Source organism: Geopseudomonas aromaticivorans, from assembly GCF_019097855.1.
GTDB classification, from domain to species: Bacteria; Pseudomonadota; Gammaproteobacteria; order Pseudomonadales; family Pseudomonadaceae; genus Geopseudomonas; species Geopseudomonas aromaticivorans.
In genome coordinates this window covers 56,074-103,156 of record NZ_JAHRGL010000015.1, presented here as the reverse complement: position 1 = coordinate 103,156, position 47,083 = coordinate 56,074, and the positions used below count along the sequence as shown (strand labels likewise).

Annotated in this window: 43 protein-coding genes and 2 pseudogenes (1 of these 45 cut by a window edge); 25 read left to right on the top strand and 20 right to left on the bottom strand. The window is 69.7% G+C overall.

What is annotated here, in order from left to right:
- The first annotated feature begins 510 nt into the window (after window positions 1-510).
- Window positions 511-1,152 carry a hypothetical protein gene (locus tag KRX52_RS06660; RefSeq protein WP_217680760.1) on the top strand — a complete coding sequence of 214 codons (642 nt, stop codon included), beginning with the start codon at window positions 511-513 and terminating at the stop codon, window positions 1,150-1,152.
- A 98-nt stretch (window positions 1,153-1,250) separates the two neighbouring features.
- Here KRX52_RS06660 and trpA read toward each other — a convergent pair whose 3' ends face one another.
- Window positions 1,251-2,060: a tryptophan synthase subunit alpha gene (gene trpA / locus KRX52_RS06655; protein WP_217680752.1), complete on the bottom strand. Its 810-nt coding sequence runs from the start codon at window positions 2,058-2,060 to the stop codon at window positions 1,251-1,253.
- Window positions 2,057-3,286, bottom strand: a complete 1,230-nt coding sequence (gene trpB / locus KRX52_RS06650) for a tryptophan synthase subunit beta (protein ID WP_217680744.1) — start codon at window positions 3,284-3,286, stop codon at window positions 2,057-2,059. The genes trpA and trpB overlap by 4 nt, the downstream gene beginning before the upstream one ends.
- 135 nt (window positions 3,287-3,421) lie before the next feature.
- Between trpB and KRX52_RS06645 the strand changes: the two genes are divergently transcribed.
- The gene (locus KRX52_RS06645; RefSeq protein ID WP_217680742.1) at window positions 3,422-4,312 is read left to right on the top strand and encodes a LysR family transcriptional regulator; all 891 of its coding nucleotides are present in this window, start codon (window positions 3,422-3,424) and stop codon (window positions 4,310-4,312) included.
- A gap of 119 nt (window positions 4,313-4,431) precedes the next feature.
- On the opposite strand, the gene KRX52_RS06640 is transcribed toward KRX52_RS06645, so the two are convergent.
- Window positions 4,432-4,845, bottom strand: coding sequence for a PA0061/PA0062 family lipoprotein (locus tag KRX52_RS06640; RefSeq protein WP_217680740.1), 414 nt, complete (start codon window positions 4,843-4,845; stop codon window positions 4,432-4,434).
- A gap of 86 nt (window positions 4,846-4,931) precedes the next feature.
- Here KRX52_RS06640 and KRX52_RS06635 point away from each other — a divergent pair.
- The 3 genes and pseudogenes from KRX52_RS06635 to KRX52_RS21130 all read left to right on the top strand — a co-directional run.
- Window positions 4,932-5,969, top strand: a pseudogene (locus KRX52_RS06635) (aminopeptidase).
- Between the two features lie 64 nt (window positions 5,970-6,033).
- On the top strand, window positions 6,034-6,249 hold the full coding sequence (locus tag KRX52_RS06630; RefSeq protein ID WP_217680739.1) for a dodecin: 216 nt from the start codon (window positions 6,034-6,036) through the stop codon (window positions 6,247-6,249).
- A gap of 161 nt (window positions 6,250-6,410) precedes the next feature.
- Window positions 6,411-6,551: pseudogene (locus KRX52_RS21130) on the top strand (ABC transporter substrate-binding protein); the annotation flags it as partial.
- Window positions 6,552-6,600: 49 nt separating this feature from the next.
- On the opposite strand, the gene KRX52_RS06625 reads toward KRX52_RS21130, so the two are convergent.
- Together KRX52_RS06625 and KRX52_RS06620 are read right to left on the bottom strand one after the other, a co-directional pair.
- Window positions 6,601-7,284, bottom strand: coding sequence for a GNAT family N-acetyltransferase (locus KRX52_RS06625; RefSeq protein ID WP_217680737.1), 684 nt, complete (start codon window positions 7,282-7,284; stop codon window positions 6,601-6,603).
- A gap of 13 nt (window positions 7,285-7,297) precedes the next feature.
- Window positions 7,298-7,750, bottom strand: a complete 453-nt coding sequence (locus tag KRX52_RS06620; protein WP_217680735.1) for a GNAT family N-acetyltransferase — start codon at window positions 7,748-7,750, stop codon at window positions 7,298-7,300.
- A 243-nt stretch (window positions 7,751-7,993) separates the two neighbouring features.
- On the opposite strand from KRX52_RS06620, the gene pdxR reads away from it, so the two are divergent.
- Entirely contained in the window at window positions 7,994-9,463 is a 1,470-nt protein-coding gene (pdxR, locus tag KRX52_RS06615; protein ID WP_217680733.1) for a MocR-like pyridoxine biosynthesis transcription factor PdxR, read from the top strand.
- Window positions 9,464-9,672: 209 nt separating this feature from the next.
- Here pdxR and aspA read toward each other — a convergent pair whose 3' ends face one another.
- Complete coding sequence (gene aspA, locus KRX52_RS06610) at window positions 9,673-11,097, bottom strand: aspartate ammonia-lyase (RefSeq protein WP_217680731.1); 1,425 nt, start codon at window positions 11,095-11,097, stop codon at window positions 9,673-9,675.
- Window positions 11,098-11,303: 206 nt separating this feature from the next.
- Here aspA and KRX52_RS06605 point away from each other — a divergent pair, with 206 nt between their 5' ends.
- Both KRX52_RS06605 and KRX52_RS06600 read left to right on the top strand, forming a co-directional pair.
- Window positions 11,304-12,254: a LysR substrate-binding domain-containing protein gene (locus tag KRX52_RS06605; RefSeq protein WP_217680729.1), complete on the top strand. Its 951-nt coding sequence runs from the start codon at window positions 11,304-11,306 to the stop codon at window positions 12,252-12,254.
- A 173-nt stretch (window positions 12,255-12,427) separates the two neighbouring features.
- Window positions 12,428-13,453, top strand: coding sequence for a phospholipase D-like domain-containing protein (locus KRX52_RS06600; RefSeq protein ID WP_217680727.1), 1,026 nt, complete (start codon window positions 12,428-12,430; stop codon window positions 13,451-13,453).
- A gap of 203 nt (window positions 13,454-13,656) precedes the next feature.
- Here KRX52_RS06600 and hutH read toward each other — a convergent pair whose 3' ends face one another.
- From hutH to KRX52_RS06575, 5 genes are all read right to left on the bottom strand, one after another.
- Entirely contained in the window at window positions 13,657-15,192 is a 1,536-nt protein-coding gene (gene hutH / locus KRX52_RS06595; protein ID WP_217680725.1) for a histidine ammonia-lyase, read from the bottom strand.
- Window position 15,193: 1 nt separating this feature from the next.
- The gene (gene hutU, locus KRX52_RS06590) at window positions 15,194-16,876 is read right to left on the bottom strand and encodes a urocanate hydratase (RefSeq protein ID WP_217680723.1); all 1,683 of its coding nucleotides are present in this window, start codon (window positions 16,874-16,876) and stop codon (window positions 15,194-15,196) included.
- Between the two features lie 18 nt (window positions 16,877-16,894).
- A complete protein-coding gene (hutG, locus tag KRX52_RS06585) occupies window positions 16,895-17,839 on the bottom strand; it encodes a formimidoylglutamase (protein ID WP_217680721.1) in 945 nt (314 codons plus the stop codon).
- Window positions 17,829-18,968, bottom strand: coding sequence for an imidazolonepropionase (gene hutI, locus KRX52_RS06580; protein WP_437439690.1), 1,140 nt, complete (start codon window positions 18,966-18,968; stop codon window positions 17,829-17,831). Before hutI ends, hutG begins: the two co-directional genes overlap by 11 nt.
- A 192-nt stretch (window positions 18,969-19,160) precedes the next feature.
- The gene (locus KRX52_RS06575; protein WP_217680712.1) at window positions 19,161-20,909 is read right to left on the bottom strand and encodes a cation:proton antiporter; all 1,749 of its coding nucleotides are present in this window, start codon (window positions 20,907-20,909) and stop codon (window positions 19,161-19,163) included.
- A gap of 218 nt (window positions 20,910-21,127) precedes the next feature.
- On the opposite strand from KRX52_RS06575, the gene purE reads away from it, so the two are divergent.
- The 4 genes from purE (at window position 21,128) to KRX52_RS06555 (ending at window position 23,715) form a co-directional block, all read left to right on the top strand.
- The gene (gene purE, locus KRX52_RS06570) at window positions 21,128-21,619 is read left to right on the top strand and encodes a 5-(carboxyamino)imidazole ribonucleotide mutase (RefSeq protein ID WP_217680710.1); all 492 of its coding nucleotides are present in this window, start codon (window positions 21,128-21,130) and stop codon (window positions 21,617-21,619) included.
- An 11-nt stretch (window positions 21,620-21,630) separates the two neighbouring features.
- Window positions 21,631-22,713, top strand: coding sequence for a 5-(carboxyamino)imidazole ribonucleotide synthase (locus tag KRX52_RS06565; protein WP_217680708.1), 1,083 nt, complete (start codon window positions 21,631-21,633; stop codon window positions 22,711-22,713).
- A gap of 196 nt (window positions 22,714-22,909) precedes the next feature.
- Window positions 22,910-23,155: a GlsB/YeaQ/YmgE family stress response membrane protein gene (locus KRX52_RS06560; RefSeq protein ID WP_217680706.1), complete on the top strand. Its 246-nt coding sequence runs from the start codon at window positions 22,910-22,912 to the stop codon at window positions 23,153-23,155.
- 38 nt (window positions 23,156-23,193) lie between these two features.
- Window positions 23,194-23,715 (top strand): DUF3299 domain-containing protein, encoded by a 522-nt coding sequence (locus KRX52_RS06555; protein WP_217680704.1) that lies wholly within the window; start codon window positions 23,194-23,196, stop codon window positions 23,713-23,715.
- Between the two features lie 30 nt (window positions 23,716-23,745).
- On the opposite strand, the gene pbpG is transcribed toward KRX52_RS06555, so the two are convergent.
- Window positions 23,746-24,666 carry a D-alanyl-D-alanine endopeptidase gene (gene pbpG, locus KRX52_RS06550; protein ID WP_217680702.1) on the bottom strand — a complete coding sequence of 307 codons (921 nt, stop codon included), beginning with the start codon at window positions 24,664-24,666 and terminating at the stop codon, window positions 23,746-23,748.
- 165 nt (window positions 24,667-24,831) lie between these two features.
- Here pbpG and KRX52_RS06545 point away from each other — a divergent pair, with 165 nt between their 5' ends.
- The 4 genes from KRX52_RS06545 (at window position 24,832) to KRX52_RS06530 (ending at window position 28,991) form a co-directional block, all read left to right on the top strand.
- Complete coding sequence (locus tag KRX52_RS06545; protein ID WP_217680700.1) at window positions 24,832-26,226, top strand: aspartate aminotransferase family protein; 1,395 nt, start codon at window positions 24,832-24,834, stop codon at window positions 26,224-26,226.
- Between the two features lie 135 nt (window positions 26,227-26,361).
- Window positions 26,362-27,741: a glutamine synthetase family protein gene (locus KRX52_RS06540; RefSeq protein ID WP_217680698.1), complete on the top strand. Its 1,380-nt coding sequence runs from the start codon at window positions 26,362-26,364 to the stop codon at window positions 27,739-27,741.
- Window positions 27,742-28,039: 298 nt separating this feature from the next.
- Window positions 28,040-28,522 (top strand): acyl-CoA thioesterase, encoded by a 483-nt coding sequence (locus tag KRX52_RS06535; RefSeq protein ID WP_217680697.1) that lies wholly within the window; start codon window positions 28,040-28,042, stop codon window positions 28,520-28,522.
- A 67-nt stretch (window positions 28,523-28,589) separates the two neighbouring features.
- Window positions 28,590-28,991: a DUF3301 domain-containing protein gene (locus KRX52_RS06530; RefSeq protein WP_217680695.1), complete on the top strand. Its 402-nt coding sequence runs from the start codon at window positions 28,590-28,592 to the stop codon at window positions 28,989-28,991.
- Between the two features lie 13 nt (window positions 28,992-29,004).
- Here KRX52_RS06530 and KRX52_RS06525 read toward each other — a convergent pair whose 3' ends face one another.
- Window positions 29,005-29,892 carry an alpha/beta fold hydrolase gene (locus KRX52_RS06525; protein WP_217680772.1) on the bottom strand — a complete coding sequence of 296 codons (888 nt, stop codon included), beginning with the start codon at window positions 29,890-29,892 and terminating at the stop codon, window positions 29,005-29,007.
- Window positions 29,893-30,001: 109 nt separating this feature from the next.
- Between KRX52_RS06525 and KRX52_RS06520 the strand changes: the two genes are divergently transcribed.
- From KRX52_RS06520 to KRX52_RS06510, 3 genes are all read left to right on the top strand, one after another.
- Window positions 30,002-31,771 carry a sensor histidine kinase gene (locus KRX52_RS06520; protein ID WP_217680693.1) on the top strand — a complete coding sequence of 590 codons (1,770 nt, stop codon included), beginning with the start codon at window positions 30,002-30,004 and terminating at the stop codon, window positions 31,769-31,771.
- The gene (locus KRX52_RS06515) at window positions 31,759-33,093 is read left to right on the top strand and encodes a sigma-54-dependent transcriptional regulator (RefSeq protein ID WP_217680691.1); all 1,335 of its coding nucleotides are present in this window, start codon (window positions 31,759-31,761) and stop codon (window positions 33,091-33,093) included. The genes KRX52_RS06520 and KRX52_RS06515 overlap by 13 nt, the downstream gene beginning before the upstream one ends.
- A 175-nt stretch (window positions 33,094-33,268) precedes the next feature.
- Window positions 33,269-34,582, top strand: coding sequence for an MFS transporter (locus KRX52_RS06510; RefSeq protein ID WP_217680689.1), 1,314 nt, complete (start codon window positions 33,269-33,271; stop codon window positions 34,580-34,582).
- A gap of 36 nt (window positions 34,583-34,618) precedes the next feature.
- Here KRX52_RS06510 and KRX52_RS06505 read toward each other — a convergent pair whose 3' ends face one another.
- Complete coding sequence (locus tag KRX52_RS06505; protein ID WP_217680681.1) at window positions 34,619-35,584, bottom strand: CobW family GTP-binding protein; 966 nt, start codon at window positions 35,582-35,584, stop codon at window positions 34,619-34,621.
- Window positions 35,585-35,796: 212 nt separating this feature from the next.
- Here KRX52_RS06505 and KRX52_RS06500 point away from each other — a divergent pair, with 212 nt between their 5' ends.
- Window positions 35,797-36,177 (top strand): NADH:ubiquinone oxidoreductase, encoded by a 381-nt coding sequence (locus KRX52_RS06500; RefSeq protein ID WP_217680680.1) that lies wholly within the window; start codon window positions 35,797-35,799, stop codon window positions 36,175-36,177.
- A 24-nt stretch (window positions 36,178-36,201) separates the two neighbouring features.
- On the opposite strand, the gene KRX52_RS06495 is transcribed toward KRX52_RS06500, so the two are convergent.
- The gene (locus tag KRX52_RS06495; protein ID WP_217680678.1) at window positions 36,202-37,113 is read right to left on the bottom strand and encodes a LysR family transcriptional regulator; all 912 of its coding nucleotides are present in this window, start codon (window positions 37,111-37,113) and stop codon (window positions 36,202-36,204) included.
- Window positions 37,114-37,279: 166 nt separating this feature from the next.
- Here KRX52_RS06495 and KRX52_RS06490 point away from each other — a divergent pair, with 166 nt between their 5' ends.
- Together KRX52_RS06490 and KRX52_RS06485 are read left to right on the top strand one after the other, a co-directional pair.
- Window positions 37,280-38,461, top strand: a complete 1,182-nt coding sequence (locus tag KRX52_RS06490) for an acyl-CoA dehydrogenase (protein WP_217680671.1) — start codon at window positions 37,280-37,282, stop codon at window positions 38,459-38,461.
- A 117-nt stretch (window positions 38,462-38,578) separates the two neighbouring features.
- Window positions 38,579-39,802 (top strand): CaiB/BaiF CoA transferase family protein, encoded by a 1,224-nt coding sequence (locus KRX52_RS06485; RefSeq protein ID WP_217680669.1) that lies wholly within the window; start codon window positions 38,579-38,581, stop codon window positions 39,800-39,802.
- Between the two features lie 69 nt (window positions 39,803-39,871).
- On the opposite strand, the gene aroE is transcribed toward KRX52_RS06485, so the two are convergent.
- A complete protein-coding gene (gene aroE, locus KRX52_RS06480) occupies window positions 39,872-40,696 on the bottom strand; it encodes a shikimate dehydrogenase (protein WP_217680667.1) in 825 nt (274 codons plus the stop codon).
- Window positions 40,697-40,821: 125 nt separating this feature from the next.
- Complete coding sequence (gene hemF, locus KRX52_RS06475; RefSeq protein ID WP_217680665.1) at window positions 40,822-41,739, bottom strand: oxygen-dependent coproporphyrinogen oxidase; 918 nt, start codon at window positions 41,737-41,739, stop codon at window positions 40,822-40,824.
- Window positions 41,740-41,893: 154 nt separating this feature from the next.
- Between hemF and KRX52_RS06470 the strand changes: the two genes are divergently transcribed.
- On the top strand, window positions 41,894-42,868 hold the full coding sequence (locus KRX52_RS06470) for an NADPH:quinone reductase (RefSeq protein WP_217680657.1): 975 nt from the start codon (window positions 41,894-41,896) through the stop codon (window positions 42,866-42,868).
- Between the two features lie 19 nt (window positions 42,869-42,887).
- Here the strand turns inward: KRX52_RS06470 and tsaC are convergent, their stop codons facing one another.
- From tsaC to KRX52_RS06455, 3 genes are all read right to left on the bottom strand, one after another.
- On the bottom strand, window positions 42,888-43,445 hold the full coding sequence (tsaC, locus tag KRX52_RS06465) for an L-threonylcarbamoyladenylate synthase type 1 TsaC (RefSeq protein WP_217680655.1): 558 nt from the start codon (window positions 43,443-43,445) through the stop codon (window positions 42,888-42,890).
- A gap of 91 nt (window positions 43,446-43,536) precedes the next feature.
- Window positions 43,537-44,646, bottom strand: a complete 1,110-nt coding sequence (gene dprA, locus KRX52_RS06460) for a DNA-processing protein DprA (protein WP_217680653.1) — start codon at window positions 44,644-44,646, stop codon at window positions 43,537-43,539.
- A gap of 115 nt (window positions 44,647-44,761) precedes the next feature.
- Window positions 44,762-45,787 carry a LysM peptidoglycan-binding domain-containing protein gene (locus tag KRX52_RS06455; protein ID WP_217680651.1) on the bottom strand — a complete coding sequence of 342 codons (1,026 nt, stop codon included), beginning with the start codon at window positions 45,785-45,787 and terminating at the stop codon, window positions 44,762-44,764.
- A gap of 140 nt (window positions 45,788-45,927) precedes the next feature.
- Between KRX52_RS06455 and def the strand changes: the two genes are divergently transcribed.
- Entirely contained in the window at window positions 45,928-46,437 is a 510-nt protein-coding gene (gene def, locus KRX52_RS06450) for a peptide deformylase (protein WP_217680649.1), read from the top strand.
- Window positions 46,438-46,486: 49 nt separating this feature from the next.
- Window positions 46,487-47,083 carry the 5' portion of a methionyl-tRNA formyltransferase gene (gene fmt / locus KRX52_RS06445; RefSeq protein ID WP_217680647.1) on the top strand. The gene runs 345 nt beyond the window's last position, so the window shows 597 of its 942 coding nt (coding positions 1-597); the start codon lies at window positions 46,487-46,489; its stop codon lies beyond the right edge, outside the window.

Genomic DNA, 47,083 nt, shown 5'->3' with positions numbered 1-47,083 from the left:
CAGGGGAAGCCCCCGGCAAATGCTCTTCGGGGGCAGGAAACTGAGTCCAGGGGGATGAAGTAGCCCGATTTTGGCCTGCCGAGCAGGTCTGTCGCGAATGGGGAGGGCTATTTCAGACCTTCCTTAGCTCCACCACGATTGCACAGTGACATGCAGTGATGACAAGCCGGTCGAGCCGGCATGTGTGAAGCCTGCAGTTGCCTCGGGCCCTCTGCACTGCAAGGCCGATAGGGCGGTCAGGCGCACATGAGCGGATCTTCATCATGGCTCGGGACATCCGATGGCCCCATCAGAAGCCGGATATACGGGAGCAGTCGTACCACGCTTGTCGAAACAGCATTTCGCTGGCAAACCGGGGGGAGTCCATTATAGGACAACTCGCGCAGCGATTGTCCGCCTCTGCCGAGGCGGATTGGTCGACAAGGCTGCGCCGTTGCCCACGTTATTTGCTGGTGATACCTTCCTCCGCTGACATGGAAATATTGACAAGGACCAGCTGGAGAAGCACGGATGCCAAGATTAGCCTTAATTTTTTGTTTTTTGATTTCCTCTTGTATTGCATACCTTTACAAAGGTGCCTCGGACGCTCGCTGGGCCCTTGATCTGGTTGGCGGGGAATCCGTTGTTGAATCGCAAAAAGACATCCTGCGAGACGACGAAAACTTCATGCGTGCAATAAAGATAAATCCGTCAAAAGCTGACTTTCACGCCATAGAAAAAACGCCCCTGTGCACCGACATATCGATGGACTGCGCAGACAAGGCGATGTCCAAGACGAATTTCATTACTATATTTACCGGAAACGGAAAGCCGTCGGCTGATCTACTTAACGCATATCTCAAGGAAGCTGGTTATGCTGACCTTGGCTGCCACGCAAAGCACGAGATATCTAGAGTTATCACTGAAACCTCATACCTGCTTGCGCGGGAAGGCAACAAGGAAAAGGCCGCCCAGCTGATTGATAAAATCAAAGCAAATGGAGGGCTTGATTTTTCCATCAATAATTATTTGTGCGGGATCTATTTTTCAGAAAGACCGTATCTTGCTCGTGCATACATGTACCACTTGTCAATCTTGCTGGGTATTGCGCAAGGAAAATACTCATCGGAGTGGCTTTACTTGTACTACAAGACAGGATTTTTCGAGAGTTGACATCCCATACGTATCTTGGGAATCACCCATAAAAAAGCCGCTGTCTCCTCCCGGAAGCAGCGGCTTTCTCTCACCTCAAAGGTCAGCGGCGTAAGCGCTTACTTCCGCGCCCCCCGTACCCCCTCCGCCAACTCCCGACACAACCCCAGCACCCCACTCACCGCCTCGGCCGGCGAAGCCGCCTTGGCGATCTTGTCGATCAACGCCGACCCCACCACCGCACCATCGGCGCGCTTGGCCACTTCGGCGGCGTGTTCGGGGGTGCGGATGCCGAAGCCGATGCACAGCGGCAGGTCGGTGTGGCGGCGCAGGCGGGCTACCGCTGCTTCCACCTGGTCCATGCTCGCCGCGCCGGCGCCGGTGACGCCGGCCACCGAGACGTAGTAGACGAAGCCGGAGCTGCCGTTGAGCACGGTCGGCAGGCGGGCGTCGTCGGTGGTCGGGGTGGTCAGGCGGATGAAGTCGATGCCGGCGGCCTGGGCCGGGTCGCACAGTTCGTCGTTGTGCTCCGGCGGCAGGTCGACCACGATCAGGCCGTCGACGCCGGCCTCCTTGGCGTCGGCGACGAAGCGCGCCACGCCGTAGCAGAAAATCGGGTTGTAGTAGCCCATCAGCACCAGCGGGGTGTCCTGGTTGCCGGCGCGGAACTCGCGGACCATCTGCAGGGTTTTCTGCATGTTCTGGCCGTTGCCGAGGGCGCGGATGTTGGCCAGCTGGATCGCCGGGCCGTCGGCCATCGGGTCGGTGAACGGCATGCCCAGCTCGATCACGTCGGCGCCGGCTTCCGGCAGGCCCTTGAGGATTTCCAGCGAGGTGGCGTAGTCCGGGTCGCCGGCGGTGACGAAGGTGACCAGGGCGGCGCGGTTCTCTTGCTTCAGTGCGGCGAAGCGGCTCTGCAGGCGGCTCATGCGCGGGTCTCCTCGGCGGCTTGTTCATCCAGGTTCAGGTAGTGCATTACGGTCTGCATGTCCTTGTCGCCGCGGCCGGACAGGTTGACCACCATCAGGTGGTCCTTGGGCAGGCTCGGCGCACGCTTGAAGGCTTCGGCCAGCGCGTGGGACGACTCCAGGGCGGGGATGATGCCCTCCAGGCGGCAGCACTTCTGGAAGGCCTGCATGGCTTCGTCGTCGGTGATCGGTACGTATTCGACACGGCCGACCTGGTGCAACCAGGCGTGCTCGGGACCGACGCCGGGGTAGTCGAGGCCGGCGGAGATCGAGTGGGCGTCGGTGATCTGGCCGTCGGCGTCCTGCAGCAGGTAGGTGCGGTTGCCGTGCAGCACGCCGGGGGCGCCGCCGGCCATGCTGGCGGCGTGCTTGCCGGTGTCGACGCCATGACCGGCGGCTTCGACGCCGACGATCTTCACGCTCGGCTCGTCGAGGAACTCATGGAACAGGCCGATGGCGTTGGAGCCGCCGCCGATGCAGGCGACCAGCGAGTCGGGCAGGCGTCCTTCGTGTTCCTGCATCTGCGCGCGGGTTTCGCGGCCGATCACCGCCTGGAAGTCGCGGACCATGGCCGGGTAGGGGTGCGGGCCGGCGGCGGTGCCGATCAGGTAGAAGGTGTTGTCGACGTTGGTCACCCAGTCGCGCAGCGCCTCGTTCATGGCGTCCTTGAGGGTGCCGGTGCCGGCGGTGACCGGGATGACCTTGGCGCCGAGCAGCTTCATGCGGAAGACGTTGGCCTGCTGGCGGTCGATGTCGGTGGTGCCCATGTACACCACGCACTCGAGGCCGAAGCGCGCGGCGACGGTGGCGCTGGCCACGCCGTGCATGCCGGCGCCGGTCTCGGCGATGATGCGCTTCTTGCCCATGCGCCGGGCCAGCAGGATCTGGCCGATGCAGTTGTTGATCTTGTGCGCGCCGGTGTGGTTCAGCTCCTCGCGCTTGAGGTAGATCTTCGCGCCGCCGCAGTGCTCGGTCAGGCGCTCGGCGTAGTACAGCGGGCTCGGGCGGCCGATGTAGTCGCGCTGGAAGTAGGCCAGTTCTTCGAGGAAGGCCGGGTCCTTCTTGGCCTTCTCGTACTCGGCGGCCAGATCGTTGATCAGCGGCATCAGGGTTTCGGCGACGAACTGGCCGCCGAAGGGGCCGAACAGGCCGCGCGGGTCGGGGCCGTGGGAATAGGTCTGGGTCATGCGGTGCTCCAGTAGGGGGCGAGGGCAGGCGCTGGAAGCGGCTGCGGGCAAGCTTTGCCGATGGCGACAAATTAGCCAATCCCGCTGCCGGGGAAAAGCGATAAGATCGCCATGACCTGTCAGGAAAACTCACCGATGAGCCAGCCCCGCGACCTCCCTCCGCTGAATGCCCTGCGCGCCTTCGAGGCCACCGCGCGCCTGGGTAGCGTCAGCCGCGCCGCCGCTGAGCTGCACGTCACCCACGGGGCGGTGAGCCGCCAGCTGCGCGCGCTGGAGGAAAGCCTCGGCGTGGTCCTGCTGCGCAAGGACGGACGCGGCCTGAAACTCACCGATGCCGGTCAGCGCCTGAGCGCCGTGGCCGCCACGGTTTTCGACGACCTGCGCGGCGTGTGCGCCGAGCTGCGCGAGGGCCGCGAGCAGGCGCCGTTCGTCCTCGGCTGTCCGGGCAGCCTGCTGGCGCGCTGGTTCATCCCGCGTCTCGACCGCCTGCAGCGCGACCTGCCGCAGCTGCGCCTGCAGCTCTCGGCCAGCGAGGGCGAGCTGGACCCGCGCCGCGCCGGGCTGGACGCCACCCTGTGGTTCGCTGCGCCGCCGTGGCCGGCGGACATGCAGGTGTTCGAACTGGCCGTGGAGCGCATCGGCCCGGTACTGTCGTCACGGCACGCACGCTACGCCGCGCTGCGCGAGGCGCCGGCGGGCGCGCTGCTCGGCGAGCCGCTGCTGCACACGGTGTCGCGGCCGCAGGCCTGGCCGCAGTGGGCACGGGGGCAGCAGCTCGACCCGGCCGGGCTGGTGCTCGGCCAGGGCTTCGAGCATCTCTACTACCTGCTGGAGGCGGCGGTGGCCGGCCTCGGCGTGGCCATCGCCCCGCAACTGCTGGTCGCCGACGATCTGGCCGCCGGCCGGCTGGCGGCGCCCTGGGGCTTCGTCGAAACCCCGGCGCGTCTGGCGCTGTGGGTGCCGGCGCGCGGCGCCGACCCGCGGGCGGTCGAGCTGGCCGAGTGGCTTCGCAACGAGCTGGCGTAGGGTGCGCCGCGCGCACCATCGGCATACCGGTATTCGTGGTGCGCATGGCGCACCCTACGGACTGGCGGCGGCGGGGCGTTATGCGCGGTGTACATGGCGCATCCAACGGCGGCAGTCGCTTACTGGGTGATGCAGTGCCACTCCTGGCCGTCGGCCATGCGCTTGCCGGTAGCGTCGCTGAGCCAGGATTCGGTCTGGAACAGCCAGTGATGCGCTTCGAGGCGGTAGCGCTGGCCGGCGACGAAGCCGGCGTAGTCCAGGCGCAGGTAGCAGAGCATCTGCACCGGATCGAGGGTCATGATCGGACCGACCTGCACCTCGAAGCGATAGGTCGCCAGCAGGCGATGGGCGCCGGGGCTGACCTGGAAGTAGCGACCGTCGTCGAGGCGCTTGCCGTCGAGCTTCTCGGCCATCAGCAGCTCGCCGGGCTCGGTGCGAAACTCGATCCACGCCTGCTGCGGATCGGGTTGCGGCAGTGGGCCGGCGCAGGCACCGAGCAACGCCAGTACGGCCAGCAGGGGGACAGCGCGCATGACGGCTCCACGGTGGGGACTGAATGTTCAGCATAGCGTCGCCGGGTGGCTGGCGGCAGGCGTGGCGATCGGCTAGCGTGGCCGGCATGTCGATCCTGCGCCTGCTTCCGCTCCTCATCGTGCTCACCGGCTGTTCCAGCCTCGGCTACTACGCCCAGCTGGGCGAGGGCCAGTGGCAGCTGCTGCAGGCACGTCAGCCGGTAGCCGAGCTGCTCGCCGATCCGCAGCAGCCGGCAGCGCTGCGCCAGCGCCTGCAGCTGGCCCAGGAGGCGCGCGCCTTTGCCAGCGCCCGGCTGGGCCTGCCGGACAATCGCAGCTACCGCCTGTACGCCAACCTCAAGCGGCCCTACGTGGTGTGGAACCTGTTCGCCACCGCCGAGTTCTCGCTACAGCCGCTGACCCACTGCTTCCCCATCGCCGGCTGCGTGGCCTACCGCGGCTATTTCGACGAGCAGCGCGCCCGCGGCGCCGCCGCGCTGCTGCGTGTGCAGGGCCTGGACACCGAGGTGGCCGGGGTCGAGGCCTATTCCACCCTCGGCTGGTTCGACGACCCGCTGCTCAACAGCATGCTGGCCTGGAGCGATGCGCGGGTGGCGGCGCTGATCTTCCACGAGCTGGCCCACCAGCGCCTGTACCTGCCCGGCGACACCGCCTTCAACGAATCCTTCGCCCGCTTCGTCGAGGAAGAAGGCCTGCGCCAGTGGCGCCAGGCGCGCCATCTGCCACCACCGCCGGCGCACCTGCAGCGTCAGCGCGAGTAGTTCGTCGAGCTGGTGCTGGCCAGCCGCGGACGGCTGGAGCAACTCTACGCCCAGCCGCTGGCAGCGGACGCGATGCGCGCCGCCAAGCAGGCCGAGTTCCAGCGCCTGCGTGGCGACTACCAGGCCCTGCGCGATGGTCCTTGGCACGGCGACGGGCGCTTCGACGGCTGGTTCGCCCGGCCGCTGAACAACGCCCGCCTGCTGCCGTTCGGCCTCTACGAGCAATGGGTGCCGGCCTTCGCCGCGCTGTTCGCCGAGGCCGGCGGCGACTGGCCACGCTTCTACGCGCGGGTCGGCGAGCTGGCCCGCGTGGCGGAGGAGGAGCGCCGTCAGGCGCTGGCCGCGCTGCAGCCGCGCGACTGATTTGCCGGCTGGGCGCACCTTGACTAGCGTTCAGGAGACCCCCTGCGCACCAAGGAGCGCCGTCATGTCGGATAACCACGTCTACAAGAAGATCGAGCTGGTCGGCTCCTCGCGCACCAGCATCGAGGACGCGATCAACAACGCCCTGGCCGAAGCGGCGAAGACCGTGCACAACATGGACTGGTTCGAGGTGGTGGAAACCCGCGGCCACATCGCCAACGGCAAGGTCGCTCACTGGCAGGTGACGGTGAAGATCGGCTTCCGCATCGTCGGCAGTTGAGGCGCAGCCACCTCCCGTCCGTAGGGGCGAATTCATTCGCCAAAATAACCGGCCAGGGCGAACAGAGGCTGGCAGCCATTCATGCGCTGGCGCCAGGCTCAGCGCTCGAGCAGGAGCAGCAGCGCCGGTGGGCAGCGCGCCGAGCACCTGATGGGCAGCGGCCGAGCCCCGGTGGACGGGAGCTAGCCCTGCTGGTCGCCGGAGTACCGGCTGAACGGCTCTATCCGCTGGACCTCGACCGCACCGTCCACAAGCTCGACGGTATCAGGCGGGACATCGTCTGGTGGAGTGGCGGCGAGGAGATCGCCGCGCGCTGGAACCGCTGGCAGGCGCAGTGAGCCCGCCGGCCGATCAGCCGGTCGCCCGGCACTCCTCCAGGCGCCGCCGCTGGCGGCCTTCGCCATCGAAGTTGTCCGCCGCCAGCCAGCGCTCGAAGGCCGCCCGGCAGGCCGGCCACTCGTGGTCGAGCAGGGCGAACCAGGCGGTGTCGCGGTTGCGCCCCTTGACAACCAGGTGCTGGCGGAACAGCCCCTCGGCGACGAAGCCCAGGCGCTCGGCGGCGCGCCGCGAGCGCGCGTTGTTGGCGTTGCACTTCCACTCCAGGCGCCGGTAGCCCAATTCGAACACCAGCCGCGCCAGCAGATAGATCGCCTCGGTGGCCCCTGGCGTGCGCTGCATGGGCGGGGCGAACAGCACGTGGCCGATCTCGATGCAGCCGTGGGCGGGGGTGATGCGCATCAGGGCGAGCTGGCCGACGATGCGGCCGCTGGCGTGCTCGCGCACGGCGAAGAACAGCGGGTCGCGGCCGGCGGCCAGATCCGCCAGCCAGGCGTCGAACTCGCCGCGCGCGGCGAACGGCCCGTAGGGCAGGTACTGCCACTGCTGCGGGTCGGCGGGCGGGGCCTGCAGCGCCGCCCACAGCTCGGCGGCGTGGCGCGTCGCATCGAGCGGTTCGAGGCTGACGAAGCGCCCGGTCAGCGGTTCGTGCGGCGGCAGCGGACAGGGCTGCCAGGCGGCGAGGTCGGTGGTGGTCACAGGTGCATCTCCTTCACAGCAGCTGGCGGTACTGGATGAAGCCGGAGCGCTCGGCCAGGCGGTCGTAGAGCTGGCGGCCCGCGTAGTTGGTTTCCTGGGTCAACCAGTGCACGCGACTGGCGCCGGCGGCAACGGCCTGGGCGTTGACATGCTCGATCAGCGCGCGGCCGATGCCGCCGCCGCGCTGGTCCTCGGCGACGAACAGATCCTGCAGGTAGCAGTAGTCGCCCACCGTCCAGCAGGAGCGATGGAAGATCCAGTGCACCAGGCCCACGGCCGCGCCATCGCGCCAGGCCAGGGCGGCATGCATGGGCTCGGCCGGGTCGAGGAAGCGCTGCCAGGTGACGGCGCTGGTCGCGGCGGGGATTTCCGCGTTGTAGAAGCGCTGGTAGGCCTGCCAGAGCGGCAGCCAGGCGGTGTGGTCGGCGGCGCCGAGCGGGCGGATTGCGATCGGTGTGCGGGGCATGCGGGTTCCTTTCCGTGGCTGAATCAGTTGGTTTCGCTGCAGTCGATTGGGGTCATGCGCGCGGCCAGCTCACGGTCGCGCGGGTCGCTCAAGGCGGCCAGTCCCTCGTGCATCCCACGCTCTCGTCCTGGCGGAAGGCGGTGGGCAGGTACATGGCGGTTCTCCGGGGGCGGTGCGCTCATCCTGAACGGGATATTGGTCTGCGGTAAGATCCATTTCCTGCCACTTTGATGGAGCCAATCCATGCCGCTGCCGCCCCTGCCGGTCGACCTCTCCGGCATCCGGCTCGACCCCGGCCGCGGGCTCGCCCGCCAGCTGTACCAGGTCCTGCGCGAGCGTATCCTCGACGGCCGCCTGGCCGGCGGCGCGCGCCTGCCGGCCAGCCGCGAGCTGGCCGCCCTGCTCGGCGTGTCGCGCAACACCGTGACGCGCGCCTTCGACCAGCTGTACGCCGAGGGCTACGTGGCCGGGCGGATCGGCGCCGGCACCTACGTCAGCGGACTCGTCGGCGCCACGCGCCCGGCCGCCGCGCCCGCCGGCGCAGCGGCGGCGACCCCGGCACTGCAGCACCTGGCGGCGCATCACCTACCCGCACCGCCGGCCGGCGCGCCGCGCGCCTTCCGGGTCGGCGTGCCGGCCTTCGACCTGTTCCCCTTCGAGACCTGGGCGCGGCTCTCGGCGCGCTTCTGGCGCAAGCCCTCGCCGGCGCGGCTGGGCTACGGCGACCCGGCCGGCGAGCCGGCGCTGCGCGAGCTGGTCGCCGCCTACCTGCGCAGCAGCCGCGGCCTGCACTGCGATCCGGCGCAGATCGTGATCACCTGCGGCGCCCAGCAGGGCATCAGCCTGTGCGCGCAGCTGCTGGTCGGTCCGGGCGAGCGGGTGGCCATCGAAGACCCCGGCTACCGCGCCGCCGGCGCGGCCTTCGCCATGGCGGGAGCGCGCCTGCAGGGCATCGCCGTGGATGCCGAGGGGCTGGATGTCGCGGCCCTCGAGCGCGCGGCGGATTGCCGGCTGGTCTACGTCACCCCGGCGCACCAGTACCCCACCGGGGTGACCCTGTCGCTGGCGCGGCGCCTGCAGCTGCTGGACTGGGCCGAGCGCCACGACAGCTGGATCGTCGAGGACGACTACGACGGCGAGTACCGCTACAGCGGCGCGCCACTGGCGCCGCTGGCCGCGCTGGACCGCCGGGGGCGGGTGATCCATGTCGGCACCTTCTGCAAGATCGCCTTCCCCGCCCTGCGCCTCGGCTACCTGGTGCTGCCGCCGGCGCTGGCGCAGCCGTTCGCCCGCCGCCGCGCCCTGGACATGCGCCATTCGGAGCTCGGCTCCCAGGCGGTGATGGCCGAGTTCATCGCTGCCGGACACTTCCAGCGGCACATCCGCCGCATGCGCGCGGCCGCCCGCCGCCGCCGCGACGCCCTGCTGGCCGGCTGGCCGCAGCGGATCCCCGGCTGCGCGCCGCTGCCGGCGGTGGACGCCGGCCTGCACCTGTGCGTGCGGGTCGACGGTCTGGCACGCGAGCGTGCGCTGCTCGCCGCCGCGCAGCACGTCGGGGTGGAGCTGAACGGCCTGAGCCGCTACTGGCTGCCCGACGGCACCACGCCGGCGGACGCGCGCGCCGGCCTGGTGCTGGGCTTCGCCGCCGTGCCCGAAGACGAGATCGCCCGCGCCCTGCTGGCGCTGCGCCAGGCCTGGAGCGTCGGTGGGTAGGCGGGAAGGGCGGGACCGGCGCGCAAACGGTTCTCCGCGCCGGCATGAAGAAAAAAGGGACGAGCCGTGATCGTCCCAAGGGCCGAGGGGGGGGACCCGGTCCCTCGGCCGGTGAGCAGCGCGCGCCGCGCCGGATGGCGCCGCGCGGCGGAAGCGGAGCAGGTGCCGGCGAGCGCCTTGTCGAAAAGGCGCCTGCCGCACTGGCGGGATCAGCCGCGCAGCGGCACCAAGCGCGGGGCGATCATGTTTTCCGGGCGTAGGATGTCGGCCAGCAGATCCTCGTCGAGCAGACCCTCCTCGCGCACCAGTTCCAGCACGCCGCGGCCGCTGTCCAGCGCCAGCTTGGCGATGCGCGTGGCGTTCTCGTAGCCGATGTAGGGGTTGAGCGCAGTGACCAGGCCGATGGAATGCTCGACCAGCTCGCGGCAGCGCTCGACGTTGGCGGTGATGCCCACCACGCAGTGCTCGCGCAGCATGTCCATGGCGCGCTGCAGCAGGCGGATCGAGTCGAGCGTCTTGTAGGCGATCAGCGGCTCCATGACGTTGAGCTGCAGCTGCCCGGCCTCGGCAGCCATGGTCACCGCCAGGTCGTTGCCGATCACGGTGAAGGCTACCTGGTTGACCGCCTCGGGGATCACCGGGTTGACCTTGCCCGGCATGATCGAGCTGCCCGGCTGGCGCGCCGGCAGGTTGATCTCGTTGATCCCGGTGCGCGGGCCGCTGGACAGCAGGCGCAGGTCGTTGCAGATCTTCGACAACTTGACCGCGGTGCGCTTGAGCATGCCGGAGAGCAGCACGAAGGCGCCCATGTCGTAGGTGGCCTCGATCAGGTCGGCCGCCGGCACCAGCGGCTGTCCGCTGATCGCCGCCAGGCGGGTCACCGCCAGCTGCTGGTAGCGCGGGTCGGCGTTGATCCCGGTGCCGATGGCGGTGCCGCCGAGGTTGACCTCGGTGAGCAGCTCCGGCACCAGGCGCTTCAGGCGATCCAGGTCCTCGCCGAGGGTGGTGGCGAAGGCGCGAAACTCCTGGCCGAGGGTCATCGGCACCGCATCCTGCAGCTGGGTGCGGCCCATCTTCAGCACCTCACCGAACTCCTCGCCCTTGGCGGCGAAGGCCTGGATCAGGCTGTCGAGGCTGGCCAGCAGGGCGTCGTGGCCGAGCAGCAGGCCAAGGCGGATGGCGCTCGGGTAGGCGTCGTTGGTCGACTGCGCCATGTTCACGTCGTTGTTCGGGTGCAGGTACTGGTACTCGCCCTTGGCGTGGCCCATGGCCTCCAGCGCCAGGTTGGCGATCACCTCGTTGGCATTCATGTTGGTCGATGTGCCGGCGCCGCCCTGGATCATGTCGACCACGAACTGCTCGTGGAACTCGCCGCGGATCAATAGCGCACAGGCCTGGCTGATCGCAGCATGCTTGTGCTCCGGCAGGTGGCCCAGCTCGCGGTTGGCGTCGGCGGCGGCCTGCTTGACCATCGCCAGGGCGACCACCAGCTTCGGGTAGTGCGCCAGCGGCACGCCGGACAGCCGGAAGTTGTGCACCGCGCGCAGGGTCTGGATGCCGTAGTAGGCGTCAGCGGGGACCTCGAGGGTGCCGAGCAGGTCTTTTTCGGTACGGAAGGATGCAGCAGCGGACATGATGCGATCAATCTCTGGGTCAATGCGGGCAGCGCCGCGACAGGCTTAGATTAAGGGCTGCAGGGGTTTTGCGACCAATGCCGTTGCTTGCTGGCCCATGCACAATCGGCATAATGCGGCATGACCTGTCGATGCCGGCCGACGCGCCGGCGCGGCAGCCCTTCCCGACGACCAGCGGCCCGCCACCTGCGGGCCGGGAGCGCGGCATGAACCTGGAAACCAAGTGGCTGGAGGACTTCGTCGCCCTGGCCGCCACCCGCAGCTTCTCGCGTGCGGCCGAGCAGCGCTTCGTCACCCAGCCGGCGTTCAGCCGGCGGATCAAGGCGCTGGAGGAGGCGCTGGGCCTCACCCTGGTCAACCGCGCGCGCACCCCGGTGGAACTGACCGAGGCCGGCCAGCTGTTCCTGATCACCGCGCGCAATCTGGTCGAGCAGCTCGGCGAAGTGGTGCGCCGCCTGCATGCCGAGGAGGGCCAGCAGGGCGAGGTGCTGCGCTTCGCCGCCGCCCACTCGCTGGCGCTGAGCTTCTTTCCCGAATGGATCGCCGGCCTGCGCCGCACCGGCCTGCCGATCAGCAGCCGGCTCTTGGCGACCAACGTCGGCGAGGCGGTGCACGCCCTGCGCGAAGGCACCTGCGACCTGATCCTCGCCTACTACGATCCGGACGCCGCGCTGCAACTGGCGCCGGAGCTGTTCCCCTCGCTACCGCTGGGGCGCAGCGAGATGCTGCCGGTGTGCGCAGTGGGCGAGGACGGCCGACCGCTGTACGACCTCGACGGCGGGCAGACCGTGCCGCTGCTGGCCTACAGCGCCGGCACCTTCCTAGGCCGGCCGGTCAGCCTACTGCTGCGTCGGCGCGGCCTGCGCTCGAGCACGGTGTACGAGACGGCGATGGCGGACAGCCTCAAGGGCATGGCCCTGCAGGGCCTCGGCGTGGCCTGGGTGCCGCGCCTGTCAGTAAGCGCGGAGCTGGCGCGCGGCGAGCTGGCAGTGTGCGGCGACGAGCGCTGGCAGGTGCCGCTGGAGATCCGCCTGTACCGCTGCGCGCTGCTGCACAAGCCGGCGGTGCGAAGGTTGTGGAAGGCGCTGGAGGAGGGCAAAGCGGGGGCGGCCGGGCAGGCTTCCGATGCTGGGAATGGTGGCGATTCGGGTGGATGATGAGGCGCCGCGAAGAAAGATGCCTAGCAATGCGTAAAGCGCTCACTTCGTTCGCTGGGGCCGCGTTCCGCGGCAATAGGCGACCACGTACGGTAGAAAACGTGGCCTGTCCCCTTCTGGTATCAACTTAGACATTAGCAACTTTATCTCCACTAGCAGAAGCCATTAATAAAATGCACAAAATTATCACCAACGACAAAATCCAAGAAACACTAGCATCAATAGACCCAACACGCATAGTCGTCGCATATATCGGAAGGGATTGGTCGAGCTACATTGAAAAATCAACACCACGAGAGATAATCATCTCCCCAACAATTGGCAGCAACCCATTTGCAATTAAAGAAATAGCAAACACCTTTGGCTGGGGAAATGTCCATTTCCTAGACAATCTACATGCAAAATTCTATATAGGAGAAAAATGCGCATTTCTAGGCAGTCCAAATCTATCAAGAAATGGCATTAGCACCACAGGACTATATGAGATAGGGGTATTTATCTCTGACGAAGATTCACTGCTCGATCTAAACAAAGAGTTCAAAAAAATAAAATCTCAAGCCATTGCCGATTATCCGACCCAAGAAGCGAAAGAGGAGAAGCTACAACAACTTTTAGAAAATCATAACAGAGTGTTTTCAGAGGTGCCTGAACCAACTACAGACCAAGCCTGTACATTCCTTGATTACAATCCGATTTCCCACCTTGACTTCGGAGTGGTGTGGTACAGACATTGTGAAGTGAAGAAAAACTTTGAAGAGATAGAAACTCAAGATCCAACACTATCAAAAGATACCTTTGATAGTGTTGTTGGCAATTGGACAACTTGCCTTGAAACTGACAGCGTAAAAAATAATTCATGGATTTTGCTTTGGCGGTCTAAAAAAGATGGCACTCCCGACAAACGAGAAAAGTCACTTATGTGGCTATATGCTCACCAAACAATATCACACAGCATCGAAGACAATCCATATTCAAAAATAATAATACAACGCAACGACAAAAAAACTCCAGCAGAGCCATTCAGAATAGATGATGCTTTTACAACAGCCTTCCAAAAGGCTATTTCTGAAAATGAATTCCTTGTTTTCAGAGAAAAACCAGAAAAAGAATGGTCAATAAATGAATGTCAAGACATGATGCCGCAACTACTAGAAGAAATACGAATCCGCATGATAGATTTAACTCCCCGTGCCACCTGACACCACAAAAAGCCCCGGCCTTCGATCTAATGTCAGTCAGTTAAGACATTGGCCCGGCAGGATGAAACGAGATAAACAGGCTCTTGGAAATCCATGAGTCTGTTTTGTATGTAACTTCAGCAAGCACTCCAGCAGACCGCCGAGCTCAATCCCTCTTCGTTCAAGCCCCCGATAGCCGGCGACGCAATCAGGACACGGTCAGGTCAGTCCAGGGACGGCAACAACCCCGCCGGCAGCAGCCCGGTCAGGCAGCGCTCCTGCAACAGCGCCTCGGCGGCTTCGATGTCGGGGGCGAAGAAGCGGTCGTGGTCGTAGAACAGCACCCGCTCGCGCAGCAGGCGGCGCGCGCGCTCCAGCGGCGGCGAGCTGTGCAGGCCGCGGCGGAAATCCAGGCCCTGGCAGGCGGCCAGCCATTCGACGGCGAGGATGCCGCGCACGTTGGCGGCCATTTCCCACAGGCGCATGCCGGCGTTGGGCGCCATCGACACGTGGTCTTCCTGGTTGGCTGAGGTCGGCAGGCTGTCGACGCTGTGCGGGTGGGCGAGGGCCTTGTTGGCGCTGGCCAGCGCCGCGGCGCTGACCTGGGCGATCATGAAGCCGGAATTCACCCCGCCGCTATCGACCAGGAACGGCGGCAGCTGCGACAGGTTGTGGTCGATCAGCAGGGCGATGCGCCGCTCGGCCAGCGCGCCGATCTCGGCGATGGCCAGCGCCAAGTTGTCGGCGGCCATGGCCACCGGCTCGGCGTGGAAGTTGCCGCCGGAGAGCACCGCGTCGTCGTCGGCGAATACCAGCGGGTTGTCCGACACCGCGTTGGCCTCCACCGCCAGCACCTCGGCGGCCTGGCGCAGCTGGGTCAGGCAGGCGCCCATCACCTGCGGCTGGCAGCGCAGCGAGTAGGGGTCCTGCACCTTGCCGCAGTCGACGTGGGACGCGGCGATCCCGCTGCCGGCGCCGAGCAGATGGCGGTAGGCGGCGGCCATGTCGATCTGCCCGCGCTGGCCGCGCACTTCGTGGATGCGCGCATCGAAGGGCACCCGCGAGCCCAGCGCGGCCTCGACGCTGAGGCTGCCGCACACGGTGGCGGCGGCCAGCAGGTCCTCGGCCTCGAACAGCCCGCGCAGGGCGTAGGCGCTGGACACCTGGGTGCCGTTGAGCAGGGCCAGGCCCTCCTTGGCGACCAGGGTCAGCGGTTCGAGGCCGGCCACCGCCAGCGCATCGCGCGCCGGCAGCCAGCGGCCGCGATGGCGCGCCTGGCCCTCGCCGAGCAGCACCAAAGAGAGGTGCGCCAGCGGCGCCAAGTCGCCGCAAGCGCCCACCGAGCCCTTGCCCGGAATCAGCGGGCAGACCCCGGCGTTGTACAGGGCGATCAGCGCCTCCAGCACCACCCGGCGCACTCCGGAGTAGCCGCGCGCCAGGCTGTTGATCTTAAGCAGCAGGATCAGCCGCACCAGGGCGTCGTCCAGCGGCGCGCCGAGGCCGGCGGCGTGGGACAGCAGCAGGTGGCGCTGCAGGGTCTCGAGGTCGACGCGGGCGATGCGGGTCTGCGCCAGCAGGCCGAAGCCGGTGTTGACCCCGTAGGCGGTGCGCCCTTCGTCGACGATGCGCTGCACGCAGGCGACGCTGGCGTCGATAGCCGCCCAGGCGCCGGGGTCGAGGGTCAGGTGCAGCGGCTGCTGCCAGGCGCGGCGCAGATCCGCCAGGCTCAGCCGGCCGGGAATCAGGTGCAGCGCGTTCATCTCAGTCCTCCTTGAGCATCGGCAGGTCGAGGCCCTGCTCGCGGGCGCAGGCGATGGCCTCCGGATAGCCGGCGTCGGCGTGGCGCATCACCCCGCTGGCCGGGTCGTTGTGCAGCACCCGGCCGAGGCGCGCGTGGGCTTGCGGCGTGCCGTCGGCGACGATGACCATGCCAGCGTGCTGCGAGTAGCCCATGCCGACCCCGCCGCCGTGGTGCAGCGACACCCAGGTGGCGCCGCTGGCGGTGTTGAGCAGGGCGTTGAGCAGCGGCCAGTCGGACACCGCGTCGGAGCCGTCGCGCATCGCCTCGGTCTCGCGGTTGGGGCTGGCCACCGAGCCGGAATCCAGGTGGTCGCGGCCGATGACGATGGGCGCCCGCAGCTCGCCGCTGGCGACCATGGCGTTGAACGCCTGGCCGAGGCGCGCGCGGTCGCCCAGGCCGACCCAGCAGATGCGCGCCGGCAGGCCCTGGAAGCGGATGCGCGCGCGGGCCAGATCCAGCCAGCGGTGCAGGTGGGTGTCGTGCGGCAGCAGCGCCTTCACCTTGGCGTCGGTCTTGTAGATGTCCTCGGGGTCGCCGGACAGCGCCACCCAGCGGAACGGGCCGATGCCGCGGCAGAACAGCGGTCGAATATAGGCGGGGACGAAGCCGGGGAAGGCGAAGGCGTCGTCGACGCCCTCGTCCAGGGCCATCTGGCGGATGTTGTTGCCGTAGTCGAAGGTCGGCACGCCGCGGGCGTGCAGTTCGAGCATGGCGCGCACCTGCACGGCCATCGACGCCTTGGCGGCGCGGACCACGACCTCCGGCTCGCGCTGGCCGCGTTCGACGTACTCGTCCCAGCTCCAGCCGGCCGGCAGGTAGCCGTGCAGCGGGTCGTGGGCACTGGTCTGGTCGGTGAGCAGGTCCGGGCGCACGCCGCGGCGCACTAGCTCGGGGAGCACCTCGGCGGCGTTGCCGCACAGGCCGACCGACACCGCCTGGCCGGCGGCGGTGTAGCGGGCGATGCGCGCCAGGGCGTCGTCGAGGTCGCTGGCCTGCTCGTCGAGGTAGCCGGTGCGCAGGCGGAAGTCGATGCGCGACTGCCGGCACTCGACCAGCAGTGCGCAGGCACCGGCCATGGTCGCCGCCAGCGGCTGCGCGCCGCCCATGCCGCCGAGGCCGGCGCTGAGCAGCCAGCGCCCGCGCAGGTCGCCGCCGTGGTGCTGGCGGCCGGCCTCGGCGAAGGTCTCGTAGGTGCCCTGGACGATGCCCTGGCTGCCGATGTAGATCCAGCTGCCGGCGGTCATCTGCCCGTACATCATCAGGCCCTGGCGATCCAGCGCGTTGAACTGCTCCCAGGTCGCCCAGTGCGGCACCAGGTTGGAGTTGGCCAGCAGCACGCGCGGGGCGTCGCGGTGGGTGGCGAACACGCCGACCGGCTTGCCGGACTGGATCAGCAGGGTCTGCTCGTCGCCGAGGCGGCGCAGCACCTCGACGATCTTGTCGAAGCAGGCCCAGTTGCGCGCGGCGCGGCCGATGCCGCCGTACACCACCAGATCCTCGGGGCGCTCGGCCACCGCCGGGTCGAGGTTGTTCATCAGCAGGCGCAGCGCCGCCTCGGTCAGCCAGCTCTGGCAGCTCAGCGCGCTGCCGGTGGGCGCGCTGATGTGCCGGCTGGGGTCGTGGCGCGGATCGACGCTGGACATGGCAGCCTCCGGGGCGGTTCAGCCGTCGAGGCTGAGCAGATGCACCAGCCGCGCGGCGACGCGGGCGCTGCGCTGGTCGATGTCGTGGGCGGGGTTGAGTTCGGCCAGCTCGGCCAGGCGCAGCTTGCCGCTGTCGCGCAGGCGCTCGAGCAGCGGCTCGAGCAGGGCCAGCGCCACGCCGCGGGCGGCCGGCGCGCTGACTCCGGGCACTTCCCAGGCCGGCAGGCCGTCGAGGTCGATGGACAGCTGGATGGCGTCGCAGCCGGCGACGAAGGCGTCCAGCTCGGCACCGAGGGCGGCCAGGCTGCTTTCGCGGATCTCGCGGTCCTCGCGCACCAGCACGCCCAGCTCCGCCGCCCTGCGGAACAGCGCGCGGGTGTTGCTGGCGCGGCTGACCCCCAGACAGGCGTAGCGCAGCGGCCAGCCGCGCGCGTCGCACTGGGCGGCGATCTGCGCGAAGGGCGTGCCGGAGGTGGCGCCGCCGGCCGGGTCGCGCAGGTCGAAGTGGGCGTCGAAGTTGACGATGCCCAGCCGCGGCGGCTGGCGGGCGTCGTGCAGGTGGGCGGCGAGGCCCAGCCAGCTGCCGTAGGCCAGCTCGTGGCCGCCGCCGAGGACGATCGGCCGGTGGCCGGCGGCCAGCAGTTCGGCGACCCGCGCGCCGAGCTGGCGCTGCGCCGCGTCGAGGTCGCCGTCGGCGCAGGCCACGTCGCCGGCGTCGTAGGCCGGGCCGCGGCGGTGCCAGGCGAGGCTGGCCAGCGCGCGGCGGATCGCCTGCGGCCCGGCGGCGGCACCGACGCGGCCGTGGTTGCGGCGCACGCCCTCGTCGCAGGCGAAGCCGAGCAGGGCCACGCCGGGCGGGCTGCTGGCAGCCAGCGGCTGGATGCACTGGTGCCAGCGCAGGGCGTCTGCTTCGGGATCGACGCGGCCGCGCCACGCCGCCATGTCCGGCCGCTCAGCGTGCATAGGTGATGGCTCCGCCGAACACCCGCTGGCGCAGGCGCCCGGCCTGGACGGCGTAGGCCAGCTCGGCCGGGCGCGCCACGTCCCACAGGCACAGGTCGGCGCGCTGGCCCGCGGCGATGCGGCCGAAGTCGTCGTGACCGAGGGCGCGGGCGGCGTGGACGGTCATCCCGGCCAGCGCTTCGTCCGGGCTGAGATGGAACAGGGTGCAGGCCAGGTGCAGCAGCAGGGTGGGCAGGTACAGCGGCGAGGTGCCGGGGTTGGCGTCGCTGGCCAGCGCCATCGGCACGCCGTGGCGGCGCAGCAGCTCGATGGGCGGCCGGCGCACGGCGCCGAGGTCGAGGAAGGCCCCGGGCAGCAGCACGGCCACGCTGCCGGCGGCGGCCATGGCCTGCACGCCGGCTTCGTCGAGGTATTCGAGGTGGTCGGCCGACAGCGCGCCATGCCGGGCGGCCAGCGCCGCGGCGCCCTGGTTGCTGAGCTGCTCGGCGTGCACGCGCACCGGCAAACCGTGGCGCCGCGCGGCGGCGAACACCCGCGCGCACTGCTCGGGGGCGAAGGCGATGGCCTCGCAGAACATGTCCACCGCATCGGCCAGGCCCTCGGCGGCGGCGGCCGGGATCATCTCCTCGCAGACTAGGGCGATGTAGGCGTCGCTGTTGCCCGCGTACTCCGGCGGCAGGGCGTGGGCGCCGAGCAGGCTGGTGACCACCCGCACCGGCAGCTCCTCGCCCAGGCGGCGGGCGACGCACAGCAGCTTGAGTTCGTCGGCGACGGTCAGGCCATAGCCGGACTTGATCTCCAGGGTGGTCACGCCGTCGGCGAGCAGGGCCTGCAGGCGCGGGCGGGCGGCGGCCAGCAGCTGCTCCTCGCTGGCGGCGCGGGTGGCGCGCACGGTGGCGAGGATGCCGCCGCCGGCGCGGGCGAGCTCGGCGTAGCTGACCCCCTGCAGGCGCTGGGCGAACTCGTCGGCGCGGTCGCCGGCGAACAGCAGGTGGGTGTGGCAGTCGACCAGCCCGGGGGTCAGCACCCCGCCGCGGCCGGCCTCCCGCGCGCCGGCCACCGCGGCCTCGTCCAGCCCGGCCATCGGCCGCAGCCAGGCAATGCGGCCGTCCTCGACCAGCACGGCCATCGGCTCGGCCAGTTCGCACAGGCCGTCGAACACGCGAACATCGCGCCACAGCAGGCGTTGCGGGGAACCTGCGGACATCGGACGATCTCCCTGTTGTGGGGCCGGCGCGGCGCTCTGCGAACCGCCGCGAGCAGCTCCGGCCAATCACTCTCTATATCCATTAGGTATAGGCGCTGATCGGCCAGGCGTGCCTCAGGACTCGGGCGGCTCGTGCGGGTCGAGGGTTTCCTGCAGGGCGCTGTGCAGCTGGCGATGCACGCGGACGAACCAGCGCCACAGCAGGGCGAGCAGTACGGCAGCGAGCAGGCCGATGATCAGCAGCCATTCGCGCGGCGGCAGGATGCTCGAGCTGAGCGCAGCGAGCAGCGGCAGGAAACTGCCGAGGGTCAGCAGCGGAATCAGCTCGGACAGCGCCCGGCGCACGCGGCGGGTGCGGCTGGAGTGCCCGCCCAGCTCGGCGAGCAGCAGCGACAGGGCCTTGAGCCGGTGATAGGCGGCCAGCAGCAGCGGCAGCGACAGCAGCAGCGCCGCGCCCCAGATCAGCGCCTTGTGCAGGTTGGGCTGCGGCAGCCACTGGTCGAGCCAGAGGTCGATCGGCGCGGCGAAGTAGCCGCCGCCGAGGAAGATCGCCGCCACCAGCGCCAGGTTGATGATCGCGTGCAGCAGGCTGCGCCGGATCAGCGCCGCCAGCAGGGCATGCTGACCCGGCTGGCGGATGTTGCGCAGCCAGGTGCCGTAGGCGCCGAACACCCCCGCCACATGTGCCGGCATGGCCGCGGCCAGCTGCCGCGCCAGCGGATCGGCGGCGCGGATCAGGTAGGGGGTGGTCAGGGTGGTGATCGCCGAGACCGCCACCGCCACCGGGTAGAGGAAGTCGCTGGTGACCTCGAGCTTGACCCCCAGCGCGGCGATGATGAAGGAGAACTCGCCGATCTGCGCCAGGCCCATGCCGACGCGCAGCGAGGTGCGCCCGTCGTTGCCGGTGACGAAGGCGCCGACGCCGCAGGTGAGCAGCTTGCCGAGCACCACGGCGAGGCTGATCGCGGCGATCGGCCAGGCGTAGTCGCGCAGCACCGCCGGGTCGATCAGCAGGCCGATGGCGACGAAGAAGATCGCGCTGAACATGTGGCGCAGCGGCTCGACCAGCCGCTCGATCTGCGCCAGCTGGCGCGACTCAGCCATGATCGCGCCGATCAGGAAGGCGCCCAGCACCATGCTGTAGTCCAGCTTGATCACCAGCAGGCAGAAACCGAAGCACAGGCCGAGCACGGTGATCAGCAGCGTCTCGTCGCTGCCGAAGCGCGCCACGTAGGCGAGGATGCGCGGCACCAGCAGCAGGCCCAGCAGCAGCGACACCAGCATGAACAGCAGCAGCTTGCCGAGGGTGGCGAGCACCTCGGCGGTCGCCACCGTGCCGCTGGCGGCGATGCCGGAGAGCAGGGCGACGAGGCCGATGCCGAGCACGTCCTCGACGATCAGGATGCCGAAGATCAGCTGGGCGAAGCGCTCGTGCTTCATCTTCAGGTCGCCGAGCGCCTTGACGATGATGGTGGTCGAGGAGATCGCCAGGATCGCGCCGAGAAACAGCGCATCCATGTCGCTCCAGGCGAACAGGTGGCCGAGCTGGTAGCCGAGCCAGATCATCAGCACGATCTCGAAGAAGGCGGCGAGGATCGCGGTGGGGCCGACGCGCAGCAGCCGGCGCAGGCGGAACTCGAGACCGAGGCCGAACATCAGGAAGATCACCCCCAGCTCGGCGAGGATGCGGATGCTCTGCTCGTCGCTGATCAGCACGAACGGCGGGCTGTGCGGGCCGATCAGGAAGCCGGCGACGATGTAGCCGAGCACCACCGGCTGCTGGAGGCGGTGGCACAGCACCGTCACCAGCCCGGCCGCCAGCATGAGCACGGCAAGATCCTGGATGAAGGCGATGGCAAGCATGGCGCACACTCCCGGGGCGGGGCCAGGCAACGGCGCGCATCCCCAGTTCGATGATAGGCGGGTCTGCCCGCCGCACGAACCTTTGCGATATACTGCGCGACTTTCGACCGGTCACGCAGTCCGGTCCACACTCTTTCGCAGACAAGCCACGCGCGGTTTTCCGGCGTGGCTTGTTGGTTTTTGTCGCGCCGGGCTGGCGCAGAACAAGAGGCACGACGATGAGCGCACTGGTAGGCGTGATCATGGGCTCCAAATCCGACTGGAGCACCCTCAGCCACACCGTCGACATGCTGGACAAGCTCGGCATCCCCCACGAGGTCAAGGTGGTCTCCGCCCACCGCACCCCGGACCTGCTGTTCCAGTACGCCGAACAGGCGGAAGAGCGCGGCCTGGAAGTGATCATCGCCGGTGCCGGCGGCGCCGCCCATCTGCCGGGCATGTGCGCGGCCAAGACCCACCTGCCGGTGCTCGGCGTGCCGGTGCAGTCGTCGATGCTCTCCGGCGTCGACTCGCTGCTGTCCATCGTGCAGATGCCCGGCGGCGTGCCGGTCGCCACCCTGGCCATCGGCAAGGCCGGCGCGATCAACGCCGCGTTGCTCGCCGCCAGCATCCTCGGCGGCAAGCACCCGCAGTTCCACGAGGCACTCAAGGACTTCCGCTCCAAGCAGACCGAATCGGTGCTGGAGAACCCGGACCCCCGCGAAATCTGAGGCGAACTCCCATGAAGATCGGCGTAATCGGTGGCGGCCAGCTGGGTCGCATGTTGGCTCTGGCGGGCACTCCGCTGGGGATGAACTTTGCCTTCCTCGACCCGGCGCCGGACGCCTGCGCCGCCGCCCTTGGCGAGCACCTGCGCGCCGACTACGACGACAAGGACCACCTGCGCCGCCTGGCCGACGAGGTCGACCTGGTCACCTTCGAGTTCGAGAGCGTGCCGGCCGAGACCGTGGCCTACCTCGCCCACTTCGTGCCGGTCTACCCGAGCGCCGAATCGCTGCGCATCGCCCGCGACCGCTGGTTCGAGAAGTCGATGTTCAAGGACCTCGGCATCCCCACCCCGGAATTCGCCGACATCCACTCGCAGGCCGACCTCGACGCCGCGGTGGCGGCCATCGGCCTGCCGGCGGTGCTGAAGACCCGCACCCTCGGCTACGACGGCAAGGGCCAGAAGGTCCTGCGTGCTGCCGCCGACGTGGCCGGCGCCTTCGCCGAGCTGGGCAGCGTGCCGTGCATCCTCGAAGGCTTCGTGCCCTTCACCGGCGAGGTGTCGCTGGTGGCGGTGCGCGGCCGCGACGGCGAGACGCGCTTCTACCCGCTGGTGCACAACACCCACGTCGACGGCATCCTGCGCCTGTCGGTGGCCAGCCAGGCGCACCCGCTGCAGGCGCTGGCCGAGGACTACGTCGGCCGCGTGCTGGAGAAGCTCGACTACGTCGGCGTGCTGGCCTTCGAGTTCTTCGAGGTCGACGGCGGCCTCAAGGCCAACGAGATCGCCCCGCGCGTGCACAACTCCGGGCACTGGACCATCGAAGGCTCCGAGTGCAGCCAGTTCGAGAACCACCTGCGCGCCGTCGCCGGCCTGCCGCTGGGCTCGACCGCCAAGGTCGGCGAAAGCGCCATGCTCAACTTCATCGGCGCCGTGCCGGCGGTGGAGCAGGTGATCGCCATCGACGACTGCCACCTGCACCACTACGGCAAGGCCTTCAAGGTCGGCCGCAAGGTCGGCCACGCCACCCTGCGCAGCCAGGACCTGGCGACCCTCAAGGCGCAGATCGCCAAGGTCGAGGCGCTGATCGAGGGCTGATGGCCTTCTTTCACCGTAGGGTGGGTCAGGCCGCAGGCCGTAACCCACCAACCGGCCGCGAGGCCGGCAAGGCGGATGCCTGGCGGCATCCTCGGTGGGTTACGCCGCGTTGCGGCTAACCCACCCTACGATTCCAGCGACGAGCGCTCCCGCAGGCTAGGCTGAAGGCAACTTCACCCCTTGCGGAGACTCAGTCATGGGCATCCTCGGCACCCTCCTCATCGGCCTGCTGGTCGGCGTGCTCGCCCGCTGGCTCAAGCCGGGCCGCCATCCGATGGGCTGGGTCATGACCATCCTGCTCGGCATCGGCGGCTCGATCCTCGCCACCTACGGCGGCCAGGCGCTGGGCATCTATCGCGCCGGCCAGGCGGCCGGCCTGGTCGGCGCGGTGGTCGGCGCCATCGTTCTGCTGGTAGTGTTCGGCTACCTGAAGAAACCCTGAACCGGCGCCGCGCCGCCGGTTCCCGCCACGAGACCCGCATGCGCCTGCCGTTCGTCGTCTGCCTGAGCCTGATCGCCACCCTGAGCCACGCCGCGCCCGAGGAAGTCGACTGGCTCGACCTGCTGCCCGCCGAGGACCTCGACGCGATGCTGGCGATGCCGGAGATCGGTCACGACGGCAGCGAGGGCGACAGCACCTTCTACGCCCCGGGCGGCCTCAAGCAGCAGCCGAACCTGCCGGCAGTGATGTATTCGACGCGCACGGTGGCCGAGCTGGACGAGCAGGCGCTGAGCCTGGTCGGCTACCCGGTGCCGCTGGAGCGCGAGACGGGCAGCGCCCTGCAGCGCTTCTTCCTGCTGCCCTATCCGGGCGCCTGCAAGCACCTGCCGCCGCCGCCGCCCAACCAGATCGTGCTGGTGAGCTATCCCGCCGGCATCGCCGTCGCCGACCCCTACGTGCCGCTGCGCGTCAGCGGCACGCTGAAGATCCAGGCGCAGGGCGACGCGGCCTACACGCTGGACGCCGACAGTGTCGGCGCGGTCGAGGAGATCGAGCTGTAGCCGACCGGTCTGCCGCGCTGCGCGCGCCTGTCACTCAATGTGGCTGCCGCTGGCGACCGTCTTGCGATAGGACTTGGCGCCCGCCGGCACCGGACTGCCCTTGCCGGTCTCCAGCCAGCGGCGCACGCGGGTGGCGTCGCCGATATGGCTGCGCTTGCCGGTGGTATCCAGCAGCACCATGGCCACCGGGCGGTTGGAGACCCGGGTAAGCAGCGCCAGGCAGTGGCCGGCCTCGTTGATGAAGCCGGTCTTGGTGACCTCGATGTCCCAGCCGGGGTTGCGCACCAGCGGGTTGGTGTTGTTGAAGCCCAGCACGTAGTTGGGCTTGCGGAAGGTGGCGGTCTTGCTCGGCGTGGTGCTCAGCTCGCGGATCATCGGGTACTGCCGCGCGGCCTTGAGCAGGCGCACCAGGTCGCGGGCGGTGGACACGTTGAACTCCGACAGGCCGGTCGGCTCGACGAAGCGGGTGCTGGCCATGCCCAGCGCCCGGGCCTTGGCATTCATCGCCGCGACGAAGCGCGCATGACCACCCGGGTAGTTGTGCGCCAGGGCCGAAGCGGCGCGGTTCTCCGACGACATCAGGGCCAGGCGCAGCATTTCCTTGCGGCTGATCTGGCTGTTGACCCGCACCCGCGAGTAGACGCCGCGCAGCTCCTTGGTGTCGTGGATGGTCACCGGGATGACCTCGTCCATCGGCAGCTGGGCATCGAGGGTCACCACCGCGGTCATCAGCTTGCTGATCGAGGCGATGGGCCGCACGCTGTCCGGCTTGTCGGCGAACAGCACCTGGTCGCTGTCCAGGTCGACCACCATGGCACTGCTGGAAGCCAGTTGCAGGCGTGCCGGGTCATGTGCCGCGGCGGGGCCGGCGGCGTGTGCGGTCGGGGTCAGAGCAATCCATGCGCATGACAACAGTAAAGTGAAGATTGAAGAGCGAATCTGGGTGCGCATGACGATGGCTTCGCATGAATGAAAGAAAAACGTGCCGTATTGCTGGTCACAGTATAGTGAACCGACTCGAATTCCGCGGCCTCCGCCGGCGCATCTTTACCCTCGATTGACTTTCTCGCGCCTGCGCCTCAAAGATGTGCAAAAAAAGCAACGAGGTGTTCAATCATGAGCTCCAGTGGAATCGCCGAACACGCCGTGGAAGCCCTCAGCGCCCGCGAGCGCGAGCGCTTCATCGCCGCCAACCCGCAGTCCGTGGCGCTGGCCGAGCGCGCCCGCCAGTCGCTGTTCGGCGGCGTGCCGATGCACTGGATGAGCGACTGGTCGACGCCGGCACCGCTGTTCGTCGAGCGCGCCGAGGGCGCCCGCTTCTTCGACGTCGACGGTCACGAATACCTCGACTTCTGCCTCGGCGACACCGGCAGCATGTTCGGCCATTCGCCGGCGCCGATTGCCGCCGCCCTGCGCGAACAGGCCGGCCGCGGTCTGACCAGCATGCTGCCCGGCGAGGATGCGGTGGCCTGCGGCGAGCTGCTGGCGGCGCGCTTCGGCCTGCCGTTCTGGCAGGTGGTGACCACCGCCACCGACGCCAACCGCTTCGTCCTGCGCTGGGCGCGGGCGATCACCGGGCGCAAGGTGATCCTGGTGTTCGACGGCTGCTACCACGGCACGGTCGACGAGACCCTGGTGCGCCTGCGCGACGGCCATACCGTGCACCGCCCGGGGCTGATCGGCCAGGCGCGCAACCTGACCCAGCACAGCCGCGTGGTGCCGTTCAACGACCTCGCCGCGCTGGAAGCGGCGCTGGCGCCCGGCGACGTCGCCGCGGTGCTCTGCGAGCCGGCGCTGACCAACATCGGCATGGTGCTGCCGGCGCCCGGCTTCATGGCCCGCCTGCGCGAGCTGACCCGCCAGGCCGGCAGCCTGCTGATCATCGACGAAACCCACACGCTGTCCACCGGCCCCGGCGGCTGCACCCGCGCCTGGGGCCTCGAACCGGACTTCCTCACCGTCGGCAAGGCCATCGCCGGCGGCGTGCCCTGCGCGGTGTACGGCTGCAGCGCGGAAATGGCCCAGGCCATGCATCTGGCCCGCGCCCACTCGCGCGAGATGGCCGAGGGCCACGGCCACAGCGGCATGGGCACCACCCTGTCGGCCAACGCCCTGGCCATGCACTGCCTGCGCGCCAACCTCGAGCAGGTGATGAGCGCCCAGGCCTACGAGCACATGCTGTGGCTGGCGACGCGCCTGGCCGAGGGCTTCCGGGCGCTGATCGCCCGCCACGCGCTGCCCTGGTCGGTGACCGAGCTGGGCGCGCGCTGCGAGTTCCAGTTCCGCGCCACACCACCGCAGAACGGCGCCGAGGCCGAGGCGGCCTTCCACGACAGCCTGCAGATGGCCCTGCACCTGTACCTGATCAACCGCGGCATCCTGATCACGCCGTTCCACAACATGACCCTGTGCTGCCCGCAGACCAGCGCCGGCGACGTCGACCGCCTGCTCGCCGCCCTCGACGCGGCGCTGACCGAGCTGCTGGCCATGCCCGGCGCGCGGCAGGCCTGAGCCGTGGCCCGCTACCCCTCCGGCAGCGCGCCCGGGCGCGGCTAACCAGCGCGCGGCCCGTGGCCGCGCGCACCGCAACGCCGCTGGTGCGCACGGCGCACCCTACGCCAGACCGCAGCGCAGAAGGATTGCCCCATGCACTTTGCCGACATCCAGGAAGCCGAAACTTTCCTCGCCGCCCATCCCGACGTCCACAGCATCGAGCTGTTCATCATCGACCCCTGCGGCGTGCCGCGCGGCAAGCTGCTGCGCCGCGAGGAGCTGCTGGCCATCTACGCCAGCGGCCGGCCGCTGCCGAGCAGCATCCTCGGCCTGACCATCCGCGGCGAGGATGTCGACGCCACCGGCCTGGTCTGGGACGTCGCCGACGCCGACTGCTGGGCCTTCCCGCTGCCCGGCAGCCTCGCCCTGCAGACCTGGCGCGCCACGCCAACCGCCCAGGTGCAGGTCAGCATGCACCCCGAGCAGGGCCTGCCGGCCAGCGTCGCCGACCCGCGCCACGTGCTGGCGCGCCAGATCGCCCGCCTGCAGGCCGACGGCTATTACCCGGTGATGGCCGCCGAGCTGGAGTTCTACCTGCTCGACCGCGATCGCGACGCCAGCGGCCGCCCGCAGCCGGCGCGCCAGGCCAATGGCGTGCGCCCGCAGGCGCCGCAGGTGTACGGGGTGCTCGAGCTGGAGCAGCTGGCGCCGTTCCTCGACGACCTCTACGCCGCCTGCGCCGCCCAGGGCCTGCCGGCGCGCACGGCGATTTCCGAGTACGCGCCGGGGCAGGTGGAGATCACCCTCGAGCACCGCCGCGACGCACTGCAGGCGATGGACGAGGCGGTGCGCTACAAGCGCCTGGTGCGCGGGGTGGCCAACCGGCATGGGCTGCAGGCCTGCTTCATGGCCAAGCCGTTCGGCGAGCTGGCCGGCAGCGGCCTGCACCTGCACGTCAGCCTGGCCGACGCCGACGGCAACAACCTGTTCGCCAGCGAGCTGGCCGAGCTTGACGGCGACGGCACCCTGCTGCTGCGCCAGGCCATCGCGGGCCTGCTCGACACCCTCGAGGACGGCCTGGCGGTGTTCTGCCCCAACGCCAACTCGTTCCGCCGCTTCCAGGCCAACAGCTACGCGCCGCTGGCCAGGAGCTGGGGGGTCAACAACCGCACTGTGTCGCTGCGCGTGCCGGGCGGCCCGGCGGCCAGCCGGCACATCGAGCACCGCATCTGCGGCGCCGACGCCAACCCCTACCTGGCCGCCGCCCTGCTGCTGGCCGGCATCCAGCGCGGCCTGCGCCAGCAGCTCGATCCCGGCGCGCCGGTGCAGGGCAACGGCTACGCCCAAGCCGGCGAAGTGCTGCCCACCGACTGGCTGACCGCCCTGCGCACGCTGGAGCAGTCGGACTGGGCGCGCCACGCCCTCGGCACGGACTTCCAGCGCGTCTACCTGGCGATCAAGCAGGAGGAATACCGCCAGTTCATGGCCGAGGTCGGCGAACAGGACTGGCGCTGGTATCTGGGCCATGCCTGAGATGGGGACGACCGCGTGGCGCGGGCCGGCCAACTGTTGCACTAGCGGTAAATCTGCATCCCCTATATACCGGCAATCGCCGGCGACGGGCGCCGGTAGCAACGCCAAAAAAGCCGCGCAACGCGACATTTGGCCGCAGGGTCGTCTCCGTTGGCCGCCAGTTCGTCGCCCGGCGTTTGCCGCCGCGCCGGCCGGCGCGGCGCGCGGCGCGGACCGGCCATGCAATTTGCTCGACACAGCGCCTGTGCATTCGACTAAAGTAGCGTCCTCTCCACCCGTCGAAGAGCCTGAAACACCCATGCAATCTGGTAACGCACAGCTGACCATGTCCGTCCTGATGACCCCGGACAAAGCCAACTTTTCCGGCAACGTGCATGGCGGCACCCTGCTCAAGTATCTCGACGAGGTGGCCTATGCCTGCGCCAGCCGCTATGCCGGCCGCTACGTGGTCACCCTGTCGGTGGATCAGGTGATGTTCCGTCAGCCGATCCATGTCGGCGAACTGGTCACCTTCCTGGCCTCGGTCAACTACACTGGCAGCACCTCGATGGAGATCGGCATCAAGGTGCTCACCGAGGACATCCGCAACCAGACCGTGCGCCACACCAACAGCTGCTACTTCACCATGGTCGCCGTGGATGGCCACGGCAAGTCGGTACCGGTGCCGCCGATCGACCCGCAGACCGCCGAGGAAAAGCGCCGCTACGCCCAGGCCGAGCAGCGTCGGCAGATCCGCCGCGAGCTGGAACAGCGCTACCAGGCGCTGACGGCCCACGACTGAGCCGCGCGGCCATGCCGACGCCGTCGCCCTGCCCATCCCCCTGTCCCGCGCCGCCGCGCAGGTGCGCATGCTGACGCTCGGCGAGCTGACCGCCCTGCTGCTGGCGCTCGGCGCCTGCGCCTGGCTGTGGCATGCCCATGGCGTGCACGAGCATGCCCTGCGCCTGGTGCGTGAGGCTTGCCAGCGCGAGGACGTGCTGCTGCTCGACGAAAACGTGGCGTTCCGTCGCCTGCGCCTGCAGCGCGACCGCCGCGGCCAGCTGCGCCTGGCCCGCGAGTACGCCTTCGAGTTCACCGTGACCGGCGAGCAGCGCCACAACGGGCGGATCGTGCTGTTCGGCCGCCAACCCGCGCTGATCGAGCTGGACCCGCACCCGTTCCGCGAGCCGCCCGAGGCGGTGGAGGCGGCCGGGGAGCGGGTGATCAACCTCGACGAATGGCGCCGCCGCCATCCGCCGCAGGAGCGCTGAGCCGCCGCACGCCTCAGTCGTCGCCCGCCGTTCCCAGCAGGAAACCGCTCACCCGCGCCGCACAGTCGGCCGGCTGCTCCTGCATGAAGCAGTGGCCACCGCTCACCCGCTGTGCACTGACCCGGTGATTGAGCGCGCACCAGCGCGCCACGCTCTTGCCGACGAAGGGATAGCTGGCCTGGCCGTGCAGCACCAGGGTCGGCGTGGCGACCTGCGCCAGCGCACGCCACAGCCGGCGCGGGTAGGAAGCGAAGATCTCCGCCTCGCGACTGGGCTGGCACTTCAGCTCGACGCCGCCGTCGACCTCCTGCAGCGCATGCTCGACGTAGGCGTGCAGCGCCGCATCGCTCCAGCCGCGAAAGATCCCGCGCCCGTGCAGGCCCGCGTAGGCGGCGGCACGGTCCGGCCAGCGGCTGCGCCGCTCCTTCGCCCGGCGTGCCAGGGCGTGGCGCTCCTGCAGGCCGAGCAGCTCGGACAGCGCCATCACGCCGATCATCGCCGGCGACAACAGCACCGGATCGAGCAGCACCGCGCGCCGGAACAGCGCCGGCTCGGCGGCCAGGATCAGGCCGCTGAGCACGCCGCCGAAGCTGTGCCCGCTGGCATAGCGCGGCACCGCGCCGAAGCGCCCGAGGCCGGCCTGGAACGCCTCCACGGCCAGCTCGGCGCTGCGGTTCCAGCCGTGGAAGCGGCCACCGTGGTCGCTGTCGCCATGGCCCTGGACGTCGCACAGCCACAGGTCGAAGTCGCTGGCCAGCAGGCGCAGCAGCGGCTCGTAGGTGCGCCCGCAGAAACCGTTGCCGTGCAGGAAGTGCAGCAGCGGCTTGCCCGAGGGCGTGCTGTGCCAGCCGCGCAGGGTAAAGCCGGCCGAGGAGGGGTGGGACCAGGGGTGCAGGATCATGGCGGTCAGGACGTCGCTGGCGATGTCGCGCAGTGTAGCCAGTCGCGCCGGCGCGGGGCAGGGCGGGCCCATGCTATCGTCTGCGCTCCGCTCCCGTCTGCCGCGTCCGATGCCCAGCTCCCGCCGTCTGCGCCTTGTCCTGCTCCTGCTGCCGCTCCTGGTCGGCGTGCTGCTGCTCGCCGCGCTGGCCGGCCGCCAGGCCGAGCGCCAGGCGCTGGCGCGCGAGGCCGCCCAGGCCGGCGAGCAGCTGTCGCTGTACGCCGGCACCCTGCGTACCCTGATCGACCGCTACCAGACACTGCCGGCGGTGCTCGCCCTCGACCCCGAGCTGCGCGCGGCGCTGCAGCAGCCGCTCGCTGCCGAGCGCCGCCAGCAGCTCGACCGCAAGCTGGAGGCGATCAACGCGGCGGCGCACTCCTCCAGCCTGGTGCTGATCGACCGCGACGGCCTGGCGCTGGCCGCCAGCAACTGGCGCCTGCCGACCAGCTTCGTCGGCCACAGCTATGCATTCCGCCCGTACTTCCAGCAGGCGCGCCGCCAGGGCAGCGGGCGCTTCTATGCGGTGGGCGTGACCAGCAGCGTGCCCGGCTACTTCCTGTCCCAGGCCGTGCGCGACGAACAGGGCGAGTTCCTCGGCGCCGTGGTGGTCAAGCTGGAGTTCCCCGGCCTCGAGCAGAGCTGGAGCAGCCCGGCGGAAACCATCCTGGTCAGCGACGCCCGCGGCATCGTGTTCATCGCCAACCAGCCGGCCTGGCGCTACCGCCAGCTGCAGCCGCTGAGCGCGGCCGACCACGCCGAACTGGCCGCCAGCCGCCAGTACGACCGCCAGCCACTGGAACCGCTGCAGCAGCGCACCCGCCGGGAGATCGGCGAGCATGCGCGGCTGGCCGAGGTCGACGGCCCGCAGGGGCGGCGCGACTACCTGTGGGCGTCGCTGCCGCTGCCCGGCGAGGGCTGGACCCTGCACCTGCTGCGCCAGCCGCAGAGCGTCGCCGCGGCCGGGCGCAGCGCCGCGATGGCCGCGGCCGGTGCCGCGCTGGCGCTGCTGTTCCTGCTGCTGTGGCTGCAGCAGCGCCGCCGCCTGGCGCGCCTGCGCGCGCACAACCAGGCCGAACTGGAGCGCATGGTCGAGCAGCGCACCGCCGCCCTGCGCACCGCCCAGGACGGCCTGGTGCAGGCCGCCAAGCTGGCCGCGCTGGGGCAGATGTCGGCGGCGCTGGCCCACGAACTCAACCAGCCGCTGACCGCCCAGCGCATGCACCTGGCCAGCCTGCGCCTGCTGCTCGACAGCGGCCGCCACGCCGAGGCCGGCCAGGCCGTGCAGCGCCTCGACGCCCTGCTCGAGCGCATGGCGGCACTCACCGGCCACCTGAAGACCTTCGCCCGGCAGAGCCCCGGCGGCCTGCGCGAGCGCCTGGACCTGGCCCATGTGGTCGACCAGGCCCTGCAGCTGCTCGAGCCGCGCCTGCGCCAGCTGCGCCCCGAGCTGCAGCTCGAGCTGGCCCGCCCGGCCTGGACCCGCGGCGACGCCATTCGCCTGGAGCAGGTGCTGGTCAACCTGCTGCGCAACGCCCTCGACGCCAGCGCGCAGCAGACGCCGCCGCGCCTTGCCGTGCACCTCGCCGCCGAGGATGGCCAGTGGCTGCTCGAGGTCTGCGACAACGGCGGCGGCATCGCCGCCGAACACCTGGGCTGCGTGTTCGATCCCTTCTTCACCACCAAGCCGGTGGGCGAGGGGCTGGGCCTCGGCCTCGCGGTGTCCTACGGTATCGTCCGCGAACTGGGCGGCAGCCTGAGCGCCGGCAACCGCGACGCCGGCGCCTGCTTCAGCCTGCGCCTGCCCATCGACCCGGCCGAGGAGCCCCCATGCAATCAGTGATCGTCATCGACGACGAAGCGAGCATCCGCGAGGCGGTGCAGCAGTGGCTGGAACTGTCCGGCTTCGCCGTGCGCGTGTACGAGCGTGCCGAAGCCTGCCTGGCGGCGCTGGAGCGCGATTTCGCCGGGGTGATCCTCAGCGACGTGCGCATGCCCGGCCTCGACGGCCTCGGCCTGCTCGAGCGCCTGCAGGCGCAGGATCCTGAGCTGCCGGTGATCCTGCTCACCGGCCACGGCGACGTGCCGATGGCGGTGGAAGCGATGCGCCACGGCGCCTACGACTTCCTGGAAAAACCCTTCGCCCCGCAGACCCTGCTCGCCAGCCTGACGCGCGCCCTCGACAAGCGCCGCCTGGTGCTGGACAACCGCCGTCTGCGGCGCCGCGTCGACGCCGCCGGGCAGCTGGAGGCGCGCCTGCTCGGCGCCTCGCCGGTCATGCAGCACCTGCGCGCGCAGGTGCTGGAGCTGGCAGCGACGCCGGTCAACGTGCTGCTGCGCGGCGAAACCGGCAGCGGCAAGGAGCTGGTGGCGCGCTGCCTGCACGACTTCGGCCCGCGCGCCGAGCAGCCCTTCGTCGCCCTCAACTGCGCGGCGATTCCGGAGCAGCTGTTCGAGAGCGAGCTGTTCGGCCACGAGAGCGGCGCCTTCACCGGTGCCCAGGGCCGGCGCATCGGCAAGCTCGAGTACGCCAGCGGCGGCACCCTGTTCCTCGACGAGATCGAGAGCCTGCCGCTGGCGCAGCAGGCCAAGCTGCTGCGCGTGCTGCAGGAGCAGCAGGTCGAGCGCCTCGGCGCCAACCGCAGCATCGCCGTCGACCTGCGGGTGGTCGCCGCGACCAAGCCGGACCTGCAGGCCGAGATCGCCGCCGGGCGCTTTCGCCAGGACCTGTACTACCGCCTCGCCGTCGCCGAGCTGCCGCTGCCGCCGCTGCGCGAGCGCCGCGAAGACATCCCGCTGCTGTTCCAGCGTTTCTGCGAGGCGGCCGGCGCCCGCCTGCAGCGCCCGGTACGCCTGCTCGACGGCGCGCTGCTCGGCCAGCTGCTCGGCCACGACTGGCCGGGCAACGTGCGCGAACTGGCCAATGCCGCCGAACGCCATGTACTGGCGCTGGCCCGCCCGGCCAGCGCCGAGAGCAGCGGCGCCCCGTCGCTGGCCGAACGACTGGAGGCCTTCGAGGCGCAGTGCCTGCGCGCCGCGCTGAGCCGCCACCGCGGCGACATCAAGGCGGTGCTCGAGGACCTGCAGCTGCCGCGACGCACCCTCAACGAGAAGATGCAGCGCCACGGCCTGAGCCGCGAGGCGTTCCTCCCCGCCGGCGAATAGCGGCGCCAGCCATCGGCGGATTCTTGCCGACGCTCCACCGCCGACCGGCAACAATCCGCCGAGCGATGCCGCGAAACCCTTGATCCACGGGGCCTGCAGCCCTGGCACGCATCCTGCTGAGTGCTCTATCCAGGCGCGCCGTCGCCTGCCCATAACAATGATCAGAGGATTCGTGATGGAAGCTTCCGCCACCCTGTCTGTCGCCGCAGCGCCAAGAACCACCTCGCAACGGGTCAAGTCGATCTTCAGCGGCTCGATCGGCAATCTCGTCGAGTGGTACGACTGGTACGTCTACGCCGCCTTCTCGCTGTACTTCGCCAAGGCCTTCTTCCCCCAGGGCGACCAGACCGCGCAGCTGCTGAATACCGCGGCGATCTTCGCCGTGGGCTTCCTGATGCGTCCGGTCGGCGGCTGGCTGATGGGCATCTATGCCGACCGTAAGGGGCGCAAGGCCGCGCTGCTGGGCTCGGTGCTGCTGATGTGCTTCGGCTCGCTGCTGATTGCCCTGACCCCCAGCTACGAAACCATCGGCGTCGCCGCGCCGATCCTGCTGGTGGTGGCGCGCCTGCTGCAGGGCCTGTCGGTCGGCGGCGAGTACGGCACCTCGGCCACCTACCTCAGCGAGATGGCGACCAGCGACAAGCGCGGCTTCTTCGCCAGCTTCCAGTACGTCACGCTGATCTCCGGCCAGCTGATCGCCCTGGCGGTGCTGATCGTCCTGCAGCAGACCCTCAGCGTCGAGCAGCTGGAAAGCTGGGGCTGGCGCATTCCGTTCCTGATCGGCGCGCTGTGTGCGGTGGTCGCCATGCTGCTGCGCCGCGGCATGGAGGAAACCGAATCCTTCAGCAAGAAGCAGGACAAGGCCGTACCGAAGGAAAGCCTGCTGCGCACCCTGCTGCGCCACCCCAAGGCGGTGCTCACCGTGGTCGGCCTGACCATGGGCGGCACCCTGGCCTTCTACACCTACACCACCTACATGCAGAAGTACCTGGTCAACAGCGTCGGCATGAGCAAGGCCGACTCGACCATGATCTCGGCCGCCACCCTGTTCCTGTTCATGCTGCTGCAGCCGATCGTCGGCGCGCTGTCGGACAAGATCGGCCGCCGGCCGATCCTGATCGCCTTCGGCGTGCTCGGCACCCTGTGCACCTACCCGATCCTCAGCACGCTGCAAAGCATCCAGACCTGGTGGGGCGCGTTCTTCCTGATCATGGCCGCGCTGGTGATCGTCAGCGGCTACACCGCGATCAATGCGGTGGTGAAGGCCGAGCTGTTCCCCACCGAGATCCGCGCCCTCGGCGTCGGCCTGCCCTACGCGTTGACCGTGTCGATCTTCGGCGGTACCGCCGAGTACGTCGCCCTGTGGTTCAAGAGCGTCGGCCTGGAGAGCGGCTTCTACTGGTACGTCACCGCCTGCATCGGCTGCTCGCTGCTGGTCTACCTGTTCATGAAGGACACCCGCGACCACTCGCTGATCGACCGCGACTGAGTCCGTCATCCGCGGCCCGGCGCCCGCCGGGCCGTTTCACACCCGGCAGGCGGCCAGTCCGGCCTGCAGCGCCGGCGCATCCTGAGCGGTGGCAAAGATCAGCTCCAGCCGCGAATCCTTGCGCCACTCGCTGGCGCGCCAGGCCAGCGCCGCGCCGTCCAGGGCGTTGGCGCTGTACCAGCCCCCGTCCGCGCCGTGCAGAACCAGCTTGGCGCGCCGCCAGGGCAGGGCGGCCAGCCAGGCGGCGACCTGGTCGCGGTCGAAGCGTTGGCTGGGGTGCCAGCGCCAGCCGACGCTCCAGCCGCCGTCCTCCTCGTGAACCTGACAGATCGGCTGCGCCGGGTCGCTCCACAGCGCGGGCAGACTGCCAGCACCTGTGGGTAACTTTTTCTCCTCGCCACCTTGCTGCGCTGTCGCCCGGATGCCCGGCAATTCGGCCAGCGCCAGGCGGCCCTGTTCGGTCCAGCGCAGCGGTCGCGCCGGCAGCTGGGCGGCGAGCAGGGCGCGGGCGGTGGCATCCAGCGATTCGCTCTTGTTCAGCAGCAGCAGGCCGGCGTCGCCCAGCGCCGCCTGCTGCGCCGGCGGCAACGGTCGCCCGGCGGCCAGCGCGGCGGCGTCCAGCACCACCACGCTGGGCTGCACGCTGAGCACCTCGCGCCACGGCTCCTCCTGCAGCTGGCGCAGCAGCTCGGCCGGGTGGCCTAGCCCGGACGGCTCGATCAGCAGGCGGTCCGGCCGCGCCTGGCGCAGCAGGCGGCCGAGGCCGACCTGGAAGGGCGCGCCGTTGACGCAGCACAGGCAGCCGCCGGCCACCTCGCCGAGGGCGATGCCGTCCTCACTGGTGGTCAGCAGGGCGGCGTCGAGGCCGATCTGGCCGAACTCGTTGATCAGGATCGCCCAGCGCTCGCCCGCCGGCTTCTGCGCCAGCAGCTCGCGGATCAGCGTGGTCTTGCCGGCGCCCAGCGGGCCGGCGATCAAGTGGGTGGGGATGTGCTTGAGCATGGTCTTCTGTGGATAACTCTGGGGGTAACCTGTGTCGAGCTGTGGACAACCACTCAGGAAGGTCATCCGAACGCCCCCACACGGCGGGCGCCGGACAGATCGCAGCTTACCGGCAAAGCGCGATGGCCGCCCGCGCCAGCCAGCGGCCAGGCAGGTAAACTGCGCGCCCGGCTCCCGCACGGAGCCCCGTCCAGCCACTGCGGAGCCCGACCATGCGCCACCTCGCCCTTTTCCTGCTCGCCGCCCTGCCGCTGCCCGCGCTGGCCGAGGCCTGCATGGTGCACAGCCAGGGCCAGGGCGTGGCGGTGCAGGTCTGCCAGCAGAACGTCAGCATCCCCAAGGGGCTGTTCCACGATGGCTTCTGCCAGCCGAAGCTCAAGGACCAGGAGATCAAGGTCGAGTTCGTCGAGCAGTGCCCCGAGGGGGCCTACGGCATCTGCAGCGGTGCCCAGGCGGGCGGCCCGGCCTACCGCCAGGACATCCACTACTACGGCGTGGCCAGCGACGCGCGCTTCCTGCAGCCGTTCTGCGAAAAGCAGAGCGGCGGCAAGTGGCAGAAGCCGCTGAAGAGCGCCGCGCCCACCCGACCCTGACCGCCCGGCCGCGCTCGTGCCGGCTCATGCCAGGCCGGCCTCCTGGCGGTAGCGCTGCGCCTGGTCGAGCAGCCAGGCGCGGAAGGCGCGCAGCGCCGCCAGTTCCAGCTTGCGCTCGGGGATGACCAGGTAGTAGGCCTTGTCGCTCAGCTGCAGGGCATGCGCCAGCGGCACCACCAGGCGGCCCTCGGCCAGCTCGCGCTCGATCATCAAGGGCGGGATCAGCGCCACGCCCATGCCGTGCATGGCGGCCTGGGCGAGCATGGAGAACAGCTCGTAGCGCGGCCCGCGCATATCCCCCTCGACCTGCAGGCCGAGCGAGCCGAACCACTGGCGCCAGGCGTAGGGGCGGGTGCTCTGCTGCAACAGCGGCAGGGCGGCGAGCTGGCCGGCGTCCAGGCGATCGAGCGGGGCGAGCAGCTCCGGGCTGCACACCGGCAGCGGGTTCTCGCGCATCAGGAAGTCGGCGGCGGTACCCGGCCAGTCGCCGTCGCCGAAGTACAGCGCGGCGTCGAACTCGGTGTCGGCGAACAGGAACGGCCGGGTGCGGTTGGTCAGGTTGACGGTGACCTCGGGGTGCAGGCGCTGGAAGTCCTTGAGGCGCGGCAGCAGCCACTGGGTGGCGAAGGTCGGCACCACCGCCAGCTCCAGGCTGGTGCTGCCCTGCTGGCCCATCACCGCCAGGGTGTCGCGCTCCACGGCATCCAGCTGGGCGGCGATGCGCCGGCCGTAGGACAGCCCCTCCTCGGTGAGCATGACGCCGCGGCGGGTGCGGCGGAACAGCTCGACGCCGAGGAACGCCTCCAGCGCGGCGATCTGCCGGCACACCGCGCTCTGGGTCAGCGCCAGCTCCTCGGCGGCCTTGGTGAAGCTCTGGTGGCGCGCCGCCGACTCGAAGGCGACCAGCGCGGCAGTGCTGGGGATCTTGCGACGCATGTGCAACAGCCTCACTCTCCACAGGGCAGAAAGCCGCCTGCAGCCTTCTCGGAATGAGAAATTAGCACAGCAGCGTGCGAAATCCTCGTTTGCCGCCCGCGCCACGGCGACCTAGGATCAAGCCATCCAACCCCGCACCGACAACAAGATCTCGAGGATTGCGCCCATGGCCGCCAACGCCCGCTTCAACTGGGAAGACCCGCTGCTGCTCGACCAGCAACTCACCGACGAGGAGCGCATGGTGCAGGGCAGCGCCCGCAAGTTCGCCGCCGACAAGCTGGCGCCGCGGGTGCTGGAGGCCTTCCGCCACGAGCACACCGATCCGGCGATCTTCCGCGAGATGGGCGAGACCGGCCTGCTCGGCGCGACCATCCCGGTCGAGTACGGCGGCAGCGGTCTCAACTACGTGTGCTACGGGCTGATCGCCCGCGAGGTGGAGCGCATCGACTCCGGCTACCGCTCGATGCTCAGCGTGCAGTCCTCGCTGGTGATGCTGCCGATCTTCGAATTCGGCAACCAAGCCACCCGGCAGAAGTACCTGCCCAAGCTGGCCAGCGGCGAGTGGATCGGCTGCTTCGGCCTGACCGAGCCGAACTTTGGGTCCGACCCCGGCGCGATGATCAGCCGCGCCCGCAAGGTCGACGGCGGCTACCGCCTGAGCGGCAGCAAGATGTGGATCACCAACAGCCCGATCGCCGACGTGTTGGTGGTGTGGGCCAAGGACGATCAAGGCGAGATCCGCGGCTTCGTGCTGGAGAAGGGCTGGGCGGGCCTGAGCACCCCGGCGATCTACGGCAAGGTCGGCCTGCGCGCCTCGATCACCGGCGAGATCGTCATGGACAACGTGTTCGTCCCCGAGGAAAACGCCTTTCCCGAGGTGCGCGGCCTCAAGGGTCCGTTCACCTGCCTGAACTCGGCGCGCTACGGCATCAGCTGGGGCGCGCTGGGCGCCGCCGAGGCCTGCTGGCATACCGCCCGCCAGTACGTGCTGGACCGCCAGCAGTTCGGCCGCCCGCTGGCCGCCAACCAGCTGATCCAGAAGAAGCTGGCCGACATGCAGACCGAGATCACCCTGGCCCTGCAGGGCTGCCTGCGCCTGGGGCGGATGAAGGACGAGGGCAGCGCCGCGGTGGAGATCACCTCGATCATGAAGCGCAACAGCTGCGGCAAGGCGCTGGACATCGCACGGATGGCGCGCGACATGCTCGGCGGCAACGGCATCAGCGACGAGTTCGGCGTGGCCCGCCACCTGGTCAACCTCGAGGTCGTGAACACCTACGAGGGCACCCACGACATCCACGCGTTGATCCTCGGCCGCGCGCAGACCGGCATCCAGGCGTTCTTCTGAGCGCTCGCCACCCGGCGCCGTCGCGGGCGTAGGGTGCGCCATCTAGGGCGTATGGTGTCTGACGCGCACTATCGTTCGCTATCCGGTGCGCATGGCGCACCCTACGGAGCAATGTCCATGTCCGGTGCCCTGTCCCATCTGCGCGTCCTCGACCTGTCCCGCGTGCTGGCCGGCCCCTGGGCCGGGCAGATCCTTGCCGACCTCGGCGCCGAGGTCATCAAGGTGGAGCGCCCCGGCGCGGGCGACGACACCCGCCACTGGGGCCCGCCGTTCCTCAAGGACGCCGCGGGCCGCGACACCGCGGAGGCGGCCTACTTCCTGTGCGCCAACCGCAACAAGCGCTCGCTGACCGTCGACTTCACCTGCGCGGAAGGCCAGCGCATCGTCCGCGCCCTGGCGGCGCAGTCGGACATCCTGCTGGAGAACTTCAAGGTCGGCGGCCTGGCCGCCTACGGCCTCGACTACGCCAGTCTGCGCGAGATCAATCCGCGGCTGATCTACTGCTCGATCACCGGCTTCGGCCAGGACGGTCCCTACGCCCAGCGCGCCGGCTACGACTTCATGATCCAGGGCCTCGGCGGGCTGATGAGCCTGACCGGGCGCGCCGCGGGCGAGGAGGGCGCCGGGCCGCTGAAGGTCGGCGTGGCGCTGACCGACGTGCTCACCGGGCTGTACGCCAGCACCGCGGTGCTCGGCGCGCTGGCGCACCGCGAGCAGTCCGGCGAAGGCCAGCATATCGACCTGGCCCTGCTCGACGTGCAGGTGGCCTGCCTGGCCAACCAGGCGCAGAACTACCTGACCACCGGGGTGGCGCCACGGCGCATGGGCAACGCCCATCCGAACATCGTGCCGTACCAGGACTTTCCGACCGCCGACGGCGACTTCATCCTCACCGTCGGCAACGACGGCCAGTTCCGCCGCTTCTGCGCCGTTGCCGGCCACCCGGAATGGGCCGACGATCCGCGCTTCGCCAGCAACAGCGCGCGGGTTGCCCACCGCGAGGTGTTGATCCCGCTGATTCGCCAGGCCACGGTGTTCAAGACCACCGCCGAGTGGGTCGCCGCTCTGGAGGCGGCCGGCGTGCCGTGCGGGCCGATCAACGATCTCGCCCAGGTGTTCAACGATCCGCAGGTGCTGGCCCGCAGGCTGCGGGTCGAGCTGGCGCACCCGCTGGCCGGCACGCTGGCGCAGGTGGCCAGCCCGCTGCGCCTGTCGGCCACCCCGGTGGAGTACCGCCACGCACCGCCATTGCTCGGCGAGCATACCGAGCAGGTGCTCAGCGAGCGGCTGGGGCTGGATGCCGCGGCCATCGCCGGACTGCGCGCACGGGGAGTGATCTGAGCATCGCTGCCGGCCACCGGGAGCCTTGAGCCAGGCCTTGCGCCCGGCCGTTTCTGCGCTGCGCCGCGCTCAGCCCTGGGCCAGCAGCCGGCGCAGCTCGGCCAGCACCGGTGCCGAGTCCGGGCGCACGCCGCGCCAGACGAAGAACGCCTCGGCGGCCTGCTCAACCAGCATGCCCAGGCCATCCAGGGTGCGCGCCGCGCCGTGCTCGGCGGCCCAGCGATTGAAGGCGGTCGGTTCCTTGGCATACATAATGTCGTAGCACACCGTGTGGCCCGGACGGATCAGGCTCGGCGCGATCGGCGGCAGCTCGCCGGCCAGGCTGGCCGAGGTGCCGTTGACAATCAGGTCGACCGGCGCGTCGATCCAGTCGAAGCCGCTGGCCAGCAGCGGGCCGAGATCGGCGAAGGCGCGCGCCAGTTCCTCGGCCTTGGCCACCGTGCGGTTGGCGATCACCAGCTCCGCCGGCTGTTCGGCCAGCAGCGGCGCGAGCACGCCGCGCACCGCGCCGCCGGCGCCGAGCAGGAGGATGCGCTTGCCGGCCAGCGCGAGGCCGGCGTTGACGGTGAGGTCGCGTACCAGGCCGGCGCCGTCGGTGTTGTCGCCGAGCAGGCGGCCGTCGTCCAGCTTCTTCAGGGTGTTCACCGCGCCGGCGCGCGCGGCGCGCGCGGTCAGTTCGTCAGCCAGGCGGAAGGCCTCTTCCTTGAACGGCACGGTGACGTTGGCACCCAGGCCCTCGGCGAAGAAGGCGCGGGCGAAGCCGGTGAAGTCGTCCAGCGGCGCCAGCAGGGCGTCGTAGCTGAGCGGCTCGCCGGTCTGCGCGGCGAACAGGCGGTGGATCAGCGGCGACTTGCTGTGGCCGATGGGGTTGCCGAACACGCAATAGCGGTCCATGGGGGTCCTCGGAACGGGCGGAAACCGTAGGGTGGAAAACTCGCGCAGCGATTTTCCACCACTCTGGGCATCGACGACGGTGGAAAAGACCTGCGGTCGTTTTCCACCCTACGGGGCTAAAGGGGTCAGGCGCTCTCGGCCAGCCAGTCGCGGTCCTGCAGGAAGTACTCGGTCAGCCGCGCTTCCTCGCTGCCCGGCTCGGGCTTCCAGTCGTAGCCCCAGCGCACGATCGGCGGCAGCGACATGAGGATCGACTCGGTGCGCCCGCCGGACTGCAGGCCGAACAGGGTGCCGCGGTCGTAGACCAGGTTGAACTCGACGTAGCGGCCGCGGCGGAAGGCCTGGAACTCGCGCTGCGCCTCGGTGAACGGGGTGGCCTTGCGCTTACGCACGATCGGCAGGTAGGCCTCGATGTAGGCGTCGCCCACCGCGCGGATGAAGGCGAAGCAGGTGTCGAAGTCCCACTCGTTGAGGTCGTCGAAGAACAGGCCGCCGATGCCGCGCGGCTCGCCGCGGTGCTTGAGGTGGAAGTAGCGGTCGCACCAGGCCTTGTAGCGCGGGTAGACGTCGGCGCCGAATGGCTCGCAGGCGGCGCGCGCCACGCGGTGCCACTCGATGCAATCTTCCTCGTGGGCGTAGTAGGGGGTCAGGTCGAAGCCGCCGCCGAACCACCACACCGGCTCCTCGCCGGCCTTCTCGGCACAGAACAGCCGCACGTTGGCGTGCGAGGTCGGCACGTGGGGGTTTTCCGGGTGGATCACCAGCGACACGCCGAGGGCCTGGAAGCTGCGGCCGGCCAGCTCGGGGCGGTGGGCGCTGGCCGAGGGCGGCAGGCCGTCGCCGAACACGTGGGAGAAGTTGACCCCGCCCTTCTCGATCAGTGCGCCGTTCTCCAGCACGCGGGTACGGCCACCGCCGCCGCCCGGACGCTCCCAGGCTTCCTCGCGAAAGCGCGTGCCACCGTCCTCGGCCTCGAGGGCAGCGCAGATACGGTCTTGCAGGTCGAGCAGGTAGGCCTTCACGGCCGCGATACGGTCAGTCACAAGTCACCTCGGATCCGGGTCTGGCCGCACGGCCCCTGGGCTGCGGCGCAATCAGGCGGCAAGCATACCACCGCGTTTTGCACCCCGCGCTTGACGCAGGCCATGGCGCAGGCTTGGATGGGCGCCTTGCCATCTGCCACGAGGATTCCCGGCCGTGACCAAACGCATCCAGCTCAGCCGCCATGGCGGCCCCGAAGTGCTCGAGTACGTCGACTTCAGCCCCGCCGCCCCCGGCCCGCACGAGGTGCTGGTGCGCAACCGCGCCATCGGCCTGAACTTCATCGACATCTACTTCCGCAACGGCCTGTACCCGCTGGAGCTGCCCTCGGGCCTCGGCAGCGAGGGCGCCGGGGTGGTCGAGGCGGTGGGCAGCGCGGTGCGCGAGTTCCAGGTCGGCGACCGCGTGGCCTACGCCACCGGCCCGCAGGGCTCCTACGCCGAACTGCACACCCTGCCGGCCGACGTGCTGGTACCGCTGCCGGACGCGGTGAGCTTCGAGCAGGCCGCCGCGGTGACCCTCAAGGGCCTGACCGTGCAGTACCTGCTGCGCCAGATCGGCCAGCTCGAGGGCGGCGAGACCATCCTGTTCCACGCCGCCGCCGGCGGCGTCGGCAGCCTGGCCTGCCAGTGGGCCAAGGCGCTGGGGGTGAAGCTGATCGGCACCGTGGGCTCGGCCGAGAAGGCCGCGCGCGCCCAGGCGCTGGGCGCCTGGGCAACCATCGACTACAGCCGCGAAAACGTGGTGGAGCGGGTGCTGGAGCTGACCAATGGCGCCAAGTGTCCGGTGGTCTACGACTCGGTGGGCAAGGACACCTGGGAGACCTCGCTGGACTGCGTGGCCCGGCGCGGCCTGTTGGTCAGCTTCGGCAACTCCTCCGGGCCGGTCACCGGGGTCAACCTCGGCGTGCTGGCGCAGAAGGGCTGCCTGTTCGTCACCCGGCCGACCCTGGTCGGCTACGCCGATACCGCCGAACGCCTGCGCGCCATGGCCGCCGAGCTGTACGCGCGGGTGGCCGACGGCAGCCTGCAGGTGGAGATCGACCAGCGCTACGCGCTGGCCGACGCCGGCCAGGCGCAGGCCGCGCAGGCCGCGCGGCAGACCACCGGCTCGACCATCCTGCTGCCGTAACCGTGCAACCGCCCGTCACTCAGGACGGGCGGATCACCTGTCCCGTGCGCAGGTCGCGGATCAGGCTGGGGTTGCGCCGCCCGCCCAGGGCGCCGCCGAGCACGGCGTCGAGCTGGCCGCCGAAGTATTGCTCGACGCGCAGGCGCGAACGCGCCGCCGGCCGGCCGGCCGGGTTGGCCGAGGTCGACACCAGCGGCCCGGTGTGGCTGCACAGTTCGCGCACCAGCGGGTGGGCGCTGACCCGCAGGGCCACGCTGTCGTGCATCCCGCTGATCCACTCGGGCAGGCGATCCTGATGCGGCACCAGCCAGGTGTTCGCTCCCGGCCAGCTGAGCTGCAGCTGTGCGCGCCAGGCCGGCGGCAGGTCGTGGATCAGGAAGTCGAATTGGGCGATATCTGCGGCGACCAGGATCAGGCCCTTCTCCACCGGGCGCGCCTTGAGCGCCAGCAGGCGATACACGGCGTCGGGGTTCCACGGGTCGCAGCCCAGCCCCCACACTGCCTCGGTGGGATAGGCGATCACGCCGCCCTCAGCTACCGCCCGCGCCGCCTGCTGTACCCGCCACTGCCCAACCATGATCCACTCCGCATCCCAGGAAAACTGCGCTGCAGTTTACCTGCTGACGGCAGCACCGCGAGCCTCGGCACGCCGCCGCGCCGGCCAGCGCTCAGCCGCGACAGACCCAGCAGCCGTTGTCGCAGACGATGCGCCCGTCCAGCTCCAGCTCGGTGAGCTGGGCGAGCAACTCGGGCAGGGCCAGGCCGCTGCTCACCGCCAATGCCTCGCTGCTCTGCGGCGCGGCGCGCAGCAGGGCGAGCAGCGGCGGCTCGTCGACGAGGTCGATGGCCTGCTGGCGCGGCAGTGCCTGGGCCGGCAGGCGCTGCCAGCCGCGCAGCGCCTCGAGAATATCCTCGACTTTCTCCACCAGCTGGGCGCCTTCGCGGATCAGCTGGTGGCAGCCGCGCGCCCCGGGATGGTGGATCGAGCCGGGAATGGCGAACACCTCGCGGCCCTGTTCCGCCGCCAGCCGCGCGGTGATCAGCGAGCCGCTGGACGGGCTGGCCTCGACCACCAGCACGCCGAGCGACAGGCCGCTGATGATGCGGTTGCGCCGCGGGAAGTTGCTGGCGTGCGGCGGCGCGTCGAGTGGCAGCTCGGAGACCAGCGCGCCGCCCTCGGCGACGATGCGCGCGGCCAGACCGGCGTGGCGTTTCGGGTACAGGCACTCGAGGCCGGTGCCGAGCACCGCCACGGTGGCGCCGCCGACCTCCAGGGCGCCGAGGTGGGCGGCGCCGTCGATGCCCAGCGCCAGCCCGCTGGTGACCACGAAGCCGCCGCCAGCCAGGCTGCGGGCGAAGGCCGCCGCGCTGTCCAGCCCCGGCCGGCTGGCCTGGCGGCTGCCGACCATGGCCAGTTGCGGGCGCTCGAGCAGCGCCGGATCGCCGGCGACCCACAGCAGCGGCGGGGCGTCGCTCAGTTCGGCCAGCAGGGCGGGATAGCCCGGATCGTCATGGCACAGCAGGTGCTGTCCGGGCTGCTCCAGCCAGGCCAGGGCGCGTGCCGCCTGGTCGCGCACCGGCGTGCTGCGCCGCGCCAGGGCGGCGCCCTGCGGCAGGCCGAGGGACTGCCAGGCGGAAGCCGGCGCGCTGAGGGCGGCGCTGGCCGAACCGAACACCTCGAGCAGGCGGCGAAAGCGCCGCGGACCGATCTCCGGCAGGCCATGCAGGCGCAGGCGGGCCTCCAGTTCGGCCGGCGACGGGGCGGCGGGATAGGGCATGACGATCGTCCTTGATCGGGAAAGAAGGGGCAGGCGCCGAGCCTAGGATGCCGCCGCCCAAAAGACAACGCCCCGCATGCGGGGCGTGTCGGTCGCGCTCGGAACGAGGGCGGGATTACGGATTGCGGATCTTGTCCTGCACCGCCAGCGAGCGGGTGGCGTTGAGTACCAGGCCGTAGCTGAGCCTGTCGTAGGTGCGGAACACCATCAGCAGGCCGGAGCGCTCGTCGGGGATCTTCACGCTCTCGCCGGTGATGCGGTCGCGCACGGTTTCGCCGGTCTTGTACACCGCCAGCACGTTGCCTTCGCTGAGGCCATCGCGCATGCCCTTGTCCAGGGTCACCACGTCGTACAGACCGATCTGGCTCACCCCGCGCGGCACGTCGATGATCCGGCCGTCGATCTCGCTGCTCGGCTCGCTGGGCTGGAAGGTCGAGCTGATCGCGCGCTCCTCGGTGGGCAGCAGGCGGTCGCCCAGACGGGCTTCCTGGTTGGTGCGGGTCAGGTTGAGGGTGGCGATGTCGCCGTCCTCGGCCACCACCTCGCCGCCGCCGATGTAGTCGGCGTTGATGCCGAGGACTTCGCCGCTCTGCGGGTCGCTGTAGGTCTTGCCCTGGCGGTACAGGCCGTAGGCCTGCTCGCCGCCAGAGAAGGCGCCGCGGGCGTAGATGCGGTCGCCAGCGCCGCTGACCACGCGCTCGGCGTTGCCGGCGACGATGTACGGCGCCTGCGACAACTCGGCCTCGCTGTCGACGATGCGGTTGCTGAGCAGGAAGCTGTTGATCTTCTCCAGCGGGATGGTCGGGATCGCCTCGGCCATCGGCGTGCTGCGCACCGTGGGCGACAGCTTGATGGTGCCGCGCGAGGCGCCGCGGTTGAGCTGGATGCGCGGCTGGCCGTCGACATAGCTCAGGCTGAGCACATCGCCCGGGTAGATCAGGTTGGGATTCTGCACCTGCGGGTTGACTTGCCAGATTTCCGGCCACTTCCACGGCTGCTTCAGGAACTTGCCGGAGATGTCCCACAGGGTGTCGCCGCGCACCACGGTGTAGTTCTGCGGGTGGCCATCCTTGAGCTGGACTTCGGCCTGGGCCAGGCTGCCAGCCGCCATCAGCAGCAGGGCGACTAATGTTTTCCTCATGAGGTGAATCCCTTTATCATGTGCCGACACACAAAACGTGCGCTGGCCGGCGAAAGACGCGGCCTGGAGCCGTTTTTCGAGCTGCCGGGCATCTTATCAGCCGGTTTTCGATTTATTCCACAAGTGCATCACAAACGCATATGGCGATCCTGAACATTCTCGAATTCCCCGATCCCCGGCTGCGCACCCTCGCCAAGCCGGTGACCGCGGTGGACGACGCCCTGCGCCAGCTGGTCGACGACATGTTCGAAACCATGTACGCCGCGCCGGGCATCGGCCTGGCGGCGACCCAGGTCAACGTGCACCTGCGCCTGGTGGTGATGGACCTGTCCGAGGACAAGAGCGAGCCGCGGGTGTTCATCAACCCCGAGCTGGAAGTCCTCACCGACGACCTCGGCCCCTACCAGGAAGGCTGCCTGTCGGTCCCCGGTTTCTACGAGAACGTCGACCGCCCGCTGCAGGTGCGGATCAAGGCGCTGGACCGCGACGGCCAGCCGTTCGAGGAAATCGCCGAGGGCCTGCTCGCCGTGTGCATCCAGCACGAGTGCGACCACCTCAACGGCAAGCTGTTCGTCGACTATCTGTCCGCCCTCAAGCGCGACCGGATCAAGAAGAAGCTGGAAAAACAGCATCGCCTGCAACACTCCTGATTCACCAGAAGGCTTGCCCGCGGCAAGCCTTTTTTCTTGAGCGAGCCCCATGAGCCAGCCCCTGCGCATCGTCTTCGCCGGTACCCCGGAATTTGCCGCCCGCCACCTGCAGGCCCTGCTCGATGCAGGCCAGACCCCGGTGGCGGTGTACACCCAGCCCGACCGCCCGGCCGGCCGCGGCCAGAAGCTGATGGCCAGCCCGGTCAAGCAGCTTGCCGTCGCCCACGACATCCCCGTGCTGCAGCCGGCGACCCTGCGCGATCCGGCGGCCCAGGCCGAGCTGGCCGCGCTGGCGCCCGACCTGCTGGTGGTGGTGGCCTACGGCCTGATCCTGCCGCAGGTGGTGCTGGACATCCCGCGTCTGGGCTGCATCAACAGCCACGCATCCTTGCTGCCGCGCTGGCGCGGCGCCGCGCCGATCCAACGCGCGGTGCAGGCCGGCGATGCCGAGTCCGGGGTCACCGTGATGCGCATGGAGGCGGGCCTGGACACCGGGCCGATGCTGCTCAAGGTGACCACCCCGATCAGTGCTGACGACACCGGCGGCAGCCTGCACGACCGCCTGGCCGAGCTGGGCGCCGCCGCGGTGGTCGCAGCCATCCCGCAGCTGGCCGCCGGCACCCTGCACGGCGAGGTGCAGGAGGAC

Coding starts and splice junctions, on each gene's coding strand:
- KRX52_RS06660 (WP_217680760.1), top strand. CDS start 511: ATGCCAAGATTAGCCTTAATTTTTTGTTTTTTGATTTCCTCTTGTATT.
- trpA (WP_217680752.1), bottom strand. CDS start 2,060: ATGAGCCGCCTGCAGAGCCGCTTCGCCGCACTGAAGCAAGAGAACCGC.
- trpB (WP_217680744.1), bottom strand. CDS start 3,286: ATGACCCAGACCTATTCCCACGGCCCCGACCCGCGCGGCCTGTTCGGC.
- KRX52_RS06645 (WP_217680742.1), top strand. CDS start 3,422: ATGAGCCAGCCCCGCGACCTCCCTCCGCTGAATGCCCTGCGCGCCTTC.
- KRX52_RS06640 (WP_217680740.1), bottom strand. CDS start 4,845: ATGCGCGCTGTCCCCCTGCTGGCCGTACTGGCGTTGCTCGGTGCCTGC.
- KRX52_RS06630 (WP_217680739.1), top strand. CDS start 6,034: ATGTCGGATAACCACGTCTACAAGAAGATCGAGCTGGTCGGCTCCTCG.
- KRX52_RS06620 (WP_217680735.1), bottom strand. CDS start 7,750: ATGCCCCGCACACCGATCGCAATCCGCCCGCTCGGCGCCGCCGACCAC.
- pdxR (WP_217680733.1), top strand. CDS start 7,994: ATGCCGCTGCCGCCCCTGCCGGTCGACCTCTCCGGCATCCGGCTCGAC.
- aspA (WP_217680731.1), bottom strand. CDS start 11,097: ATGTCCGCTGCTGCATCCTTCCGTACCGAAAAAGACCTGCTCGGCACC.
- KRX52_RS06605 (WP_217680729.1), top strand. CDS start 11,304: ATGAACCTGGAAACCAAGTGGCTGGAGGACTTCGTCGCCCTGGCCGCC.
- KRX52_RS06600 (WP_217680727.1), top strand. CDS start 12,428: ATGCACAAAATTATCACCAACGACAAAATCCAAGAAACACTAGCATCA.
- hutH (WP_217680725.1), bottom strand. CDS start 15,192: ATGAACGCGCTGCACCTGATTCCCGGCCGGCTGAGCCTGGCGGATCTG.
- hutU (WP_217680723.1), bottom strand. CDS start 16,876: ATGTCCAGCGTCGATCCGCGCCACGACCCCAGCCGGCACATCAGCGCG.
- hutG (WP_217680721.1), bottom strand. CDS start 17,839: ATGCACGCTGAGCGGCCGGACATGGCGGCGTGGCGCGGCCGCGTCGAT.
- hutI (WP_437439690.1), bottom strand. CDS start 18,968: ATGGCCGTGCTGGTCGAGGACGGCCGCATTGCCTGGCTGCGGCCGATG.
- KRX52_RS06575 (WP_217680712.1), bottom strand. CDS start 20,909: ATGCTTGCCATCGCCTTCATCCAGGATCTTGCCGTGCTCATGCTGGCG.
- purE (WP_217680710.1), top strand. CDS start 21,128: ATGAGCGCACTGGTAGGCGTGATCATGGGCTCCAAATCCGACTGGAGC.
- KRX52_RS06565 (WP_217680708.1), top strand. CDS start 21,631: ATGAAGATCGGCGTAATCGGTGGCGGCCAGCTGGGTCGCATGTTGGCT.
- KRX52_RS06560 (WP_217680706.1), top strand. CDS start 22,910: ATGGGCATCCTCGGCACCCTCCTCATCGGCCTGCTGGTCGGCGTGCTC.
- KRX52_RS06555 (WP_217680704.1), top strand. CDS start 23,194: ATGCGCCTGCCGTTCGTCGTCTGCCTGAGCCTGATCGCCACCCTGAGC.
- pbpG (WP_217680702.1), bottom strand. CDS start 24,666: ATGCGCACCCAGATTCGCTCTTCAATCTTCACTTTACTGTTGTCATGC.
- KRX52_RS06545 (WP_217680700.1), top strand. CDS start 24,832: ATGAGCTCCAGTGGAATCGCCGAACACGCCGTGGAAGCCCTCAGCGCC.
- KRX52_RS06540 (WP_217680698.1), top strand. CDS start 26,362: ATGCACTTTGCCGACATCCAGGAAGCCGAAACTTTCCTCGCCGCCCAT.
- KRX52_RS06535 (WP_217680697.1), top strand. CDS start 28,040: ATGCAATCTGGTAACGCACAGCTGACCATGTCCGTCCTGATGACCCCG.
- KRX52_RS06530 (WP_217680695.1), top strand. CDS start 28,590: ATGCTGACGCTCGGCGAGCTGACCGCCCTGCTGCTGGCGCTCGGCGCC.
- KRX52_RS06525 (WP_217680772.1), bottom strand. CDS start 29,892: ATGATCCTGCACCCCTGGTCCCACCCCTCCTCGGCCGGCTTTACCCTG.
- KRX52_RS06520 (WP_217680693.1), top strand. CDS start 30,002: ATGCCCAGCTCCCGCCGTCTGCGCCTTGTCCTGCTCCTGCTGCCGCTC.
- KRX52_RS06515 (WP_217680691.1), top strand. CDS start 31,759: ATGCAATCAGTGATCGTCATCGACGACGAAGCGAGCATCCGCGAGGCG.
- KRX52_RS06510 (WP_217680689.1), top strand. CDS start 33,269: ATGGAAGCTTCCGCCACCCTGTCTGTCGCCGCAGCGCCAAGAACCACC.
- KRX52_RS06505 (WP_217680681.1), bottom strand. CDS start 35,584: ATGCTCAAGCACATCCCCACCCACTTGATCGCCGGCCCGCTGGGCGCC.
- KRX52_RS06500 (WP_217680680.1), top strand. CDS start 35,797: ATGCGCCACCTCGCCCTTTTCCTGCTCGCCGCCCTGCCGCTGCCCGCG.
- KRX52_RS06495 (WP_217680678.1), bottom strand. CDS start 37,113: ATGCGTCGCAAGATCCCCAGCACTGCCGCGCTGGTCGCCTTCGAGTCG.
- KRX52_RS06490 (WP_217680671.1), top strand. CDS start 37,280: ATGGCCGCCAACGCCCGCTTCAACTGGGAAGACCCGCTGCTGCTCGAC.
- KRX52_RS06485 (WP_217680669.1), top strand. CDS start 38,579: ATGTCCGGTGCCCTGTCCCATCTGCGCGTCCTCGACCTGTCCCGCGTG.
- aroE (WP_217680667.1), bottom strand. CDS start 40,696: ATGGACCGCTATTGCGTGTTCGGCAACCCCATCGGCCACAGCAAGTCG.
- tsaC (WP_217680655.1), bottom strand. CDS start 43,445: ATGGTTGGGCAGTGGCGGGTACAGCAGGCGGCGCGGGCGGTAGCTGAG.
- dprA (WP_217680653.1), bottom strand. CDS start 44,646: ATGCCCTATCCCGCCGCCCCGTCGCCGGCCGAACTGGAGGCCCGCCTG.
- KRX52_RS06455 (WP_217680651.1), bottom strand. CDS start 45,787: ATGAGGAAAACATTAGTCGCCCTGCTGCTGATGGCGGCTGGCAGCCTG.
- def (WP_217680649.1), top strand. CDS start 45,928: ATGGCGATCCTGAACATTCTCGAATTCCCCGATCCCCGGCTGCGCACC.